Origin of the sequence: Streptomyces sp. NPDC048415 (assembly GCF_040651675.1) — a bacterium.
Taxonomy (GTDB): domain Bacteria; phylum Actinomycetota; class Actinomycetes; order Streptomycetales; family Streptomycetaceae; genus Streptomyces.
This window is the reverse complement of sequence record NZ_JBEZKJ010000056.1, coordinates 1-54,658: the sequence shown is the minus strand read 5'-3', so window position 1 is coordinate 54,658 and position 54,658 is coordinate 1. Positions and strand designations below refer to the sequence as shown.

Here is a 54,658-nt window from a genome sequence, read left to right as displayed (position 1 = left end):
ACTCCCCACATCGATGAGTCGCCCACCTCGGGGGTGGGCGACTCATCAGGATGCTGTTACAGCGTCCGGTCGATCTGCGTCTCCTGGATCTGCTCGCGCGCCGACGGCGTACGACGGTGATGCTCTTCATCGTCTTCACGCTCGGTGCGATCGTGGCGGCCGTGGGCGGGCTCGCGTTCCTCTGGGCGCCCGGCGTGCCGGCCATACTTCTGAGCGCGTACATCGTGTATCTGCGCGCTCAGGAGCGCCGGCGCTTCACCTACACCATGGACCGGCGCCGGGCCGAGGTCGCGGCGCAGCGGTTGCGGGAGCGGCAGCCGCGACGGCGGCCGACCTTCGACCCCGGGGCGGACGAACCGGACGAGGGCCCAGAGCCGGAGACCGACCCGGGACTCTCCGCGCTCGCCGCCGACCGGCGCGCGCTCGTCGAGCAGACCGACCACGCGGAGTGGGTCGACCAGCAGCGCGAGCGCCAGCGCGGACCCAGGCAGGGTGACAGCTGGGACCCGGTGCCGGTTCCCCTGCCGACGTACGTGACCGCGCCGGTGGCACCCCGGGCCACGCCCAGCGTTGATCTGGGAGCGTCGGACGCGTGGAGCTCCGCGCGCTCCAGCGCCGTGGAGCCGGCCACGCCGGAGGCCGCGCCGGGCACCGAGGAACTGTCCGACAGCGCGGAGGCCGCCGACGACGGTCGCAGCGACGCGCGTCGCGCCGCGTCCGCCCGGCGCGCCCGCGAGCGCGGTCGCACGCCGCTCTTCGATCAGTACGAGGACGGGGGCCGACCGCGCGCGGCCAACGAGTGACGGGTGTGACGACAGCTGCTCGGGAGGCCCCGGCTGACCAGCCAGGAACGGATTTCCGGGCACCTCGATGAGGATGCTAGAGTTTCACTCGTTGCAAGGGCCTGTGGCGCAGTCCGGTAGCGCACCTCGTTCGCATCGAGGGGGCCAGGGGTTCAAATCCCCTCAGGTCCACTGCAATCACTGTTCTCGAGCTTTGCTCGGGGCAGTTGACTGGATCCCGTCCGATCTGATGATCGGGCGGGATCTTTGCGTTAGCCGGTGAACGCTTGTTGGTAGGCGTCCAGTTCGGGGGCCGGTACCTGGCCGGAGGGCTGGAGGGCCTTGGCGTAGCAGAGGCTCAGTTCGTGGAAGCGGTAGTGGCCGAACTTGGCGCAGGGTTCATAGCCGCTCGACGTGTAGAGGGCGACCGCCTCGGGCTGCTTGGAGCCGGTTTCCAGGACCATGCGGGTGCGGCCGGCCGCGCGGGCGTCGTCCTCCAGGGCGGCCAGGATGCGACGGGCGACGCCCAGGCCGCGGGCCTCGGGGATCACGTACATACGCTTGAGTTCGGCGTCGCCGTCCGCGTACGCCTCGTCGTTCTCGTCCTGGGTGCGCCAGCCGCCGGTGGCCACGGGGCGGTCCTGCTCGTCGTACGCGATGAGGTAGAGGCCGAGCGGCGGGGCGAACATCAGGGCGTCGAGCGGGGTCACGTCGCCGTCGTCGTCGTAGCGCTCGGCGTATTCGGCCTGCACCTGGTCGTTGAGCTTGACTGCGTCGGGGTGGTCGAAGGGGACCGGACGGATATGCATGCAGTGAACCGTACATCTATGCGTTGAGGTGCGGTACCCGATTGAGTTCGGTACGGCGGTACCGATTAAGTATCAGCGGTACTGATTAAGTATCGTGCCCGGGTGCTGACTGTTACCTCTGTGAATGTGAACGGGCTTCGGGCTGCTGCGAAGAAGGGCTTCGTGGAGTGGCTCGCGGGGACCTCGGCGGATGTGCTGTGCCTCCAGGAAGTGCGGGCCGAGTCCGCCCAGCTCCCCGAGGAGGTGCGGGCGCCCGAGGGGTGGCATGTCGTGCACGCTCCCGCCGTCGCCAAGGGGCGCGCGGGGGTGGCGCTCTACACCCGCCGCGAGCCCGATCGCGTCCAGGTCGGATTCGGGTCCGAGGAGTTCGACCTCAGCGGGCGCTATGTAGAGGCCGATCTGCCCGGTGTGACCGTCGCCAGCCTCTATCTGCCCTCCGGTGAAGTCGGGACCGAGCGGCAGGACGAGAAGGTCCGGTTCATGGGGGAGTTCTTCGCCTACCTGAAGGGGCTGCGCGAGCGGGCCGCGGCCGACGGGCGTGAGGTCGTCGTCTGCGGCGACTGGAACATCGCCCACCAGGAAGTGGACCTCAGGAACTGGCGCGGCAACAAGAAGAACTCCGGCTTCCTGCCCGAGGAGCGGGCCTGGATGGGGCAGGTCTTCGACGGGGGCGACGGCGGGTACGTCGATGTCGTACGAGTCCTGCACCCGGACGTCGAAGGGCCCTACTCGTGGTGGTCCTACCGTGGCCGCGCCTTCGACAACGACACCGGCTGGCGCATCGACTACCAGGTCGCGACTCCGGGGCTCGCGGGCAGGGCGGTCAAGGCGTTCGTGGAGCGCGCGGCGACGCATGGGGCGCGTTGGTCCGACCACGCACCGGTCACGGTCGTCTACGACCTCTAAAAGCCTTGCGCTCCCTGCAGACCGCACGCTCCCTGCGGATCCGGGCGCCGCTCCCTGCGAATCCGGTTGCCGCTCCCTACGGATCGGGCGCTCCCTAGGAATCCCGGCTCTCCGTAGCGGCGCGCAGTCTGCGGTCCAGCGCCATCGACAGTTCCGCCTCCACCACGCTCTTCGCGAGCGGGCGCAGGCGCTGGAGGTCCTCGGTGGTGCGGGCCTCGGTGAGGACGAGGGTGGTGAAGAGTTCGGCGAGCGCGTCGGCGTGATCGCGTACGCGCCGGGCGGCGCCCAGGACGTCCGCGAGCGGGATGCCCTCGCGTACCAGGGCCGCCGAGACGTCGAGCAGACGGCGGCTGATGTGCACGATCTCGCCGCCGTCGGTGCCCAGGTAGCCGAGGTCGAGGGCGGCAGCGAGGTTCTCCGGGGTCGCCTGGCCCGCGAAGGCGTCGGCCAGTTCCTCGGGGGAGAGACGCACGGGGGTTTCCTCGGTGGGCTCGCCCAGGCCGAGCAGTTCGCCCACGTCGCGGCCGTGGTCGAAGGCCTCGGCCAGCTCGGCGATGCCGCTGAGGGTGTGGCCGCGTTCCAGCAGCGCCGAGATGGTGCGCAGGCGAGCCAGGTGTGTGTCGTCGTACCAGGCGATACGGCCCTCGCGGCGGGGTGGCGGTATCAGCTTGCGCTCCCGGTAGAAGCGGAGGGTGCGCACGGTGATGCCGGCCTCCTTGGCGAGCTCCTCCATGCGGTACTCACGCTTGCCGGGCGCGGGCGGCGGCGCGGGCTCGGCCTCGGGTGTGGGCTCGGGTGCGGCCGATGGTGTGGGCGCGGGCGTCGCGGCGCGCGTCTGCGCTTCCGCGTCCGGCAAGCGTGCCTTCGCGCCCGGCTCGCGTGCCCCGGCGCCCTTCCGCGTCTGCCCGCCCGGCTTCCGCGCGTCCGCGCCGCGCCCCCGCGCCCCCGCGCCCCGCATTCCTGATCCCTCGGCCACGTGCGCACCCTACGTCGTACCCCCGGTAACTTTCCCGGTCGCGACCCCTACCCATCAGTACGCGGCTGCTCTACTCTCCCCATTGCGCCAGTGTTCACTGGCAGGGTCGTGCGGCTAGGGAGGCGTCGGGATGACCGAGCACGAGCATGTACGGGTGGCGGTGATCGGATCCGGCTTCGGCGGGCTGGGGGCCGCTGTGCGGCTGCGCCGCGAGGGGGTCACCGACTTCGTCGTCCTGGAGCGGGCCGACGGCGTGGGCGGCACCTGGCGGGACAACAGTTACCCCGGCTGCGCCTGCGACGTGCCGTCCCACCTCTACTCGTTCTCGTTCGCGCCCCACCCCGACTGGCCGCGCACCTTCTCCGGGCAGGAGCACATCCGCGCGTATCTGGAGCACGTGGCGGATGTTTTCCGGCTGCGGGCGCATCTGCGTTTCAACTCCGAGGTCAAGATGATGACCTGGGACGCGGAGAAGCTGCGCTGGGGGATCGAGACGAGCAGCGGGTTCCTGACGGCGGATGTCGTCGTGTCCGCCACCGGGCCGCTCTCCGACCCCAAGATCCCGGACATGCCCGGGATCGAGACTTTCCCCGGCAAGGTGTTCCACTCGGCCCGCTGGGACCACGACTACGACCTGCGCGGCAAGCGCGTCGCCATGATCGGCACGGGCGCCTCGGCCATTCAGATCGTGCCGTCGATCCAGCCGGACGTCGCCAGGCTGACGCTCTTCCAGCGCACCCCGCCATGGGTGATGCCGCGCGTCGACCGGGCCATCAGCGGCGCCGAGCGGTGGCTGCACCGGCAGTTGCCGTTCACCACCCAGGCCAGGCGAGGGCTGCTGTGGGGCATCCGGGAGCTGCAGGTGCAGGCGTTCACCAAGCGGCCCAACGAGCTCGGCATGGTCGAGCGGCTGGCCAAGCGGAACATCGCCCGCGCCGTCAAGGATCCCGCGCTCAGGCAGAAGCTGACCCCCGACTACCGGATCGGCTGCAAGAGGATCCTGCTGTCCAACACCTACTACCCGGCGCTCACCCGGCCGAATGTGGACGTGGTGGCCTCCGGGCTCGACCGGATCGACGGCTCCACCCTCGTCGCCGCCGACGGCAGCACGGCCGAGGTCGACGCGATCGTCTTCGGTACGGGCTTCCATGTCACCGACATGCCGATCGCGGAGCGGGTCGTCGGGGCGGAGGGCAAGACGCTCGCGGAGGTGTGGCGGACCGGTATGAAGTCGCTGCGCGGTGCCACCGCGGCCGGCTTCCCCAACTGGATGACGATCATCGGGCCCAACACCGGGCTCGGGAACTCGTCGATGATCCTGATGATCGAATCCCAGCTGAACTACCTGGCCGACTTCGTACGGCAGCTTGACGTCCTCGGGGGGCGTGCGGCTCTCGACGCGCGCCCCGCTGCCGTGGACGCCTGGAACCACAAGGTCCAGGAGCGTATGAAGCGCACGGTGTGGAACACCGGCGGCTGCACCAGCTGGTACCTCGACGCCAACGGCGTCAACACGACCATCTGGCCGGGCACGACGGCCGAGTTCCGCACGGCCACGCGCCGCGTGGACCTGGGGGAGTACGAGGTGCTGCGCGCGCCGGAGCCCACGCCGGGGCGCGCCTCCGAGCCGCCGCGTACGAAGAGCAGCCGCAAGAAGAAGGTGGAGGCCGAGGCGTGAGCCGACTGACGCATGTGACGCACGGGGCGTACGTGCCGCCCGCGCCGGCCCGCGAGCTGACGGCGGTCTCCGCCGACGGGGCGCGGTTGCACGTAGAGGTGCACGGGCCCGAGAACGCGCCCCCCATCCTCCTCGCACACGGCTGGACCTGCTCGACCGCCTTCTGGGCGGCGCAGATCCGCGACCTCGCCGCCGACCACCGGGTCATCGCCTACGACCAGCGCGGACACGGGCGTAGTCCCGCGAGCGCGGCGTGCAGCACGGACGCGCTCGCCGACGACCTGGAGGCGGTGCTCGCGGCCACGCTCGCCCCAGGTGAGAAGGCCGTGCTCGTGGGGCACTCCATGGGTGGGATGACGCTCATGGCCGCTTCGGCGAGGCCACGTTTCCGGGAGCACGCGGCGGCCGTGTTGCTGTGCAGTACGGGGAGCTCGCGGTTGGTCGCGGAGGCGCGCGTGCTGCCGTTGCGCGCCGGGCGGCTGCGGACCCGTATCACCAAGTCCGTCCTTGGAGCACGGGCGCCGCTCGGGCCGGTCACGCCGGTCGGCAAGCGGATCCTCAAGTACGCGACCATGGGGCCCGGTTCGTCGCCCGGCATGGTGGAGGCGTGCGCGCGGATCGTGCACGCCTGTCCGCGCAAGGTGCGCCATGCGTGGTCGGTGGTCCTCGATCTGCTCGATCTCGACCATGCAGTAAGGGAGTTGAGGGTGCCGACGGCCGTTGTCGCGGGAACGGCCGACCGGCTCACGCCGGTTGTGCACGCGCGCGCCCTCGTCGCGGCGTTGCCTCACTGTGTCGGCAGCACCGAGTTGCCGGGGGTCGGACACATGACGCCGGTGGAGGCGCCCGAGCTGGTGACCTCCCGCATACGCGAACTCGTCTCCGCCTACACGGATAACAGGGGTAACAGGGATAGCGCGGCTAACGCGGCGATCACGGACATCACCGATACCGCGGATATCGCAGACATTTCAGATACCGCGGGGACCGTCGAAGCGGCACAGGTCGTAGAGATCAAGGAGGGCGCATGAGCAGGGTGAGCCTGGATGGGCAGGTCGCGGTCGTCACCGGGGCGGCGCGCGGCGTCGGCGAGCTCCTCGCGCGCAAGCTCTCCGCGCGCGGCGCGAAGGTCGCACTGGTCGGTCTCGAGGCGGACGCGCTCAAGCAGGTCTCGGAGCGGCTGCACAGTGACAGCGACCACTGGTACGCCGACGTCACGGATCACGAGGCGATGGAGCGGGTCGCCCAGGAAGTCAAACAGCGGTTCGGGAAGGTGGACATCGTCGTCGCGAACGCCGGTGTCGCCAGCGGCGGACCCTTCGTGGACTCCGACCCCGTCGCCTGGCGGCGGGTGATCGAGGTGAATCTGATCGGATCGGCGGTGACGGCGCGGGCGTTCCTGCCGGTGCTGATGGAGAGCCGGGGGTATCTGCTCCAGATCGCGTCCCTGGCCGCGATCACGCCGGCGCCCATGATGACGGCGTACTGCGCGTCCAAGTCGGGCGTGGAGGCGTACGCGCACAGTCTGCGCGCCGAGGTCGGCTACAAGGGCGTACGCGTAGGGGTCGGGTATCTGTCGTGGACCGACACGGACATGGTGCGGGGGGCCGACCAGGACGAGGTGATGCGGGAGTTGCGGCAGCGGCTGCCGTGGCCGTCCAACAAGACGTATCCGCTGGGGCCGGCCGTCGACCGGATCGTGGCGGGGATCGAGCGGCGGTCCAGCCATGTGTACGCGCAGTGGTGGCTGCGGGGGATGCAGGGCGTCCGCGGTTATCTGCCCGCGGTCATCGGGGCGGTCGGGCAGCGTGAGATGCGGCGGTTCGAGCCGCGGCTCGGGAGCGTGCGGACCGGGCTCGTGGGGGCCGGTGGAGCGGCCGACGAGGAGGAGCGTGAGCAGGCGGCACCGTGAGCGGACGGTGGGCTCTCACGGTGCGTAACTGATCGAAATGCGTGCTTTGTCCGTGCGTGTCAATCTGGTCGAGGCCCGATCCCCCTCACCCACAACAGGAGTGAATCTCATGGGCATGCAGGACCAGTTCAAGGACAAGGCCGAGCAGATGAAGCAGCAGGCCAAGAAGAAGATGGGCGACGCTCAGGGCGAGACGAACGAGCGGACCTCGCAGGGGCGTGAGCGTACCCAGCCCGGGCGTGAGCAGGGGCGTGAGCGTACGCAGCCCGGGCGTGAGCAGGGGCGTGAGCGTTCCCCGCAGGAGCGTGAGCGTGCCACGAAGGGACGCGAGCGTCCTCTGCAGGACACGGAGCGGGCGCAGCAGGAAGCCGAGGACCGCTTCGACCAGGACTACGACGTGTAACGTCGCCCCTGGCTTCGCCTGAGTTGGGGTGCCCTCTCTTCAAGAGGGCACCCCACTCTTGTGTGTGCTGTCTGTCGCTGGTGCGGCTTCCGCACCCCGGAGCGCCCGGCGCTGCAGGCCCCCGGAGCGCCCGGCGCTGCAGGCCCCCGGAGCGCCCGGCGCTGCAGACCCGGAGCGCCCGGCGCTGCAGGCTGTGCCCACAGCGGTAGCCCCCCAGCACGCCCCCGTCAGCTTCGCGGCGGCAGTTTCGGGCGTGTTCTGTCCGGGACGTTCGAGTAGTCCGGTGGGGAGGCCGCCGGGTGGGTTTTGAGGAGTTCCAGGGCGAGTTGGATGGCGTCGTCCAGTTGGGCGTGGCGGCCCTCGGCCCAGTCGAGCGGGGTGCGCAGGATTTCCAAGTCCGGGGTGACGCCCCGGTTTTCGACGGACCAGCCGTACTCGTCGAACCAGGCCGCGTTCATGGGAACCGTGATCACCGTGCCGTCGCCGAGGCGGTGGCGGCCGGTCATGCCGACGACGCCGCCCCAGGTGCGCTGGCCGACGACCGGCCCGAGCTTCAGGAGCTTGAAGGCGGCCGTGATCATGTCGCCGTCGGAGGAGGTGGCCTCGTCCGCCAGCGCCACCACGGGCCCGCGCGGCGCGTTCGAGGCGTACGAGACGGGCTGGGCGTCGCGGGTCAGGTCCCAGCCGAGGATCCTACGGGTCAGCTTCTCGATGACCAGTTCGCTGATGTGGCCGCCCGCGTTGCCGCGCACGTCGACGAGGAGCGCGGGCCGGGAGACCTCCATCCGCAGGTCGCGGTTGAACTGGGCCCAGCCCGAGCCGCCCATGTCGGGGATGTGCAGATAGCCGCAGCGGCCCCCGCTCAACTCCCGTACGACCTCGCGGCGTTTGGCCACCCAGTCCTGGTAGCGCAGCGGCCGTTCGTCGATCAGCGGGACCACGGCCACCCGCCTCGCCCGGCCCTCGCCCTCCGCAGAGGCGAACGTCAGCTCCACCGTCGTACCGCCCGCGCCCGCCAACAGGGGGTACGGGCCGGTCACCGGGTCCACCGGGCGCCCGTCCACGTGAGTCAGCACGGCGCCCTCGCGGATGCCGGTGCCCGCCAGTGGTGAGCGTGCCTTGGAGTCCGAGGAGTCGCCGGGGAGGATCCGCTTGAGCATCCAGCCGCCGTCACGGCGGACGAAGTTGGCGCCCAGCAGGCCCTGCCAGCGCTGGTAGTGGGCGGGTCCCTCGTTGCGGCGGGCGGCGGCGACGTACGCGTGGGAGGTGCCCAGTTCGCCGAGGACCTCGCGCAGCAGGTCGGCGAACTCGTCCGGCGAGGCGACCCGTTCGACCAGCGGCCGGTACTGTGCGAGCACCGCGTCCCAGTCGATGCCGCACATGTTCGGTTCCCAGTAGTAGGCGCGGATGATGCGGCCGGCCTCCGCGTACGCCTGGCGCCATTCGGCGGCCGGGTCCACCGTGTGCAGGAGGCGGCGCAGGTCTATCCAGACCGTGGAGTCGCTGTCGCCGGGCTCGGTGGAGGGGACGGCGCGCAGGTCGCCCTCGTCCACGACCACCAGCCGGGACCCGTCGCCGCTCACCGCGAACCAGTCCAGATGCTCGACGAGTTCGGACTTCTTCGCCTTGGCGACGTTGAAGTACTCGAGCGTGGGGCGGCCGGACAGGTCGGCGGGGTTGACGAAGGTCTCGCCCAGCGCGCCCGAGATCGGCCAGCGCAGCCAGACCAGGCCGCCGCCGGCGACCGGGTACAGCGCCGAATACTTGGAGGCGGTGACCGGGAAGGGTGTCACCCGGCTCTCCAGGCCCTCGAGTTCGACGGTCACCGTGCCGTCGCCGCTCTCGTCCTCGACGGGGTCGAGGCCCCCGGCGACCGGGCGTCCCTCCGGGTTCAGCGCGAAGGGGGAGGGTGTCACGGAGGACAGCGGCACCAGGTAGGGGCGGCAGCCCAGCGGGAAGGACAGGTCCCCGGTGTGCACGTCGTAGACGGGGTCGAAGCCGCGCCAGGACAGGAAGGCGAGGTAGCGGCCGTCCCGGGTGAACACCGGATTCTCGTCCTCGAAGCGCCCGTTGGTGACGTCGACGATCAGGCGGTCCTTCATGCGTGCGATCTTGATCTGCCGCAGGGTGCGGCCGATGCCGGGGTGCGACCATGTCAGCCAGGCCCCGTCCGGCGAGAACGCGAGGTCGCGCACCGGCCCGTTGATGGACCGGATCAGCTCGGTGACCTCGCCTCCCCCGGACTCCGTCCGCGAGGTGCCCCCGGACTCCGTCCGTGAGGTGTCCCCGGACTCCGTCCCGGAGGTGCCCCCGGACTCCTCGGAGCCCTCGGCGGCAGCCGTTTCGTCGGACGCGGTGAGGAGCAGCAGCCGCCCGTCGTTCGACGCGATCGCGAGGCGTTCGCCCTGCGGGTCCGACACCATCTCCTGTACGCGGCCCAGTTCGCCGGAGGCCAGCCGGCGCGGCTCCCGGTCGCCGGTCGCGCGCGGCAGGTAGGCGATCTCGACGGCGTCCTCGCCCTCGGCGTCCGTGACGTAGGCGACCTGGCCGCTCGAGCCGAGCATCTCGGGGAGCCGGACCCGTACGCCGGGGGTGTCGGTGATGGTGCGCGCGGGGCCGTCGCGGTGGGTGAGCCAGTACAGGCTGCCGCGTACGACGACGGCACTGGCCCGGCCCGTCTCGTCCACGGAGATGCCGTCGACGTGCTGGGTGGCCGGCACCTGGTACGTACGGCGTCCGGCGCGCGGGCCGCCCAGGCGCACGCCGATGCGGCGCGGGACCGAGTCCGGGGACAGGTCGTCGACGATCCACAGGTCGCCGGCGCACTGGTAGACGACCCGGGTGCCGTCCGAGGAGGCGTGGCGTGCGTAGAAGCTGTCGTGGTCGGTGTGGCGGCGCAGGTCCGAGCCGTCGTACGCGCAGGAGTACAGGTTGCCGATGCCCTCGTGGTCGCACAGGAAGGCGATCCTGCCGCCGACGAACATGGGCGAGTCGAGATGGCCCTCGAGGCCGGCGAGCAGCAGCTGACCGTGCAGCCAGAGGCGGCCGGTCGCCCCGCCCCGGTAGCGCTTCCAGGCGGCCGGCTCGTGCGGCGGGGTGCCGGTGAGCAGCAGCGTCCTGCGCTCGCCGTCGATGTCGGTGACCGCGATGTCCGACACCGGGCCCCAGGGCAGCTGGCCGCCGGGGTCGCCGTTGGTGGGGACGCTGTAGGCCCAGGTGAAGTACGAGAAGGGCTGGCCGTGCGAGGCGACGGCGAGGATGTCGCCGTCCGGGGACCAGCCGCGGACCTGGGTGTCCGCGCTGCCCCAGTAGGTGAGCCGTCTGCCGGGGCCGCCGTCCACGGGCGCCAGATGGATCTCCGGCACGAAACTGCGCCAGCTCGTGTACGCGATGTACCGGCCGTCGGGCGAGAACCGGGGGTGGCCGACCTTGGTGCGGTCCACGGTGATCCGCCAGGCGCGGCCGGGGCTGTCGAGGGGGGCCACCCACAGGTCGTCCTCGGCCGCGAAGCAGAGCCGGTCGCCGCTGAGGTGCGGGAAGCGCAGATACCCGGGCGCGTCGTCCCCGGTGGTCGCGTTCTCGTACTCGTCGCTCACCTACCCATGCTTTTCCCCTCGGCGGGCCCCGGCAACTTGTGAAAACGTAGCCGTGACCCATCACACGTACGAAACGGTTTCGTTTCGCTTTTTCTCGGGGTATCTTCAGAGGCGTACGACGAGAGCTGTTTGAATCCAGGAAGCATCCGGAGCGGGGAAGGTGAGTGGCATGGCTGAAGTCGCAACGGCGCGTCGCAGTCGGATCACGCCCGAGCGTGAGGCCCAGCTGTACGCGGCCGTGCTCGACCTGCTTCGGGAAGTCGGGTACGACGCGCTGACCATGGACGCCGTGGCCGCCCGCACGCGGTCCAGCAAGGCCACCCTCTACCGCCAGTGGGGCGGCAAGGCCGAGCTCGTCGCCAGGGCCATGCGGCACCACAAGCGGGCCCATGTCGCCGCCGACACCGGGTCCTTGCGGGGCGACTTCCACGCGTTGGTGTCGCGCGAGGACGACTGTCACATGGAGCAGAACTCCGCGCTGATGCGGGGCCTGGCCATGGCGATGCACGCGAACCCGGATCTCCTGCGCGCCTTCCGGGAACTGATCATCGAGCCGGAGATCGAGGACATGCGGCTGGTGCTGCGGCGCGCCGTGGACCGGGGCGAGATCCGTCCGGACAACCCCGCGATGGACTACGTGATGCACATGCTGATCGGCGCCTTCGCGGCCCGGACCCTCATCGACGAACTCCCGCCCACCCAGGCCTTCCTCACCTCGTACATCGACGCCGTGGTCCTCCCCGCCCTCGGCGCCTGATCCCTCACACCCTCCAGAAGTCCCCTCCCACCGCACCTGACGCGACCGCTCACGTCGTCGGGCTGATCACCCCTGCCCCCACTCGGGTGATCGCGACCAGCCCCTGCCATCCCACGACCTGACCGGGAGTACGCCTTCGTGGCCACGTTCCTCTACAAACTCGGCCGACTCGCCTTCAGGCGACGGCACTTCGTCGCCCTGATCTGGGTGGCGCTGCTGACCCTCGCGGGTGTCGGCGCGGCCTCCGCGCCCGCAGCCGGCTCCACCTCTTTCTCCATACCCGGCACCGAGGCGCAGAAGGCCTTCGACCTGCTGGAGCAGCGCTTCCCCGGCATGAGCGCCGACGGAGCGACCGCGCGCGTCGTCTTCAAGGCGCCGGCCGGGCAGAAGATGACGGACGCCGCCAACAAGGCGACGGTCAACAAGACCGTCAAGGAGCTGCGCACCGGCTCCGAGGTCACCTCCGTCGTCAACCCGTACAAGGCCAACGCCGTCAGCAAGAACGGGTCGGTCGCCTACGCGTCGGTCAAGTACGAGGTCTCCGGCATGGAGTTGAAGGACTCCTCCAAGAACGCACTCGAGGCGGCCGCGCAGAGCGCGCGGGACGCCGGACTGACCGTCGAGATCGGCGGTGACGCGCTGCAGGCCGCGCCCGAGACCGGGGCCACCGAGGTCATCGGTATCGCGATGGCCGCCGTCGTCCTCATCATCACCTTCGGCTCGCTGATCGCGGCCGGGCTGCCGCTGCTGACCGCGATCATCGGCGTCGGCATCGGTGTCTCGACCATCGCGGCCCTCGCGAACGCGCTGGACCTTGGCACGACCACGTCGACCCTGGCCTCGATGATCGGCCTCGCGGTCGGCATCGACTACGCCCTCTTCATCGTCTCCCGCTACCGCGGCGAACTGGCCGAGGGCCGTGAGCGCGAGGACGCGGCGGGCCGGGCCGTCGGCACGGCGGGCTCGGCGGTGGTCTTCGCCGGCCTCACGGTCGTCATCGCCCTGGTGGGCCTCTCCGTCGTCAACATCCCGATGCTGACCAAGATGGGCGTCGCGGCGGCCGGCACGGTGGTCATCGCCGTCCTCATCGCGCTGACCATGATCCCGGCGCTGCTCGGATACGCGGGCAAGCGGGTTCAGCCCGCGGGCAAGAAGAGCCGGCTGCTCGGTGGCGGCCGCGCGGCGAAGAAGCCGGGCAAGCCGAACATGGGCACCCGCTGGGCGAGCTTCGTCGTACGCCGTCCCGTGGCCGTCCTCCTCCTCGGCGTCGTCGGTCTGGGCGCCGCCGCGATCCCCGCGACCTCGCTGGAACTCGGCCTGCCCGACGACGGTTCACAGCCGACGTCCACCACCCAGCGACGGGCCTACGACACCCTCTCCGAGGGCTTCGGCCCCGGCTTCAACGGCCCGCTGATGGTCGTCGTCGACGCGAAGTCCAGCGCCGATCCGAAGGCGGCCGCCACCAAGGTGTCCGACGAGATCAAGGACCTCAAGGGCGTCGTGACGGTCACGCCGGCGAAGTTCAACAAGGCCGGCGACACCGCGACGATCACCGTCGTCCCGGACTCCAAGCCGTCCTCGGTCAAGACCGAGGACCTGGTGCACTCCATCCGTGACGCGGGCGGCGAGATCAAGGCCGACACCGACGCGAAGGTGCTGGTCACCGGCACCACCGCGATGAACATCGACTTCTCGCAGAAGCTCAACGACGCGCTGATCCCGTACCTGGCGCTGGTGGTCGGACTGGCCTTCCTGCTGCTGATCGTGATCTTCCGCTCGATCCTGGTCCCGCTGAAGGCGGCCCTCGGCTTCCTGCTCAGCGTGCTGGCCGCCCTCGGCGCCGTGGTCGCGGTCTTCCAGTGGGGCTGGCTGGGCGGACTGCTGGGTGTCGAGGAGACCGGCCCGATCATGTCGATGATGCCGATCTTCATGGTGGGCGTCGTCTTCGGTCTGGCGATGGACTACGAGGTATTCCTCGTGACCCGGATGCGCGAGGCGTACGTCCACGGGGAGCGGCCCAGCGAGGCCGTGGTCACCGGTTTCAAGCACGGGGCCCGGGTGGTCACCGCCGCCGCCGTCATCATGATGGCCGTCTTCTCCGGCTTCATCGGCTCCAGCGAGTCGATGATCAAGATGATCGGCTTCGGCCTGGCGATCGCCGTCTTCTTCGACGCGTTCATCGTGCGCATGGCGATCGTCCCGGCCGTCCTGGCGCTGCTCGGCAAGAAGGCCTGGTGGCTGCCGAAGTGGCTGGACCGCGCCCTGCCGAATGTGGACGTCGAGGGTGAGGGCTTGCGCGCCCTGGACGAGAGGCACAAGGACGACGACGAGGACCGTGAGCTGGCCCGCGTCTGACGTTCCAGGTCAGTGAGCCACGGGGGTGACGGCCATGTAGGTACGACGCAGGAAGCGCATCACGGCTTTCGAGTCGACCTGCACGACCGCCACCCCTTGGGCCGAGTGGAACTCCATGACCGCCTGCACCCGGCCGCACGGCCAGACGCGTACGCCGCCGCTGCTGACGGGAATCCGCAGCCCCTGCTCGAGGAGCTCGCGGGCGAAGATCCACTCATGCGGGCCGGGCAGGGTGATGCGCACCAGGCGGGGGTTGGCCTCGGGGTCGTAGCGAAGGGCGACGGGGACCGCTCGGTGTTCGTCCTCGGCGGAGTCGGCCGTGTCGGTGACGATGTGGGCGCGTGCGTACTGTTCGACGGCGGACATGAACCGACTCCTTACGCTGCGTTACCAGGGCGGAATATGTGAATCCGTCACCTATCCAATGTCGCACATCTGAGGGAAACCGCTCTCGGGCGGCGTTCACGGGCGGCGGTTGACGCGGCGGGGGCTATTCGGAGGACGCTCGCTCTTGCAAGGCATTCGCAACAAGCCCCTATCATCGAACGGTGCACGTACCTGACGGATTCATCAACGCCCCGGTCTCCGCTGCCGCCGGAGTCGTCGCCGCCGGCGCCATCGCTGTGAGCCTGCGCGGCGCCCGCCGCGAGCTGGACGAGCGCACCGCGCCGCTCGCCGGCCTCGTCGCCGCCTTCATCTTCGCCGTCCAGATGCTCAACTTCCCGGTCGCCGCCGGGACCAGCGGACATCTGCTCGGCGGCGCCCTGGCAGCGATCCTCGTCGGCCCCTACACGGGCGTTCTCTGCGTTTCCGTGGTCCTGCTCATGCAGGGCATTTTGTTCGCGGACGGCGGTCTGACCGCCCTCGGCGTGAACATCACGGACATGGCGATCACCACGACCGTCGTCTCCTACGCCGTCTTCCGCGGCCTGGTGAAGGTACTCCCGCGCGGGCGTCGCTCCATCACCGTCGCCGCCTTCGTCTCCGCGCTGCTGTCCGTCCCGGCCGCAGCCGTCGTCTTCACCCTCATCTACGCCGTCGGCGGTACGACCGACGTCGCCATCTCCAAGGTCGCCACCGCCATGATCGGTGTGCACGTCCTCATCGGCATCGGCGAGGCCGCGATCACCGCGCTCACGGTCGGCGCCGTCATCGCCGTACGACCGGATCTCGTGTACGGGGCCCGGGGCCTGACGCAGCGTCTGAAGCTGCGCGTGGGCGGTGAGTTGGTCGACGCCCCCGCCTTGCCGGTGGCGGCCCGCGCCTCCCGCCGCAAGGTCTGGGTCACCGGCCTCGTCACCTCCCTGGTCCTCGCCGGGTTCGTCAGCTTCTACGCCTCGGCCAGCCCCGACGGCCTGGAGAAGGTCGCCAAGGACAAGGGCATCGACAAGCGCGTCGAGAAGCACGCCTCGCAGGACTCACCGCTCGCCGGGTACGGCGTCAAGGACATCTCCGACGCCCGGATCTCCGGCGGTCTCGCGGGAGTGATCGGCGTCGGCGTCACCGTCGTCGCGGGCAGCGGCGTCTTCTGGGCGGTGCGCAGGCGCCGTACGTCGGACGTCTCCCCCTCGCGGATCGCCTGACATGGGCGCCGGTCACGCGCACAAGCTCTACCGGCACGGGCACTCGCCCGTGCACGCCCTGCCCCCGCACACCAAGCTCGCCGCGGCCTTCGCCTTCGTGATCGTGGTCGTCTCCACACCGCGCGAGGCGATGTGGGCGTTCGCGCTGTACGCCGCGCTGCTGGCGACGGTCGCGTTCAAGGCGCGCGTACCGGCCGGATTCCTGCTGAAACGGCTGCTGATCGAGATCCCGTTCGTGGCGTTCGCGCTGCTGATGCCGTTCGTGGCGGAAGGCGAGCGGGTGGACGTGCTCGGCCTGTCGCTGAGCGTCAACGGCCTGTGGGGCGCCTGGAACGTCCTCGCCAAGGGCACCCTGGGCGTCGCCGCCTCCGTACTGCTCGCTTCGACGACCGAACTGCGTGAACTGCTCCTCGGCCTCCAGCGGTTGAGACTCCCGCCGCTCCTCGTGCAGATCGCCTCCTTCATGATCCGGTACGGCGATGTCATCACGGACGAGATGCGGCGGATGCGGATCGCGCGGGAGTCGCGCGGTTTCGAGGCCCGGGGTGTGCGGCACTGGGGGGTGCTCGCGAAATCGGCGGGCGCGCTGTTCATCCGCTCCTACGAGCGCGGGGAGCGTGTGCATCTCGCCATGGTGAGCCGGGGATACGCCGGCTCGATGCCGGTCATCGACGAGGTGACCGCCTCCCGGACCCAGTGGTCGTACGCCCTCGCCCTCCCGTTCGCCGCCCTTGTCGTATGCCTGTTGGGATGGACCCTGTGACCCCCTCTCTCGAAGTGGCCGGACTGGCCTTCGCCTACCCGGACGGACATCAGGCCCTCTTCGGCGTGGACTTCGCCGTCGGGCGCGGCGAGCGCGTCGCCCTGCTCGGCCCGAACGGCGCCGGCAAGACCACCCTCGTCCTGCACCTCAACGGCATCCTGACCGGCGGTGCCGGCACCGTGACGGTGGCCGGACTCCCGGTCGGCAAGCGGCACATGGCCGAGATCCGGCGCAAGGTCGGCATCGTCTTCCAGGACCCGGACGACCAGCTGTTCATGCCGACCGTGCGCGAGGACGTCGCGTTCGGCCCGGCCGCGGCCGGCCTGAAGGGCGCCGAACTGGAGGAACGTGTCCGTACGGCACTGGAGCGGGTCGGCATGGAGGCCTTCGCCGACCGGCCGCCGCACCATCTCTCGTTCGGGCAGCGGCGCCGGGTGGCGGTCGCGACCGTCCTCGCGATGGAGCCGGAGATCCTCGTGCTGGACGAGCCCTCGTCCAACCTCGACCCCGCCTCGCGGCGCGAACTCGCCGACATCCTGCGGTCGTTGGACGTCACCGTCCTCATGGTCACGCACGACCTGCCGTACGCCCTGGAACTGTGCCCCCGCTCCCTCGTCCTCAGCGAGGGCGTGATCGCCGCCGACGGCAAGACCGGCGAGCTGCTCTCCGACGACGCGCTGATGCGCACCCACCGTCTGGAGCTGCCCTTCGGGTTCGACCCGCGCTCCGTGACAATGGGCGCGTGACGAAACAAGAGGACGTCGGGTCGGCCGGGTCGCTGCTCCTCGGCGACCAGCTGTGCTTCGCGCTGTACGCCGCCCAGCGCGCCGTGACCGCCGCGTACCGCCCGCTGCTCGACGAACTCGGCCTCACCTACCCGCAATACCTGGTCATGCTGGTCCTGTGGGAACGCGGCGAGACCACGGTCAAGGAACTGGCGACCGCGCTGCACCTCGACTACGGCACGGTGTCGCCGCTGCTCAAGCGGCTCGAGTCGGCGGGGCTCGTGTGCCGTGAGCGCTCGGCGCGCGACGAACGCTCCGTGCTCGTCGCGCTCACCGGGCGCGGCGAGGTGCTCAGGGAGCGCGCGGAGGAAGTACCGCAGGCGCTGCTGACCGCGACGGGCGTGAGCGGCCCGGAGGTCGCGCGGCTCCGGGAGGAGCTGTGGCGCCTGGCGGAGGGGGCGGCGGGGCGCGGCCGCTGAGGCGCGCTCACCTGGGGCGCTCTGTTACCCCCGGTTGCTACCCCCGGGTAATTCGGAACCCCGTACCGGCCGGTACCTTGTGCACGATGTACCTGCGCTCTCGCGCGGTTTCCGCCCTGGGGGAGGTCCTGCCGTGATCGATGGCACCGCTGTCGACGCCCGTCCGACCAAGATCATGTACGTCGCCGAGGCCACCGCGCACGGCGGCCGGGACGGTTATGTGACCAGCCAGGACGGCCAGCTCGAACTGAAGGTCGCGATGCCGCCCGCGCTCGGCGGTGACGGCAACGGGACGAACCCGGAGCAGCTGTTCGCGGCCGGCTACAGCGCCTGTTTCCACAACGCGCTGGTGCTGGTGGGCCGCCGCGCCGGGTACGACCTCTCCGGCTCCACGGTCGCCGCGAAGGTCGGCATCGGCCCGAACAAGCAGCGCGGCTACGGCCTCGCGGTCGCGCTGAGCGTCTCGCTGCCCGTCGTCGACCAGGAGCTCGCGACGAAGCTCGTGGACGCGGCCCACGAAGTGTGCCCGTACTCGAACGCCACCCGAGGCAACATCGAGGTCACGATCCTGCTGGGCTAGGAATCGAAGGCGATACGTGGATGTTGCACCCACCGTTGGCACAGGTGAGGTGACAGGGAGCGCGCGCGTGGACGTGAACGGCACAGTGGCCGAGGGCTTCGAGCCGGTCAGGGAAGCGTTCGCAGGCAACTTCGAGGTTCTCGGGGACCGGGGCGCCGCCGTCACCGTGTACCGCGACGGGCACAAGGTCGTCGACCTGTGGGGCGGCACGCGCGACGTCGACGGCACCGAGCCCTGGCGGCACGGCACCGCGCAGATCGTGCGCTCGGCCACGAAGGGCGTGGCCGCCGCCGTACTGCTCCTGCTCGCCCAGCGCGGAGAACTCGACCTGGACGCTCCCGTCGGCCACTACTGGCCGGAGTTCAAGGCGCAAGGCAAGGACCGGACGCTCGTCGCGCACGTGCTCGCGCACCGGGCCGGCGTGCCCGTCCTGGACCGTCCGCTCACCCCGGCCCAGGCGGCGGATCCCGACCTCGCGGCCGCGGCGGTGGCCGCGCAGGCGCCGGTGTGGGAGCCGGGAACGGACCACGGCTATCACGCGCAGACGTACAGCTGGCTGACGGGCGAGCTGGTCCGGCGCGCGACCGGCCGTACCCTCGGCCGGTGGGTCGCGGACGAGATCGCGGGCCCGCTGGGCCTGGACCTGTGGGTCGGGCTGCCGGCGGCGGAGGCCGGCCGAGTGGGGCGGGTCGGGCAGGTCGAAGCTCCGCCGGCGCCGGGTGGTCTGAAGACCCGGCCGAAGCGGGCGGTGTCCGAGGCGTACGCCGACCCGGAAAGCCTGACACGGAGGGCGTTCGCGGCGATCACCCCGATGCCGGACGAGAACGAGCCGGCCTACCGTGCGGCGGTCCTTCCCGCCTCGAACGGCATCGCCACGGCGGACGGCCTCGCCCGCTTCTACGCCGCGCTGATCGGGGAGGTGGACGGCGTACGGCTGTTCTCCCCTCAGACGGTGTCGGCCGCCCGGGCGCAGCGGTCGGCGGGCCCCGACCGGGTTCTGGTCGTCCACACCCGCTTCGGCCTCGGCTACATGCTCCACGGCACCGCGTCGCCCCTGCTCTCCCCGGGCTCCTTCGGCCACCCCGGCCGCGGCGGCGCCCTCGGCTTCGCCGACCCCGAGTCGGGCATCGCCTTCGGCTATGTCACGAACGGCTTCCGCAAGAGCGTGACGGCGGACGCGCGGGCGCAGGCGCTGGTACGGGCGGTGCGGACGGCGATCGACGCGTAGGCGGAAAGGGGGTGGTGACCCCGGCGCCCCTGGAAGGCACCTAACCCGCGTGCAGCATCAGCCCGATCCCCACCACCAGCAGCCCCGCCGCCGCGATCCGGGGAGCCCCGAACCGTTCCTTGAAGAACACCGCTCCGATCGCCGCCCCCACGATGATCGACGACTCCCGCAGCGCCGCGATCGGTGCCAGTTCCGCGCGGGTCTGGGCCCACAGCACCAGCCCGTACGCGGCGACGGAGAGCGCCGCGCCGAGGAAGCCGACGGCGGCGAACGGCCGTAGCACAGAGATGAGTTCACCGCGCCATCGGTGCACCGCGTACGCCGGGATCACCGCGCCCTCCACGGCCATCAGCCAGGCGATGTACCCGAGGGAGGAGCCGGACGCGCGCACGCCAAGACCGTCGACGACGGTGTACGCGGCGATCGACAGGCCGGTCGCCAACGCCGCCCCGATCGCCGCCCAGTTGGGGCGGTGCCCGCGCAGTCCCGCAAGGGCGACGCCGGTCAGCCCGGCGCAGGACAGCGCGATCCCCGCCGCCGCCCACAGGTCGGGCACCTCGTGCGCGAAGACCGCCGCCAGCGCCGTCACGACCAGCGGAGCGGTCCCGCGCGCGATCGGGTACGCCTGTCCGAAGTCGCCGAGCCGGAACGAGCGCATCAGCAGTACGTAGTAGACGACGTGGATCACGGCCGACGCGATGAGGTACGGCCACGCCCCGGACGCCGGGAACGCCACGAACGGCACCATCACGAGGCCGATCAGCATGCCGCCGCCCGCGATCAGCGTGAAGCCGACCAGCTTGTCGCTGATGCGGTGCGCGAGCGCGTTCCAGCCGGCGTGGGTGACCGCGGCGAGCAGGACGGCCGCGGTGACGGCCAGCGTCACGCGGTCAGCTCGCGCACGTCCACCAGCGTGCCGCCGGCATGGGCGACAAGGCTCTCCGGATCCATCGGGAAGACGGTGTACGGCGTGCCCGCCGCGGCCCACACCGTGTCGTGGCCGAGCAGCGAACGGTCCGCCAGCACACGGGTCCTGGTGCGGTGCCCGAAGGGCGGTACGCCGCCGATCGCGTACCCCGTCGTCTCCCGCACCAGCTCCGCCCGCGCCCGCGTCACCTTCTCGGCGCCCAGCTCCCGCCGCACGAGCTCCACGTCGACCCGGGAGGCGCCGTCCATGAGGACGAGCACCGGGACGCCGTCCGCCGCGAAGATCAGCGACTTGCAGATCTGGCTCAGCTCACAGCCGATCGCGGCGGCGGCCTCGGCGGCGGTCCGCGTCGCCTCCGGGAACCGGCGGATACGGCCGTTCACCTCGCCGAGCCCCAATTCCTGGAGGGCCTCGGCGAAACGGGGATGCGCGGCGTTGTCTTCGATGGCGGTCATGCCCGGCACGCTAGCGGTCGGTGTACGCGGCACGCGAGCGAGATCTCCCCGTTCCCCACTCCCGCCGGACAGGTCCTAGCTCCCCGCCTTCAGCAGTGCCGCCACGATCGGGCCCGCTGTGTCGCCGCCGTGGCCGCCCTGTTGGACGACGCCCGCCGCCGCCAGGTCGCCCTTCCACGCCGTGAACCAGCCGTTCGGCTTCTTCTGGCCGTCGACCTCGGCGGAGCCGGTCTTGGCGCCGTAGTCGGGGCCGAGGCCGGACATGGCCTGGGCGGCGGTGCCGGCGGCGGCCGTGTACTGCATGACTTCGCGGAGCTGGGAGAGGGTGGACGCGGACATGGTGCGGGACGCCGTGGCCAGCGTGCGGTGGTCCACCGTGGGGGACACCAGGTAGGGCTGGTGGAAGCTGCCCGCCTGGACCGTCGAGGCGACCGACGCCATGTTCAGCGGGTTCATGCGGACCCCGCCCTGGCCCATCAGGGACGCCGCCATCTGCGCGGCGCTCTGCACCGGCACCGAGCCGTCGAAGGACGGGACGCCGATGGCCCAGTTGTTCCTGCTCAGCCCGAAGACCTGCTGGGCCTGTTTCGTCAGGTCGTCGTTCTGGAGCTTCTTCGCCTGGGTGATGAAGGCCGTGTTGCAGGACCGCGCGAAGGCCGCCTTGAACGTGCCGTTCTTGATCTCGAAGTCGTTGTCGTTGTGGAACTTCCAGCCGCCGTACGTCGCCGTCTTGGGGCACGGGTGCGGCTTGTCGGCCGAGGCCAGGCCCTTGTCGAAGAGCAGCGACGCCGTGATGACCTTCATCGTGGAGCCGGGTGCGAGGGAGCCCTGGAAGGCGGTGTTGAAACCGTGGCCGGAGTTCGCGACCGCGAGGATCTCGCCCGTCGAGGGCCGCATCACGACCACCGACGCCTTCACCTTGGCGGCCACTTGACGCTCGGCGTCCGCCTGAAGGGTGGGACTGAGCGTCGTCCTGACCGTCCCCGGCGTGCCCTCGCTGAGCGTCACCAGGGTCTTGTCGGGGGTCTTCTGGGCGCCCTTCTTCGCGGGCGCCCGGACCACGCGCAGCTCGATGCCCGCCTTGCCGCCGGCCGTCTTGCCGTACTTCTCGCGCAGCCCGTCCAGGACCGTGCCCAGGGAGGGGTACTTGGCCGTGGTCAGCTCTGCGCCGGCGCGGTCGAGGGCGGTGACCGGAGGCGTGCCCGAGGCGCCGGTGACCAGCCGGTCGCCGTCCTGGAGGTCCGGGTGGACGACGGACGGCTGCCAACCGACCAGCGCAGCACCGTCCTTGGCGCGCCGCACGACCGTCAGCTTCGACTCGTACGTCAGCGGCTTGCTCTTGCCCTGGTAGGTGACGGTGGCCTTGACGGAGAACGGGACGACGGCGCCCGAGCGCGTGCCGCTGGTCAGGGTCACGCCGGTGATGTGCGCGTCCTTGCCGTAGCCGGTCAGCGCGGTCGTCGCGGCGGCCGAGTCGTCCGTGGCTGCGGCCGCCTTCGCGACGTCGCCGCCCTGCCAGGCGGTGAGGAAGGCGGCGGCCGTCGTCCGCACCTCGGTGGCCGACGGGGGACCCGTCTTGACGGCCTTGTGGTGGGCGGTCGTCGACGTACGATCGTCGGCCGCCGCGCCACCGCCGTACAGGATGTAGGCGCCGAACGCCCCGCCGACGGCGACGACGGCGATCACCCCGCCGAGTACGGCGGGCCGTTTCGTCTTCCGTCGCTCGGCGACGCGCCTTCTCTTGCCCACAGCTCCCAGTCCTCCGCTGTCCCCTGATGCCCCCGCGCCTGCACGCTGCTCACACTGCTCACATTGCTCAACGAGAAGCACCACCCTAGGGTCCCGCCCTGTGACGGGTGACTTCAGCCGCCAGTTCGTAGCACAGCTGCGACGATCGGACCGGCGGCGTCGCCTCCGTGGCCGCCCTCCTGGGTCATGGCGGCGGCCGCGACGTCGCCCCGATAACCGGTGAACCAGCTGTTGGACTTGGTCTGGCCGTCGACCTCGGCGGAACCGGTCTTGGCGCCGATGTCACCGCCGAGCCTGGCCATGACGCTCGCGGCGGTGCCGCTCGTCGCGGTGAGCCGCATCATCTGCTTGAGCTGCGCGACGGTGTTCATCGGCAGGCCCTTCGCCTGCGCCGGCACGCGGTCGTCGAGCTTGAGCGGCACGATGACCGGCTGACGGAACGTGCCGGTGACGGCGGTCGCCGTCACCGACGCCATGTTCAGCGGGCTCATCTGGACCTGGCCCTGGCCGATCGCGTTCGCCGCGCGGTCCGAGCCGGCGGAGGCGGGGACGCTGCCGTCGAAGGACGGAATGCCGGTCTTCCAGTTGTCCTGGCCGAGGCCGAACCGCGTCTGCGCCTCGGTGGTGAGCGACTCGTCGGTGAGCGGCGCCTTGTCACTGCCGTCGATGAGCTTCACGAAGGCCGTGTTGCAGGACCGCATGAAACTGTTGGCGAGGCTGGCCTTCTCGTTGGGGACCATGCCCGTGAGGTTGTGGAAGGTCTGGCTCTGCCAGGTCGCGGTGTCCGGGCAGGGCGCGGGGCCGTTCATCGTGGTCACGCCGCTGTCGATGAACATCGCCGCGGTGATGATCTTCATCGTGGAACCGGGCGCCAGCTTGCCGAGGAACGCCGCGTTGAAGCCGTCCTCGCGGTGGTTGGCGACCGCCAGCACCTCACCCGTGCTCGGCTTCACCGCCACCACGGACGACTCGGAGTACTGCGCGACCGCCTTCTCCGCGGCGGCCTGCGCACTCGAGCTGAGCGTCGTGTGTACGCGGCCCGCCTTGCCCTTGGCGAGGGTCACCAGCGTCGTGTCGCCGGTGTTCTCGCTCCCGTGCCGGATCGCCAGCTCGACCCCGGGCGTGCCGCCCGCCGTGTCGCCGTACTTGTCGCGCAGCGCGTCCAGGATCGGCCCCAGGGACGGGTACTTCTCCTTCGTCAGGACAACGTTGTTGCGGTCCACTGCCTCGATCGCCGGACTCGCCGACTCACCCGTGACCAGCGTGTCGCCCTCTTTGAGGTCCGGATGGACGACGGACGGCTTCCAGCCGACCAGCGCCTTCCCGGTGGTCTCGCCGCGTACGACGGTCAGTTCGGAGTCGTACGAGAAGGGCTTGCTCTTCCCGTCGTACGACACCGTCGCCTCGACCGAGAACGGCACGGTCGCGCCCGTCGGCGTGCCCGGCGTGATCTTCACGTCGGTGAGGTGCGCGTCGGTGCGGTAACCGGCGAGCAGCCCCTCGGCGTTCGCCGCGTAGTTGGTGTACGCCGCCGCCTTGGCCGCGTCGCCCTTCTCCCAGGCCGCGAAGAACGCGCGGCTGGTCTCCTTGACCTCCGCGCCGCTCGGCGGCCCGGTCTTCACGGGCGCGGGCCCGGACGCTCCCGACCCGCCGTCCCCGCTGATCGCGGTCACCACGTTGTACGCGCCGTACCCGGCGCCCCCCACCATCACCGCGAACACACTGCCGATGACGGCAGCCTTCACCCCTGTGCGCATGCGCGCTCCCCTCCCCGTAAGCCCAAGAACTGTAGGCCGCGGATGTGACGCTAGGGGAGGGTGTTTCCCTGATTGTTAGGCCCCAGTGCCCGGGACGGTCAGATCCAGGTCTCGAGCCACATACGTGAACGCCAGCTGTCGATGGGGATGGCGGTGCCGGTCTACCGGGGCCAGGAGTAGATGAGTCGTTCGCGGGGTGGAGCCCTGACATGGACCCGAACGCCTCCGGCCGAGGACGCGTCACTCCGGCTGGGCCGCCACCTGGGCGAGATCTCGAAGTTTCCGGCCGAAGTTTCCGGCCGACTCCGAGAGACGGCATTCTGGTGGTACGCCGACCGAGGAGCTTCGAACAAATGCGGGCTGGAGCGCATCTCACACTTCGTGAAGCCCACCTCAGGCTCATACGGCCATCAGCGCGCGACGGATACCGTCGCGTCTTCCGGAAGGAGGCCGGGCGATGAATGTCCCGTCGCACCGTGACCGCACAAGCGCGACAGCACCACCGCGGCTCCCCGGCCGGGCCACGACGGCACGCAGACTGAGCACCGCTGCCGCTGTGGCGGCGGTGCTCCTGGCGGGCTGTGGCACGGGCACCCCCAAGGCGTCCCCGCACTCCAGTGGCCGCGGCGTGTCCCTCGCCCCGCCCGCCACGCCTTCCCCCTCCCTTTCGTCCCCCGCTCGGGACCTCACCGCCGCCGCCACCGCGTGCACCAACAGCACGAAGCTGGCCGGGTGGTCGAACCGCCGGCTGGCCATGCTGACCATCGCCGTCCCGGTGTCGGAGACCTCGGTGTCCGATGTCACCTCCGAGGTGAGCGCCGGTGCGGGCGGTGTGCTGCTGTTCGGCAGCAAGGCGCCGTCCGACCTCGGCTCCCGGCTGACCACCCTGAAGTCCCATGTACCCGGCCACCTGGGCCTGTTGGTGATGACCGACGAGGAGGGCGGCGGCATCCAGCGCATGGCGAACCTCGTCGGGTCCCTGCCCTGGCCCGCGTACATGGGCACGCACTGGACCCCGGCCCAGATCCAGCAGAACGTCACGAAGGTCGCCACCAAGATGGCGGCCGCCCAGGTGAACATGGACCTCGCGCCGGTGGTCGACGTCGACGGCAGGAACGTGGCTCCCAGCCGGACCAACCCCGACGGATGGCGGTCCTTCAGCGGCAGCACCTCGGTGGTCTCCAAGGCCGGTGTCGCTTACATGAACGGGTTGCGCGCCGGAGGCGTGATACCCGTCGTCAAGCACTTCCCGGGCCTTGGCGGCTCCAGCTACAACTCCGACTTCGGCCCTGCCCGCACCCTGCCCTGGTCCACCCTGCAACAGGTGGGCATCCCGCCGTTCACCGCGGCCATCAATGCCGGTGCCCCGGCCATCATGGTCTCCAACAACATCGTGCCGGGCCTGGGCACCAATCCGGCGAGCCTGTCACCCACCGTCATCAGCTACGAGCTGCGCGGCAAGCTGGGCTTCAAGGGGCTGGTGGTCACCGACTCGCTCAGTGCCAAGGCGATCTCCGCCGCCGGCTTCAGCGTCCCCGCCGCCGCCGTCCAGGCCCTGCGCTCCGGTGCCGACATGGTCATGTTCGACCTGGGGGGCAATGCCGGCTCCCAGACGTCCTCGATCGCCTCGGCGATCACCAACGCGGTGGCCGGCGGACACCTGGCCCGCAGCCGCCTCATCGACGCGGCGGGGCACGTTCTGGCCGTCCGGCACGTGAATCTCTGCTCCTGAGCACGAGCGGACGCAGCCCTTGCGTAGTCAGGCCGGCCACGCCTCTCGCCCTCGTGTCTGCCCAGCTAGACCCACGTATCCAGCCACATCCGCGACCGCCACTGGTGCGGTTCTACCAGTCGGTCAGGTCGACGAGGAGATCGCAGTGCGGGTCGTCCGCGGCCGGCCGCCGATACTGCTCCTCCCCGACGAGGGAGGGCAGTGAAGAGATCAGCGCGGTGGCGGGTGTCTCGGTCAGGCGGATGTCGACGCCGATGATGCCGGGCCCGTCGGGACGCTGCACGTACAGACGCAACAGCCCGTCGCCATGCATCAGGAAGCCGATCAGGAAGGGGTTCTCGTCGTCGCCGGGGCCCGACAGGGCGTGCACGACGGTGAGTGCCCGGCCCTGTTCGGGCTCCGGGTCCGGGGTGATCTCCTCCGGGCGGAGGCGGATGAGTGTCATCCCCATGACCTCGCTTACCTCACTGCTGCTGTAGATCTGGGGTCCGGTCAGGACGGTACGCAGCAGGCCGGGGATGTAGTACGGGGTCACAGTGTCGTTGAGGACCTCGTAAAGGAAGTCCCGGCCATTCTCGTCGTCTCCGGCGCGGATGGCGATGCGTACGGCGCCGGGCGCGGGCAGGACGCCGCGCAGGCGGCAGTACTCGGCGACCGGAGCGTTCAGGTAGTACAGCAGGCGGCGGGTGGTATCCGCCTGCTGCTCTCGGTCTTCAGGGTCTGTCACGGATGCATCCAGGCGGGGCACTTGTCGTTCGTTGGTTGCGGCAGAAAGCGTTGATGACGCCGATCTTCTGTCCCCTGCCAGCGTCGTACAACCCGTCCTTTGTGATCGCGGAGTGGGCCGGGGAAAGCGGCCCGCACGGCTGCACAGGGCGACGGGCCTACGATGCCGGCAGGGCCGTGCGCTCGGCTTTCTCCAGCCAATCGGTGTACCAGCGGGCGAAGCTCACCGGCATAGCGTTGTCGTCGAGGAGTGGCGCGAGGTCGACGTCGTCCACCCGGCAGTCGGACCAGATCGTGCCGCGGTGGCTGCCGCTGATGATCAGCCACTCCCTCTGGGCGCAGCCCAGGTGGGAGACCACGATGGCACCGGCGGTGCGCTCCGGGGCGAACATGACGGCCTCCCACCGCTCGTCCCACGCCTCGATGGCGTCGTCGAAGTCCTCGATGGCGTCGAAGTCCTCTTCCTCGGGGCGTTGGGCAAGGAACTCGTCGAGCAGCTTCGGGTCCGGGCCCTGGTCCGGAAACGGCTCGGCAAGCCTCGACAGGTCCGCCAGGTCCGCGCCGTCGCCTTCCCAACGCCAGCGGCCTTGCACGCGCCGAACCGGGAACAGGCCGTACGCGGGGCCGGCGCCACCCGCGCCAACGTGGAGCAGGAACGCCCGGTACTCCTCCGGTAGCCGCACGCCTGCCTGAGCCTCGAGTTCGGCAAGCTCGTCCCGGGTGAGCGGCTCCTCCACGACCCACTTGTGCCCCAGTGCCCCGAACACTTTGCCGCCCTCAGGCCCTGCACCCACCGCCTCGACCCGCTGACGCACGCCCACCCACCACTGATCAGTCATGCGCAGACCGTACGTGCAGCCACCGACACCTGGTCGCGGGGCCCACTGCTGCCATCCCAACGCGCTCAGGAACGGCCCGACGCTGCAGACACCTCGGCACAACACGCACATCGGCCAGCTGAGACCCTCGGTGGCCAACCAGCGCACCAACGGCCAACAACGACCAAGGGGGCGCGGTGGATTGCCGCGCCCCCTTGCTACGTCAGTGCAGCTAGACCCACGTATCCAGCCACATCCGCGACCGCCACTGGCCGATCGGGATCGCCGTGCCCGTGTACAAGGGCCAGAAGTAGATGAAGTTCCAGGCGATCAGCAGGACCAGGACGCCCGCTCCGGCGGCGCCGATGACGCGGCGGCGTTCGCTGGAGCCGGGTGGGCCGAGGATCGCGCCGGTCATCATCGCGACGGCCAGGCAGAGGAACGGCACGAAGACGACGGCGTAGAAGAAGAAGATCGTGCGCTGCTGGTACATGAACCAGGGGAGGTAGCCGGCCGCGATGCCGCAGGCGATCGCGCCCGCGCGCCAGTCGCGGCGCAGTGCCCAGCGCCACAGCACGTAGACGATCGCGAAGCAGGCCGCCCACCACAGGACGGGGGTGCCGAGCGCCAGCACCTCGCGGGCGCACTTGTCGCCCGCGTCGGCCGGGCAGCCGTCCTTGCCCGGCAGCGGGGACTCGTAGAAGTACGAGACCGGGCGGCCCAGGACGAGCCAGCTCCACGGGTTCGACTGGTAGGTGTGCGGCGATGAGAGGCCTACGTGGAACTTGTAGACCTCGTGCTCGTAGTGCCACAGGCTGCGCAGCCAGTCGGGCAGGAAGGCCCAGGTGCCGCCCTTGCCGTCGGTCACGGCCCAGTTGCGGAAGTAGCCGCCCTTGCCGTTGTCCGGCGACAGGATCCAGCCGGTCCAGGAGGCCAGATACACCGCCAGGGCGACCGGGACCGTGGCAAGGAACGTGATGCCCATGTCGTGCCTGACGGCCGCCCGGTACGGGTGACGTGCGCCCGCGACCCGGCGCGAGGCCCCGTCCCACAGGACCGCCATCACACAGAACGCGGCGAGGATGTAGAGGCCGTTCCACTTGGTGCCGATGGCAAGGCCCAGCATCAGGCCCGCCGTCCAGCGCCAGGGACGCCAGCCGAGGCGGGTCGTTTCGGCGGTGTGCGCGTCGGGGCGTACGACGCCGTCCGCGTCGGCGGGCAGCGCCGCCGCGAGCCGGGCCCGCGCCTTGTCCCGGTCGACGACCAGGCAGCCGAAGGCCGCGAGCACGAAGAACATCAGCACGCCGTCGAGCAGCGAGGTGCGGCTCATCACGAAGTGCAGACCGTCCACCGCCATCAGCGCGCCCGCGAGACAGCCGAGGAACGTCGAGCGGAACAGCCGGCGCCCGATCCGGCACAGCAGCAGCACCGACAGCGTGCCGAGCAGCGCCGTCATGAAACGCCAGCCGAACGGGTTGAAGCCGAACATCCATTCGCCGAGCCCGATGACGTACTTGCCGACCGGCGGATGCACGACATAGGCGGCGTCGCTCGGGATCGTCACATGGCCGTGGCCCTGCAGGATCAGGTCGTTGGCGTCCTTGGACCAGTTGACCTCGTAGCCGCGGTGGATGAGCGCCCAGGCGTCCTTGGCGTAGTACGTCTCGTCGAATATCACCGCCTTCGGGGTGCCCAGGTTCCAAAACCGCATCACCCCGGCGAGCAGCGTCACCAGGAGCGGGCCGCCCCACGCCGACCAGCGCGTGATGCGCTCGGCCACCTCGTGGCGCAGCCCGATCGTGGCCCAGATGCGCGGGCTGGGCTCGGCGTACGGCGGCACGAGCCGGTCGCGCACATCGCTTCTGGGCGGCGCCGTGTAGCCGAATCGGCGCAGCCGCTGCTGCCACGACGGCCGCTGCTCTTCGGCGGCCTGGCCCTGCCGGGTGTCCGTGGAGGACGCGGTACTGGTCACCGCGCCATCGTAGGGAACAGGTCTGTGGGAGTCCCGTGCACGGGCCCTGCGAGGATGGAAACGTGACAGGAACCCTTGTTTTGGCAGGCACCCCCATCGGCGACGTGGCCGATGCTCCGCCCCGGCTCGCCCAGGAGCTCGAGAGCGCGGACGTCGTCGCCGCCGAGGACACCCGACGGCTGCGCCGCCTCACCCAGGCGCTGGGCGTGCAGCCCGCCGGGCGCGTCGTGTCGTACTTCGAGGGCAACGAGGCCGCGCGCACCCCGGAACTCGTCGAGGCGCTGGTCGGCGGGGCGCGGGTGCTGCTGGTGACCGACGCCGGGATGCCGTCCGTGTCGGACCCCGGGTACCGGCTGGTCGCCGCCGCCGTCGAGAAGGACATCAAGGTCACCGCCGTACCGGGCCCGTCCGCCGTGCTCACCGCGCTCGCCCTGTCCGGACTGCCCGTCGACCGCTTCTGCTTCGAGGGCTTCCTGCCACGCAAGGCGGGCGAGCGCCTCTCGAGGCTGCGCGAGGTCGCGGGCGAGCGCCGGACCATGGTCTATTTCGAGGCCCCGCACCGGCTCGACGACACCCTCGCCGCGATGGCCGAGGTGTTCGGCACGGAGCGCCGCGCCGCCGTCTGCCGTGAGCTGACGAAGACGTACGAGGAGGTCAAGCGGGGTCCGCTGGGGGAGCTGGCCGCCTGGGCCGCCGAGGGGGTACGCGGGGAGATCACCGTGGTCGTCGAGGGCGCCGCCGAGAAGGGCGCCGAGGAACTGGACGCCGCCGAGCTGGTGCGCAGGGTGCGGGTGCGCGAGGAGGCGGGGGAGCGGCGCAAGGAGGCGATCGCGGCCGTCGCCGCGGAGGCGGGAATTCCCAAACGCGACGTCTTCGATGCCGTCGTGGCGGCAAAGAACGCTGCACGAAGCGCCCCATAGAAGGGCAAAGGACTGGGGTCAAAGGCAAAGCCCAGGCCGCCTGGCGGGACCGTTCCGACAAGGAAAGACCAAAACGGCTCCAATAGTCGACAGGCCTGATGCGGTCGCGCCGGGAGAAGCGTCCACTGGTTGAAGGGACGCACCCGTCCCTCGCCCTCGTTCGAGGGCGCTTGTCCAGCGGACAGCAGGAGCTGGCATGAGTGAGATCGCAGGACGGACCGGGCGTGTCGGCGCCGGTCAGGTCACCGAACAGACCGGCCATCGCAGCGCGGCGACCGCCGTCGTCCATGAGTCGTATTCCTTCGCCTGCATGCGCTGCGGGCACGGCTGGGAGCAGTCGTACGAGATAGAGCACCACCTCGACGCCGAGGGCAGTGAGTTCGTGATGTACGTGGCGGACGGCCAGGTCGTGCCGTCGCCGCTGAGCCGGCCCAACTGCCTGAACTGCGACAGCCATGTGGTGCGCATCATGCGCGCCGGTCAGGTGTCCTCCGTTCTCGACTCGATGCACCGCCCGCAGGGGCCGGTGCCTCGGCAGCCCGACGAGGCACCGGCCAGGGAGGAGGCGGCAGCAGGGGAGCCGAAGGAGCCGCACCACTGGCACCTCTCCGATCTGCTGCACCCCTTCCATCACCGCAAGGCGGGATGACCGGTATTGGTCGTCGGTCCTCGGTCCTCGGTCGCCGGTTCTGGGTCCTTGGTCGCCGGTCCTCAGGCGTCGGTCCTCGGTCCTCGGGTGAGGCTCGGCATGCCCCTTTCGTAGGATCGGGGCATGCCCTCCGAGAAGTCCGAGACCCCGCCCCTACCGCAGCCCCTCCGGGTGCCCGTCGCCGACTCGCACACCCACCTCGACATGCAGACCGGCACGGTCGAGGAGGGCCTCGCCAAGGCCGCGTCGGTCGGCGTGACGACGGTCGTGCAGGTCGGCTGCGACGTGAACGGCTCGCGGTGGGCGGCGCGGACGGCTCTGGACCACGCCGCCGTCCACGCGACGGTCGCGCTGCACCCCAACGAGGCGCCCCGCATCGTGCACGGCGACCCGGACGGCTGGTCCCGGCAGGGCACCCGGCAGCCGGGCGGGCAGGCGGCGCTGGACGAGGCGCTCGGCGAGATCGACCGGCTCGCCGCCCTTCCGCAGGTCAAGGGCGTCGGCGAGACCGGGCTCGACTACTTCCGTACGGGGCCCGGGGGCAAGGCCGCGCAGGAGCGGTCGTTCCGCGCCCATATCGAGATCGCCAAGCGGCACGGCAAGGCCCTGGTCATCCACGACCGTGACGCCCACGCCGATGTGCTGCGCGTCCTCAAGGAGGAGGGCGCCCCCGAGCGGACCGTCTTCCACTGCTACTCCGGCGACGCCGCCATGGCCGAGATCTGCGCCCGCGCCGGCTACTTCATGTCCTTCGCCGGCAATATGACCTTCAAGAACGCCCAGCCGCTGCGCGACGCGCTGGCCGTGGCGCCCCTGGAACTCGTCCTCGTCGAGACCGACGCGCCCTTCCTGACCCCCGCGCCGTACCGCGGACGGCCTAACGCGCCGTATCTCATTCCGGTCACGGTGCGCGCCATGGCCGCGGTGCGGGGCATCGACGAGGACGCGCTGGCGACCTCGATCTCCGCGAACACCGCGCGCGCGTTCGATTACTGACGGATAACGGTTCGGGCGTTTTCGCCGGTCGTTCGGGGGTGTATCGCGGGAGAGTGCCGCGACACAGCGTAGCCGCGTTGCTTGGGAGAGTGACGATCGCTCCGCTAGGTTCTGGTCGCCCGATCCGGAACCCCTGGAGCGTGTCGTCGTGAGCAGCGCGCAGTACGAGACGTATGGACCGACTGGAACCACTGGAACCACTGGAGCCGCTGGACTGGCTGGACCGAGTGCGGCGCCGTACGAGGACTGTGAGCCGCCGTCGTACGGTCACGCCTACCCGGACACCTACGAGCCGGCGTACGAGGCGCGCGTGCCCGAGCCCGAGGCTGCCACCGAGTCCGGGCTTCCGCGCCAGCAGCCGGACGGGGCGGAGGGGACCGACGGCGCCCGGGGTGACGAGGGGGCGCAGGGGGCACGCAGGCCCGGCGGGCGCGCGGAGGCCCGGCGCGCGTCACGGCGCAAGCGTGGTGGCGAGCGCCCCGACCCCCTGCGACGGCTGCTCCCGCAGGCGCTGGTCGTCGCGTTCCTGGCCGGGGGCACCTCCGCGTTCGTCGCCAACGACAAGGCGATCGAGCTGAGTGTCGACGGGAGGCCGCACACCCTGCACACGTTCGCGGACGACGTGACGGAACTGCTCGCCGACGAGGGCGTTGACCTGGGGGCGCACGACGTGGTGGCGCCCGCGCCCGGGACGGCGCTCGCGAGCGGTGACGAGGTCGCGGTTCACTACGGGCGTCCCTTGCACCTCACCCTCGACGGAAGCCGGCGCAAGGTGTGGACGACGGCGCACACCGTGGACGGGGCGCTCAGGGAGCTGGGGGTGCGCGCGCAGGGCGCGTACGTGTCGACCTCGGGCTCCCGGCGCATCGGGCGTGAGGGCCTCGCGCTCGATGTGCGCACCGAGCGCACGGTGACGATCATGGCGGACGGGCGCGCGCGGACGATCCGCACGAACGCGGCGAGCGTCCGGGAGGCCGTCGACGAAGCCGGCATCACCCTGCGCGGGCAGGACACCACCTCCGTCGCGCCCGGGAGTTTCCCGCGCGACGGGCAGACGGTCACCGTCATGCGGGTCACCGGGTCCAGGGAGGTCCGCGAGGAGCCGATTCCGTTCGAGGTGGTGCGGACCGAGGATCCCACGCTGTTCAAGGGCACCGAGGTCGTCGAGCGCCCCGGGCAACTGGGGGCGCGGCGTGTCACCTACGTGCTGCGGACCGTCAACGGGGTCGAGGAGAAGCCGCGGCGGGTCGAGTCCGAGGTGGTGCGGGAGGCCGGGGCGCAGGTGGTGAGGGTCGGGACGAAGCCCCCTCCGACGACCGTCGCGGGGGCCGATCACCTCAACTGGTCCGGGCTCGCGGCGTGCGAGTCCGGTGGGCGGGCCGGGGCGGTGGATTCCTCCGGTACGTATGGCGGGCTCTATCAGTTCGACACGCGTACGTGGCACGCGCTCGGGGGCTCCGGCCGCCCCCAGGACGCGCCCGCCTCCGAGCAGACCTTCCGCGCGAAGAAGCTGTATGTGCGCCAGGGGGCGAGTCCTTGGCCGCACTGTGGGACGCGGCTTCGGGGGTGAGCCTCTTTCACCCCCTCCGCCCCTGCCCTTCCCGTATCTGGGGGGCTCCCGCCCCCCAGACCCCCCGTGTCGCGCTTCGCGCTCGTCCTCGAACGCCGGACGGGCTGAAATGAGCCCCCCAACCCACCCGTACCCTTGGTGCGTGACCAGCCCCACCCCCGACGCCCTCCTGGGCCCCGCCGACATCCGCGAACTCGCGGGAGCTCTCGGCGTGCGGCCCACCAAGCAGCGCGGCCAGAACTTTGTGATCGACGCGAACACGGTGCGCCGCATCGTGCGGACCGCGGAGGTGCGCCCCGACGACGTGGTCGTGGAGGTGGGCCCCGGCCTCGGCTCGCTGACGCTGGCTCTGCTGGAGGCCGCCGACCGCGTCGTCGCCGTCGAGATCGACGACGTACTGGCGGGTGCCCTGCCCTCGACGGTCGCGGCCCGCATGCCGGAGCGCGCGGAGCGGTTCGCGCTGGTGCACTCCGACGCGATGCACGTACGGGAGCTGCCCGGCCCGCCCCCCACCGCGCTGGTCGCCAACCTCCCGTACAACGTCGCCGTGCCCGTCCTGCTGCACATGCTCGAAACCTTCCCGACCATCGAGCGCACGCTCGTGATGGTCCAGGCGGAGGTCGCCGACCGGCTCGCGGCCCCGCCCGGCTCGAAGGTGTACGGCGTCCCGTCCGTGAAGGCGAACTGGTACGCCGACGTGAAGCGGGCCGGTGCCATCGGCCGCAACGTCTTCTGGCCCGCGCCCAACGTCGACAGTGGGCTCGTCTCGCTCACCCGGCGTGCCGAGCCGCTCAAGACGTCGGCCACACGGCGCGAGGTGTTCGCCGTGGTGGACGCCGCGTTCGCACAGCGGCGCAAGACGCTGCGGGCCGCGCTCGCGGGGTGGGCCGGTTCCGCGCCCGCCGCCGAGGCCGCGCTCGTCGCCGCCGGGGTCTCGCCGCAGGCCCGCGGCGAGTCACTGACCGTGGAAGAGTTCGCCCGCATCGCAGAAACCCGCATCGCAGAAACCCGCGCCACCGACAGCGCCCCCGACCATCGCGCCCCCGACCATCGCGCCCCCGACAACGAGGAGTCGACCCAGCCGTGACGGAGACGCAGACGGTGACGGTACGCGTCCCTGCCAAGGTCAACGTCCAGCTCGCGGTCGGCGGCGCCCGCCCCGACGGCTTCCACGACCTGGCCAATGTCTTCCTCGCGGTCGGCCTCTACGACGAGGTGACGGTCACCGAGGCGGACGAGCTGCGCGTCACCTGCGCGGGGCCGGACGCCGGACAGGTGCCCCTGGACCGTACGAACCTCGCGGCCCGCGCCGCCCTGGAACTCGCCCGCCGTTACGGCGTCGACCCCGCCGTCCACGTCCACATCGCCAAGGACATCCCCGTCGCCGGCGGCATGGCGGGCGGCAGCGCGGACGGGGCCGGCGCGCTGCTGGCCTGCGACGCGCTCTGGGGTACGAACGCCTCGCGCGACGAACTCCTCGACATCTGCGCCCAGTTGGGCAGCGACGTGCCGTTCAGCCTGGTGGGCGGGGCGGCGCTCGGTGTCGGGCGGGGCGAGCAGCTGCGACCGCTGGAGGTCGGCGGGACCTTCCACTGGGTCTTCGCGATGGCGGAGCGCGGTCTGTCGACCCCGGCGGTCTTCCGGGAGTTCGACCGCATGAACGAGGGGGTGCGGATCCCCGAGCCGGTCGCCTCGCAGGAGCTGTTCGACGCCTTGGCCAAGGGGGACGCCGGGGCCCTCGCGCGCGCCGTCTCCAACGACCTCCAGCCCGCCGCCCTCTCCCTCTTCCCGGCCCTCGCCGACACCCTCGCCGCGGGCCGGGCGGCCGGCGCCCTCGCCGCGCTCGTCTCCGGCTCGGGCCCGACCACCGCCTTCCTCGCCCCGGACGCGCCCTCCGCGCAGACCATCGCCGGGGCCCTGCTCACGTCGGGCACCTGCCGTTCCGTACGCGTCACGGAGAGCCCGGCGCCGGGCGCGACGGTGCTTTAGACGGGGCGCCGCTCGCCGGCTGCCCCCGCCTCGGGCAGGGGCCGGAGGGGCTGAGATTCAGCCCGTCCGGCGTTTGAGGACGAGCGCGAAGCGCGATACGGGGGTCTGGGGGCGGAGCCCCCAGGTACGGGACGGGTAGGGGCGGAGGGGGCGAGAGCAGCCGCGGGTCAGCCCACGTACCGCGCCGGACTACCCTTGAGGGTCGATCGTCCCCCTTGTCAGGAGAGAAATGGCCGTCAACCTGGTCAATGTCGAGTCCGTCAGCAAGGTGTACGGCACCCGCGCCCTGCTCGACGGAGTCTCCCTCGGCGTCAGCGAGGGCGACCGCATCGGCGTGGTCGGCCGTAACGGCGACGGCAAGACCACCCTCATCCGCATGCTCGCCAAGCTGGAGGAGGCCGACACCGGAAGGGTCACCCACTCCGGCGGCCTGCACCTCGGCGTCCTGACGCAGCACGACTCCCTCGACCCCGAGGCCACGGTCCGCCACGAGGTCATCCGGGACCTGGCCGACCACGAGTGGGCGGGCAACGCCAAGATCAGGGACGTACTGACGGGATTGTTCGGCGGACTGGACCTGCCCGGGTTCCCGCAGGGGCTGGACACCGTCATCGGCCCCCTCTCGGGCGGGGAGCGCCGCCGCATCGCGCTGGCGAAGCTGCTCATCGACGAGCAGGACCTGATCATCCTCGACGAGCCCACCAACCACCTGGACGTGGAGGGCATCGCCTGGCTCGCCCAGCATCTGCGCGAGCGCCGCTCCGCACTCGTGTGCGTGACCCACGACCGGTGGTTCCTCGACCAGGTCTGCACGAGCATGTGGGACGTGCAGAAGGGCGCGGTGTACGAGTACGAGGGCGGCTACTCCGACTATGTGTTCGCCCGTGCCGAGCGCGAGCGCATCGCCGCCACCGAGGAGGTCAAGCGGCAGAACCTGGTCCGCAAGGAGCTCGCCTGGCTGCGACGCGGTGCCCCCGCCCGCACCTCCAAGCCGCGCTTCCGCATCGAGGCCGCCAACGAACTGATCGCCGACGTGCCGCCGCCCCGGGACAAGAGCGAGCTGATGAGGTTCGCCGGCTCCCGGCTCGGAAGGACGGTCTTCGAGCTGGAGGACGTCACGGTGCAGGCCGGGCCGAAGGTGCTGCTCAAGCATCTGACCTGGCAGCTCGGCCCCGGCGACCGGGTCGGTCTGGTGGGCGTGAACGGCGCGGGCAAGACCTCGCTGCTGCGCGCCATGGCCGAGGCCGCCCGCAGCGAGGGGGAGCGGCAGCCCGCGGCCGGCCGGATCGTCACCGGCAAGACCGTGAAGCTCGCCTATCTCTCGCAGGAGGTCTCCGAGCTCGATCCGACCCTGCGCGTGCTGCAGGCCGTGCAGGCCGTCCGCGACCGGGTCGACCTCGGCAAGGGGCGCGAGATGACCGCCGGGCAGCTGTGCGAGACGTTCGGCTTCAACAAGGAGAAGCAGTGGACGCCGGTGGGCGACCTGAGCGGTGGTGAGCGGCGGCGGCTGCAGCTGCTGCGCCTGCTGATGGACGAACCGAACGTCCTCTTCCTCGACGAGCCCACCAACGACCTCGACATCGAGACGCTCACCCAGCTGGAGGACGTGCTCGACGGGTGGCCCGGCTCGATGATCGTCATCTCCCACGACCGGTTCTTCATCGAGCGCACCACGGACAATGTGTTCGCGCTGCTCGGCGACGGCGCGCTGCGGATGCTGCCGCGCGGGATCGACGAGTACCTGGAGCGGCGCCGGAAGATGGAGGAGGTCGCGGCCGCCGCCGTGCTCGCCTCCGCGCCGGCGCCCGCGAAGGCCGCGTCCGCCGCCGACGCCCGCGCCGCCAAGAAGGAACTCCAGAAGATCGAGCGGCAGTTGGACAAGGTCTCGGAGAAGGAGACCAAGCTGCACGCCCAAATCGCCGACAACGCCACCGACTTCGCGAAGGTCGCCAAACTGGACGCCGAGTTGCGCGAGTTGGCCGGAGAGCGCGAGGAGCTGGAGATGCGCTGGCTGGAGCTCGCGGAGGACGCGTAAGGGAGCACGCACGACCTCCGAGGGGGCAGGCGGCATCTGAGCAGGCGCATGAACACGCGCCGCGCGCCTGGCGTGAAGGGCGCGTGAAGGCGCGTAACGACGGCATCACGGGCCGGTTCTCCCTTGGGAACAGGGGGAGGACCGGCCCCCTGTGCGCGCCCCCCAGAGTGATAGAAAGAGCCGTCTGAGACCAGTCTGAGAACCACCGGTGTGGCAGGAACGCAGCGCCGCCGGTGGGGCGCCACATCAGTGAAGAGGGGGACGCGCTGATGAGTCAGCCGCCGAGTCAGCCGCCGCAGGGCGGCTTCGGAGCACCGCAGGACCAACCGTCGGCGGGAGGCTTCGGCGCGCCCCAAGACCCGCGCGCGCAGGGCGGATTCGGAACGCCCCCCAACCCGGCTCACACGCCGCAGGGCACGCCCCCCAACTCCCCGTACCCGCCCCAGAGCACTCCCCCCAACTCGCCGTACCCGTCCCAGAGCACGCCCCCGCCGCCCGCGCAGCAGCCCCAGGCGCCCGCGCCCCCGCAGTCTCCGCCCGCCGGCGCGCCAGGACCGGCGCCCGGTTACGGATACCCCCAGCAGCCGGGTCCCTACGCCCAGCCGGGCCCGTACGGCCAGCCGCAGCAGCCGGCTCCGTACGGTCAGCCGGGCCCCTACGGGCAGCCCCCGCAGTCGGGTTACGGATATCCGCCGCAGGCGCAGTACCCGGGCGCGCCCGGCACCCCGCCCGTCGGCGGGGGCGGCTCCAGGAACCCCTTCAAGGGCAGGCCCGCCGTGGTCATCGGCGCCGCCGTGGCCGCGCTGCTCGTGGTCGGCGCCGCCGTATGGGCTGTCAGCAGTGGTGGGGACGACGGCAAGAAGCCGATCGCCCAGAAGAGCCCGAGCCCCAAGGTCTCCGCCTCGGACGACCCGGTCAACCCTGGTGACGGCAGCGGCGACGGCGGCGAGGACCACAAGGACCTCAACGAGGGCCGCCAGGCCGGTGAGGCGAAGGTGCTCTGGTACAAGCAGGCGCCCGACGCCCCCGGTTCCGGCGCCGACGCCCCCGGGCTGTGGATCACCGACAAGACGGCGGTGAAGGCGGCGTACAAGCAGGTCTTCGCGTTCAACGTCGGGGACGGCAAGCCCACTTGGGACGCCCTGACCTTCCCGCAGAAGATCTGCGCGGTCACCCCGCGGAAGACGTCCGACGACAAGATCGTCATCGCGTACATGAGCGGGACCGGCGACAACGCCAAGTGCAACCAGCTCCAGCAGCTCGACCTCGACACCGGCGCGAAGGGCTGGAGCACCAAGGTCCCGGACGGTGAACTCTTCGACAGCACGCTCTCGATCGAGCTGTCCGTCGCCGGCGACACGCTGATGGTCGGTCGCTCGATGTCCGGTACGGCGTACGACGTCAGCAGCGGCAAGAAGCTGTGGGACAAGAAGAAGTACGGCGCGGGCTGCTATCCGGCCGGGTTCACGGGCGGCGCCAAGCTGCTGGCCGTCTCGTCCTGCGGGGTCGGCAGCGACACCGAGCACGACGAGGTGCAGGAGCTCAACCCGTCCACCGGGGCGGCCAAGTGGACCACGAAGATCCCCAAGGGCTGGCGGGTCGAGCGGACGTACTCCGTCAACCCGGTCGTCCTCTATATGACCAACGACGACAAGAAGACGGTGAACGTCACCACGCTGAAGGACAACGGCGACGTCCGCTCGCAGCTGAAGAGCAAGGACACGTTCGCGCCCGACTGCGGCTACGCCGTCCTCGACCGTGATCTGCCGGGCTGCTTCGGCACCGCCGCCGACGCCGACACGCTCTATCTGCCGACCGAGGCGAAGAGCGGCGCCAACGAGATCGTCGCGTTCAACCTGGCCACCGGCAAGGAGAAGTGGCGCGTCAAGTCCCCGGCGGACGAGTCGATGCTGCCGATGCGGATGGACGGCACGAACCTCATCGCGTACGTCGAGCCGTCGTACGACGCCGGTGGTCAGATCGTGTCGATCACGACGGCCGGCAGCAGCCACAAGACGACGAAGCTGCTGCAGAACCCGCAGGGCACCGCGGACATCGAGAACAGTTTCTTCTCGAGGGCCGTCGACTACGTGGACGGGCGCTTCTACATCTCCACCACCCGGCTGACCGGCCAGGACGACGCCAAGGAGAAGTTGATGCTGGCCTACGGCAACTGACCCACGCCCTCCCGCACTTCGAACCGTCCAGGCCCGCCAACCCATCGCATTCCGAGGTACACACGTCATGAGCCAGCCGCCCCCGCCCCCGCCGAACCAGCCCCCGCCCGGCGGTTTCGGCGCGCCCCAGGACCCGCCGCCCGGCGGTTTCGGTGCCCCGCAGGACCCGCCCCCGGGTGGTTTCGGCGCCCCGACGCCCCCGCCGCCCGCCCAGGGCCCCGGCTACGGCTACCCGCAGACGCCGCCGCCCCCGCAGACGGCTCCGCCCGCTCCGCCGCAGCAGCCCTACGGCTACCCGCAGACGCCGCCGCCCCCGGCCCAGCCCGGCTACGGCTACCCGGGCCAGCAGCCGCCGCAGTACGGCACCCCGGGCCAGCAGCAGGCCCCGTACGGCTATCCGCAGCCGCAGACCACGCCCATGCAGCCGCAGGCTTCCCAAGGAAGCGGCGGCGGGCGGAAGTTCAGCAGCCAGACGGCCATCATCGTGGCGGCCGTGGTGGTCGTCGCGCTGATCATCGGCGGCGGTGTCTGGTACGCGAAGTCGTCCGGCAAGAACGACGACAAGAACAACTCCGCGAGCAGTAGCGGCGGCACCGGCGGCAAGGGCGGCGACAACAAGGGCGGTGACAAGACCACCGGCTCCGGCGGCAAGGAGAAGGTCCCGGCCAACACCAGCTCCACGGTGCTCTTCCGGATCCCCGCGCCGTCCGTGAAGGACGACGACAGCGTGACCACCGTCGGCTCCTGGCTCACCGACAAGGTGTACGCCAAGAGCGGCAACGCCGAGATCAACGGGTACGACCCCGACACCGGGGCGAAGACCTGGACGATCAAGCTCCCCGGCCCGGTGTGCCAGGCCAGCCGCCACATCACCGAGTCGAACCGGACCGCGATCATCTACGAGCCCGCCATGCCCACCAAGGCGGACCCCTCGCACGGTTGCAGCCAGCTCGCGGCCATCGACCTCGACGCCGGCAAGAAGCTGTGGACCCATACGGTCAAGTCCGGTGACGAACTGGTCAGCCTCGAAAACGTCACGGTCAGCGCCAACACGGTCGCCGCGGGCAGCACCAGCGGCGGCGCCGCCTTCGACATCTCCACCGGCAAGCAGCTCTGGGCGCCGAAGTCGACCGACAGCTGCTACGACTCCGGGTACGGCGGCGGCGACAAGCTGGTCGCGGTCCGCAAGTGCGGTGAGTACGGCAGCGCGCGCCAGCTGCACATCCAGACCATCGACCCGAAGTCCGGGAACGTGCTCTCCGAGTACAAGATGTCGGCCGGCATCGAGTACGCGAGCGTCGTGTCGACCAACCCGCTCGTCGTCGCCGCCGACGTCGGTGACTCCGCCGGTGATGGCAGCGGCATCTCGGACTTCTTCTCCATCGACAACAAGACCGGCAAGCTGCGTTCGAGGATCTCGGCGCCCGGCAAGCAGTTCTCGGCCCGCTGTGACGGCATCACCAGGACCGAGTACTGCTCCCTGCTCGCCGTCGGCAACGACAAGCTGTACATCCCGACCGAGGAACACGACGGCACGGGCAACTACAGCCAGACCAACGAGATCATCGCCTTCGACCTGGCCACCGGAAAGCAGACCGGCGAGCGCGCGGACGCGGGTGACGGCTACGTCATCACCCCGCTGCGTATGGATGGCAGCAACATCCTGGCGTACAAGCGTCCGCCGTACGACAAGGGCGGGCAGATCGTCAGCATCGACGGCACCTCCTTCAAGGAGACCAAGCTGCTGGAGAACCCGGCGACCGAGGCGGTCCGCGACGCGGAGTCGAGCATGCTTCCGGACTACGCCGAGATCCTGTACAGCACCGGTCACCTGTACATGTCCCAGGTCTACGCCGACAAGCCGTCCTCCGCGGACCAGAAGGAGTACCTGGCGATCGCCTTCGGAGCGCAGTAGCCGAATCCGTAGCAATCACCGAAATTCGCTCGTCCGTACGGCCCCGTCCCTGCTCAGGGGCGGGGTCGTACGCGTACCCCTCATCGCTCACGAATGGGGCGGATTTCGATATTCCCGGGCACTTCTCTCCAGGAGGGGAAGCGCAACGCCGAACAAGCGTGTAGCTTCCGGGGGATGGAGAGCCGGGGGGCTCCTAATCCACGGGGAACCAGTGGGGATGCTTGGGGGGACTGGGGGGTTGCCTGATGGGAGTGCGGCTCATGGTGGTCGACGACCACCGACTGCTTGCCGAGGCGTTGGCCTCGGCCCTGAAGCTGCGCGGGCACCGGGTGCTCGCCGCGGCGGCGCCGGCCGCGGGGGCGGCGGAGCTGGTGATCACACGGGCACCGGAGGTGTGCCTGATCGGTACGGCGACGCCGGATGAGCCGGGGATCTTCGACCCGGTGGTGAAGATCAAGCGGGAGCGGCCGCAGGTGGCCGTCCTGGTCCTCGGCCCGGTACCGAACCCGCGCGGCATCGCCGCCGCCTTCGCCGCCGGCGCCTCGGGCTACGTACGTCATGACGAACGCATAGAGGGCGTCGAGCGCGCGATCATGAAGGCGAGGGCGGGCGAGGCGGCCGTGGCCCCGCAGCTGCTCCAGGGCGCCTTCAGCGAACTGCTCAACCCGGCCGCCCAGCCCGACGACGAGGGGCAGCGGCTCCTCCAGATGCTCACCCCGAGGGAGGTCGAGGTCCTGGTCCGGGTCGCGGACGGCGAGGACACTCGGCTCATCGCGGCCGGGATGGGCATCGCCCCGTCGACGGCCCGGACCCATGTCCAGCGCGTGCTGATGAAACTGGGGGTGGGTTCACGCCTGGAGGCGGCGGCGCTGGCGGCCCGTACGGGGCTGCTGGACCGGGCGGGACCGGTGCCGACACCGACACCGCCCGGGGTTCCCGAAGACCTTTGAGGGCTACGAGGAGGGGGTCGTCGTTTCGTCGAAGCTGGCGAAGTAGGCGGCGGCCATGTCCTCGTCGGCGTGCCCCTGGGCTCCGGCGCGGCGGAGCCGTTCGGCCGCGGCTTCTGCCACGTCGAGACGGACGCCGTGCCGCTGCCCGGCCGCGACGATCAGACGGGCGTCCTTCTCGGCGGTGGCGACCGCGAAACTGGCCGGTGACAGCCGGTCCTCCAGGATCAGGGCGGCCTTGGCGTGCAGATAAGCCATGTCCATCGGGCCGCCGGCGATGAGGTCGAAGAAGCTCTGCGGGTCCACGCCGAGTCCCTTGGCCAGGGCGAGGACCTCGCCGGCCGCGGCGGTGGCCGCGAGTACCCAGCTGTTGGCGACGAGTTTGAGACGGGTGGCGCCGGCCGCCGCAGCGTCCTCGCCAATCCACATCGTGCGGGCGCCGACGGCGTCGAAGACCGGCGCCACCGCGTCCCGGCTCTCGACCGGGCCCGCCGCCAGCACGGTCAGCTGCCCTGCCTCCGCGGGCTCGCGCGTGCCGAGGACCGGCGCGTCGAAGAAGACCAGCTGGTGCTCGCGGGCGAAGCCGGCCAGCTCGGCCACCGCCTCGATCCCGGCGGTCGTGGACTGCGCCCAGACGACGCCGGGCCGCAGCCCGGGCGTCGCCTGCCGCATGACATCCAGAGCTGCGCCACCGTCGTACAGCATCGTGAGGACCACATCGGCGCCCCGCACGGCCTCGGCCGGCGTGTCGGCGATGTGCGCTCCGTCGGCGGCGAGCGGCTCGGCCTTCTCGCGGGTGCGGTTCCAGGCGCGGACGCTGTGCCCGGCCCGCGCGAGGTTACGGGCCATCGCGGCACCCATGATTCCGGTACCCAGGACGCTTACGGTGAGTTTGTCGGTCATGGGATCAGCTTGCCCTTCTTGGCCACCGAGGCAAGGCTGCCCACTCCGTCTGCCGTCAGCGCGTCGTGCGCAATGGGCATCCGGTGCCGACGCGCGCGGTGAGGTCCGCCCGCAGAGTGCCGAGTTCGGCCATGCGCGCGTCGATGACCTGGATCTTCTCCGTGAACAGCGCGGACAGCGCCTGCGCGGTGTCCGGCGCCTCGCGTAGTTCCTCGCCGTGGCGGGCGATCTCCGCCAGTGAGAATCCGAGTGTCTGCGCGGTACGAACGTAGAGCAGCCAGGGCACTGTCTCGGGCGGGAAGTCGCGATATCCGTTGGCCAGCCGTCGGCCCGTGACGAGGCCGACCTTCTCGTAGAACCGGATGGTGTCTCTGGTCACGTCCGCCTGCGCGGCCAGCTCCCCGATACGCATGACCCTCCGTCGGATGTTGGGCTTGACCTTGGAGCGTAGTCCACTGTTTACCGTGAGGCGTCGCCGTCCTGAATTCGGCAGGAGCCTCGTCATGACCTCTCTCTTCGCTTCCACACGCCCTTCCTATCTCCGCGTCGTACGGGCGAGTGCCTGGTACGACCTCGTCGTCACGGCGGGATTCGCCACGCCGTGGACGTACGCGCTGGTGCACGACGCGCTGTCATCGTTGGGCCGCGCATGGGGGCTGGGCGTCATGCCCGAACTCGACCCGATGCAGACCCTGTACGCGAATCTGATGGGTTCCGTCGTGGTCGTCTGGGCCGTCCTGCGCATCGCCAGGCCGCTGTCGGTGCACGGACTGCTCGACGGCATAGCGCGCACACTGTTCGCGATGTGGCAGGCGTACGCGCTGGCCCACGGCGCCACGCGGCTGCTGTGGCTGTTCCTCGGCGTCGAGGCGGCCTTCGCACTCGCCCAACTCGTGCCGTGGTGGCGGCACCGGCACACAGATCTGGTGAACGACCGCGTAGCTCAGGCCGTTGGGAAACGGCTCGACGCAGCGAGTCAGTGACGCCCGGGCGCCGGAAGACGTCGGCACGGCGGGCCTGTTCCCCGCCGGCTCACTGGGCGGCCGGGCAGGCGTCCGGTCCGCCCTTGGCGAACGCGTCCTTGCTGCAGTAGGTGACGGTCGGGAAGTAGGGACCCATGACCGAGGCCGGGTCCTGGCCGTGCTGGACGTTCTGAACAGCGTTGTGGAAGTCCCCAGCGGGGAGCATGTTCCGGAAGAGCAGGATGCTGTTGACGTTGGTGGGCCCCCAGGAGATCCAGGTCACCTTGTTGTCCGTGGTCGCGTTGGCGGGGCGGTCCTGCGGGGTGGAGACCACGAAGGTGTAGCGCCCGTCCTTGTCCAGCGCCGTCTGGTAGTCCGCGGCGCAGGAGGTCGCCGGGTAGGGCAGTTGCCATTGGTTCTGGCAGAGCGACCAGTACCTGAGCTGGGTTTTGGCGAGTACCGACTGGCCCGCCCCGGTGTTGGGGAACGTGGGTGCCTTGCCCCGGATGACCGCGACGCGGCCGGATTCATAGCTGAGGGGTGTGCACAGGTACTTGTTGTACGGGTTGGGGAACAGGCCTCCGACCTTGTTGGGCACGGCGAAACCCGGAGCTTTCGGTGTGGACTTCCCGCATCCCTCGAATCCCCCGGGAGGCGCGTTGTCTTTCACCAACTGCCTGATGAATCCGACCAGTGGGCCGGCAGGACCCTTGGTCGAACCGGCGTCGGCGCACGTCTTGAACGTACTGGTACTGCCGTCCTGATGCCGTATCGACAGCGTGGGAAGGGGGACCCCGCCCGTCGGATCGGAGGCCTTGGCCGGCACATAGATCCGCAATCCCAGAAACCCTGCTCCCGAGGTCGCTTTGTCGGCCGTGGCGGCCAGGGTGTTGTTGCCGGAACCGGCTGGGACCCCCGCCTGCACGGTGACGCGATAGCGGTGCTGGGTGGCGCTCGTGCCGGTATTCGAGTCGGTGAAGGGATTTTTGCTGCCGGAACTCGCTGCGATTTGTTTATCCGCGAGCGAGTCGTAAGGCGAGCCCTTGACGCTGTACGTCGTCAGAGAGGTGAACCGGGCGGAAGGGAAAGTCCCCTCCGCCACCAACTGATCTCCCTTGGCCAGTCGGTAAGGCATCACCCAATAAGTGGCGTTCGTCTCCGGGAACGCGAAGTTCATCCTGCTGGGACTGACTACGCCTGGCCATCCGCAGGAGACTTGAGGAGGTGGTGCCTGCCCGGTTCGCGCCGGGACCGCGGCATCGGCGGGTGCGGCTTCCACCGCGACGACGCCCAGCACTGCCAGCGCATAAGCGCCCAATGCTCGCATGAGGGAGTGCATGGATCCGCTCCATCCGTGGATTCCGAAAGCTGCTGACGGAGAGCTTTCGCCGATGGGCGAGCGGACGATTGATGGCGATGCTGTGGTGTGACGCCCTGAGATACCGGCGGCACGCGAAGGATCGTCCCGGGGTGTGGCATTCCTGCCCCCGCCTCACCGGCATTGCGGTGCCGGCCCCGCCAGTACCTTGCCCACTCACGCTCCCTTAAAGGGCGCACCAGGAACAGTGTTACGCCATCGCATGCGCCGTGCAACACGAGGCGAGGGCTCTCCCTCCGGCCAAAGCGCCCTACGAAAGCCCGGTGTCTCGGCGGATCTGGGCGCCGAACAGCCGTTCATCCAGCCACTTAGCCGCGACTCGCCGCGCTGTATCTCACCGAGGGGCTGCTTGATTGCTCAAGCCTGGGGTGCGGCAAGCTTGCCGGTCTTTATGTGGTGGAGGAGGTGAGCGAGGGGGGTGGGGGTGGTGGTGAGGTGGGTGGTGGGGGTGTCGCTCTCACGGAGGTGAAGAGTGTCGGGGGTGGTGGCGAGTTCGAGGCAGGCGTTGCCGTCTCCGCTGCCCGAGAAGGACGACTTCTGCCAGTTGAGGGGGGTCATCTTGCGCCTCATAGTTCCTTCGCCAGCCGGTGGATGAAGTCACGCGATCGTTCCGGTTCGAGTGACGCGGCCTCCATTCTACGGAAGAGTGTTCGAAATGTGCCGAGTTGGGCTTCGGAGTCGATGAAGCCCGCACCCTGAGGCGCGTCGCGCACGACTGTGTCCAGTTTGGGTACGGTGCCGCCCGCGTACGTCATGGCGCTATCAGCACCGGCGAAATCGTCCAGGTCGAACGGAATGACACGCACGGTCACGTGCTCAGCCTCCGAGAACTCCAGGATGTGGGCGAGTTGAACCCGTGCTGCGGTGCGGTCGCCGACCCGGATGCGTAGTGCAGATTCGTGGATCACTGCCTCGTACGGGGTCGGCCGGGGTCCCTCGAGGATGACGCGCCGCTCCAGCCGGTGCCGTACGCGCAAATCAAGCTCACTCTCGGGGAGTTCGGGCACCCGGTACCCGAGGATCCCGCGGGCGTAGTCCTCTGTCTGAAGCAGGCCGGGTACATGCAGGAAGTCCACGTCCCAGCGGTAGGTGGCGTGGTGTTCCAGCTCGGACAGGTCCAGGAACGACGTGGGCAGTAGGCCTCGGTACTCCTCCCACCAGCCGCGCGTCCGGTCGGTGGCCATCGCAACCAGAGCCGCGATCAACTCCTCGTCCGCACAGGCGTAGTGAGCGGCAAGACGACGTACGCGGGCTTCGCTCACGCCCGCGATGGCGGACTCGATCTGGCTCATCTGGACGGAGTCGGCCCCGAGCAGCGCGGCGGCTTCGCGGGCCTTCAGACCTGCGGCTTCGCGAAGTTTACGCAGTTCAGCGCCCAGGCGTACCTGGCGTGCGGTGGGCTGTCGTCGGCGCGGCATCGCTTCCTCCTTGCCCCCAACTGCAGGGAAGCAGTGACTCGTTCAGGGGGAAGATTACGGCAACGACTTGCGGGGTCCTAATTTGAGGACCTACCGTCAGTGACGCGACGCACACGCTGCGGCACCCGGGACCTCGGAAGCGCACCACCCCGTCATGCCACGACGGCCGTGACACTGCCACCGCCGACCTTCGCCGTTCCCCCCAACCCACCCCCTCCGAATCGGAGTTCACCCATGCCCAAAACCGAGCCCTGGCAGTACTCCCTCCACATCCCCCACGACGACCGCGCCGTCACCGTCTGTCGCCGTACCGTCCGTCTCATCCTCACCCTGCACGGCCTGATCCGCCTCGCGGACGTCGCCGAGCTGCTGGCGGCGGAGCTGGTCTCCAACGCCGTACGGCATACGAAGGGCCCGGCGGCCCTGCGGCTGCACTGGCGGGACGGCGTCCTGCGCCTCGGCGCGTGGGACGCGAGCCCGGTGCCGCCGCCGTACGACCTGGCGGTGGCCCCCGACGCGGAGGCGGGCCGGGGACTCGGCCTCGTGCGGGCGTGCGCCGACGACTGGGGCTGGTATCCGCAGCGGCAGGGCGGCGACACCGGCAAGTACGTGTGGTGTGACCTCGGCGCGGCGTAGCTCGTTGATCATGTCGGACAGGAAGGAGAGCCGATGGTCAGCTCGTCGCACGAGGCGCTGCATCAGATCTGCCAGAAGGACACGGAGGGAATGATCCGCAGCTTCCGGCGGCTCCTCCACGTGCCGTTTCCGGAACCTCGCTCAATCGCCGTGGTCAACACGGACTTAACCGAGATCGAGCCGGTCGAGCGCCGCGTGGACAGTCTGGTGCGGATGGACACCGATGACGGTGACGTTCTGCTCGTGCTGGAGTCGCAAGGCAAGAAGGACGAGAGGAAGCGCGGAAGTTGGCCGTACTACCTCTCGTACCTCTACGAGAAGTACCGCTGCGAGCCGGTGCTGATCGTCATGACCCAGAGCCGTTCCACCGCCCGGTGGGCCGCTCAGCCCATCCGGTTCGGGCTACCGGGGTGGTCCTCGCTCGTCGTACGACCGTTGGTCCTCGGGCCGGACAACGTCCCGGTGATCGCCGATGAGGCGGAGGCGGCGCGGGACGTCACCCTGGCGGTGTTTTCGGCGATTACGCATGGTAAGGGGGCGGATGCCGCTGCGATACTGGGACCACTCGCGGCAGTCCTGGAGACCGTCGATCCCGACAGCGCGGCGGTGTTCGCGGAGCTTGTCGAGTCAGGCCTGATCGATGCGCAGGCGAAGAAGATCTGGAAGGAGCTGATGATGCCGGTGAACTACTTCTTCAAGAACCCTGTCGCGGAGAAGGTGCGTGAGGAGGGGCGCGAGGAGGGGCGTGAGAAGGGGCGCGAGGAGGGCCGGGTCGAGGATCGTGTCGAGATGATCCTGCGCATCCTTGAGTGGCGTGAGATCGCGGTGCCGGATCCCGTTCGTGAGCGTGTGCGGGGCTGCACGGATCTGGAGCAGCTCGAATCCTGGGCGAAGCGTGCGGTCCACGCGACGAACGCCGCCGACTTGTTCACCACCGAACAGCCCGAATAGCCGTACGGGGCCGGAGTCTCCCTCAGGAACTCCAGCCCCGTACACGCGTCTTACTCCGATTACTCCGATTACTCCGAGGCCGGCGGCTCCTCCTCGGCCGGCAGTTCCGGTACCGGGACCGCCAGGGGGCGCAGCCACAGCCAGGCCAGGAAGAAGATGCCCAGGGCGAGCATGCCCAGGCCGGTCCAGAGGTTGATGTTGACGCCCTGGGCCTTGTGGAGGTTGGCGTCGGAGACGGTGAGGCCGGCGATCGTGACGATGATGCCGTAGATCACGAAGAGGCCGCCGATGATGCGGCGGAGGTCGAAGATGCGGGCGGCGGTCACGGACTTCTGCTCGAGTTCCGTGACCTCGCGCTGGACGTCGTCTTCCGAGTATTCGGACATGGTCTCTCAGTCCTCGGGCGGTCAGAAGGAGAAGGGGATGTAGCAGATGGCCGCGAGGATCACCGCGCCCCAGCCCAGCAGGGCCGGCCTGCGGTACCAGGCGTCGTCGCCCGCGGCGGGCGGCTCGGACATGCCGGGGGAGCGGGTGCCGTAGACCAGGCCCTGGAGCTGCGCGGCCGGCTTCGGCGCGGTGAACAGCGACACGACGACCATGACGACCGCGCCGGCGACGAAGCCGGCGATCGCGGAGACGAAGTTGGCGCCCTGGTCGGAGGGGATGGCGATGATGCCGCGCTTGTAGATGACGAAGTAGTTCACCATCGCGGTCACGGTGCCGGCGAGCAGGCCCCAGAAGCCGGACTTCGCGGACGCGCGCTTCCAGAACATGCCGACGATGAAGACGACGAACATCGGCACGTTGAAGAAGGAGAACAGCGTCTGCAGGTAGCTCATGATGTTCGAGAACGAGGACGCCAGGAAGGCCGTGCCGACCGAGGCCATGACGCCGACCACCGTGATCAGGCGGCCGAAGCGGACGTAGTACTCGTCCTCGCGGCCCTTGACCACGTACCGGGCCCAGATGTCGTTCGTGAACACCGTGTTGAAGGACGACACGTTGGCCGCCATGCCCGCCATGAAGGCCGCGAGCAGACCGGTCACCGCGATGCCGAGGACGCCGTTGGGCAGCAGCTGCTCCATCAGGTACGGGATCGCGTCGTTGTACTGCAGATCGGAGCCTGAGGTGCCGATCTTCGGCACGAGGACGGCGGCGACCAGGCCCGGGATCATCACCAGGAAGACGATGAAGATCTTCGGGAACGCGGCGATCAGCGGTGTGCGCTGGGCGGCGGAGAGGTTCTTCGCGGACAGGGCGCGCTGCACCTCGGCGAAGTTGGTCGTCCAGTAGCCGAAGGACAGCACGAAGCCGAGGCCGAGCACGATGGTCAGCCAGTTGGCGCCCAGCGGGTTGACGCTGCCGATGCCGGTGCCGCCCCACGCGGTGGTGAAGTTGGCGCCATGGGTCTTGGTGAGTGAGTCGGTCAGGCCGCCCCAGCCGCCGACCCTCTTCAGGGCCAGCACGACGAGCGGGATGAGGGCCGCCAGGATCACGAAGAACTGGAGCACCTCGTTGTAGATCGCGGAGGACAGACCGCCGAGGGTGATGTACGCCAGCACGAAGGCGCCGGCGACCACGATGGCCACCCACTGCGGCCAGCCGAGCAGCGCTTCGACGACGATCGCGAGGGCATAGAGGTTCACGCCGGCGATCAGGATGGCGGCGAAGGCGAACAGGATCGAACTCAGCCAGTGGGCCCATTTGTCGAAGCGCAGCAGCAGCATCTCGGGGACCGAGCGCACCTTGCTTCCGTAGTAGAAGGGCATCATCACCAGGCCGAGGAACACCATCGCCGGGATGGCGCCGATCCAGTACCAGTGCACGGTGTACGCACCGTACTGCGCACTGTTGGCGGCCATGCCCAGGATCTCGGTGGCGGCCAGGTTGGCCGAGATGAAGGCGAGACCGGTGATCCACGCGGGCAGGGAACGCCCGGACAGGAAGAAGTCGAGGCTGGTCTTCACCGAGCGGCGGGCGGCGAAGCCGATGCCCAGGACGACGGCGAAGTAGATGCCGAGGATGGTGTAGTCGAGAGCGTTCGTGGGGAGCCGCAGCTGAGCTGCCAGGTGGACTCCCGGCGTGGCCAGTTGTGTGGGGGACTGCATAAGAACTCGCTTCGTCGCGTGAACGTATCGGACCGGAACCTACGCCTCCGCATCTAGGAAATAAACACGTTTCGTGGTGTCCTTTGTTTGATTGTGATGTTGACTGTGATGGTGATTTGTGGTTTGTTGTGTTCGGTTCTGTTTGAAGCTTTGATGGGTGTGGATGGGGAGTCCGACAGTGAAGAAGACCTCGACCCGGCTCGCCGACGGTCGTGAGCTCATCTACTACGACTCGCGCGACGACGCCGTGCGCGGCGCGGTGGATCGGCGCCCGCTCGACCCCACCGTCACCACTTCGGAGGTACGCCGCGACCCGCTGCTCGGCGACCGCGTCGCGATCGCCTCGCACCGCCAGGGGCGTACGTACCACCCGCCGGCGGACGAGTGCCCCCTGTGCCCCTCCCAGGGTGACCGGCTGAGCGAGATCCCCGACTCCTCGTACGACGTCGTGGTGTTCGAGAACCGCTTCCCCTCGCTGGCCGGTGACTCCGGCCGCTGCGAGGTCGTCTGCTTCACCTCCGATCACGACGCGTCCTTCGCCGATCTGACCGAGGAACAGGCGGGCCTGGTCCTCGAGGCGTGGACGGACCGGACCGCCGAGCTGTCCCACCTCCCCTCCGTCGAACAAGTCTTCTGCTTCGAGAACCGCGGCGCCGAGATCGGCGTGACCCTGGGCCATCCGCACGGCCAGATCTACGGCTACCCCTTCACCACCCCGCGCACCGCGCTGATGCTGCGCTCGCTCGCCGCGCACAAGGAGGCGACCGGCGGCGAGAACCTCTTCGACGAGGTCGTCGCCCGCGAGCTGGCCGACGGTTCGCGCGTCGTCCTCGCGAGTGACCACTGGGTCGCCTTCGTGCCGTACGCCGCGCACTGGCCCTACGAGGTCCACCTCTACCCGCGCCGCCGCGTGCCCGACCTGCTCGGCCTCGACGAGGGGGCGCGCACAGAGTTCCCCCAGGTCTATCTGGAACTCTTGAGGCGCTTCGACCGGATTTTCGGTGAGGGCGAGCCTCCGACGCCGTACATCGCCGCATGGCACCAGGCGCCGTTCGGGTCGCTGGAGGAGTTCGACGGTGTCAACCGCGACGACTTCGCGCTCCACCTCGAGCTTTTCACCATTCGCCGCACTTCCGGCAAGCTGAAGTTCCTCGCGGGTTCCGAGTCCGGCATGAGCGTGTTCATCAACGACGTGCCGCCGGAGACCGCGGCCCAGCGACTGCGAGAGGTAGCGAGTTCATGAGTGGGAAGTACCTGGTCACCGGCGGTGCGGGTTATGTCGGCAGCGTGGTCGCGCAGCACCTGATCGAGGCCGGCCACACGGTCACCGTCCTCGACAACCTCTCGACCGGGTTCCGTGAGGGCGTACCCGCCGGGGCCTCCTTCATCGAGGGCGACATCCGCGACGCCGCCAAGTGGCTGGACTCCTCCTACGACGCCGTCCTCCACTTCGCCGCGTTCTCGCAGGTCGGCGAGTCCGTCGTCAAGCCCGAGAAGTACTGGGACAACAATGTCGGCGGCACCATGGCGCTGCTCGCCGCGATGCGCGAGGCGGGCGTGCGCAAGCTGGTCTTCTCCTCCACGGCGGCGACGTACGGCGAACCGGAGCAGACCCCGATCGTCGAGACGGCCCCGACCAGGCCCACCAACCCGTACGGCGCCTCGAAGCTCGCCGTCGACCACATGATCACCGGTGAGGCCGCGGCGCACGGACTCGGCGCGGTCTCCCTGCGGTACTTCAACGTGGCGGGCGCCTACGGGGAGAGCGGCGAGCGGCACGACCCCGAGTCGCACCTCATCCCGCTGGTCCTCCAGGTCGCGCAGGGCGGCCGCGACGCCATCTCCGTCTACGGCGACGACTACCCGACGCCGGACGGCACCTGCATCCGCGACTACATCCACGTCGCGGACCTCGCCGAGGCGCATCTGCTGGCGGTCGCGGCGGCCTCGCCCGGCGAGCACCTGATCTGCAACCTCGGCAACGGCAACGGCTTCTCCGTCCGCGAGGTCATCGAGACAGTGCGTCAGGTGACCGGGCACCCGATCCCCGAGGTCGTGGCCCCGCGCCGCGGCGGTGACCCGGCGGTACTGGTCGCCTCGGCCGAGGCCGCCCGGGAGCGGCTCGGCTGGAACCCGTCCCGCGCGGATCTCGCGGGGATCGTCGCGGACGCGTGGGAGTTCGCACAGAGCAGGTCGAAGGAGCAGTAGGTGGGGATCAGCGAGGGCTTCGAGGAGCTGTACGGCGCCGCGCCCGAGGGTGTCTGGGCCGCTCCCGGCCGGGTCAATCTGATCGGCGAGTACACGGACTTCAACGAGGGGTTCGTGATGCCGCTCGCGCTGCCGCACACGGCGGTGGCGGCGGTGTCCCGCCGGGACGACGGCGTACTGCGCCTGCACTCGGCGGACATCGAGGGCCCGGTCGTCGAGCTGGACGTCGCGTCGCTCGCGCCGCTGACCGACACCAGCTGGGCGGCGTACCCGGCGGGTGTGGTGTGGGCGCTGCGCGAGGCGGGGCACGCGGTGGGCGGCGCCGATGTGCATCTGGCCTCGACGGTGCCCACCGGCGCGGGCCTCTCCTCCTCGGCGGCCCTCGAGGTCGTGACGGCTCTCGCCCTCAATGACCTCTACGAACTCCGCCTCACCCGGCCCGAGTTGGCGCTCCTTGCCCAGCGGGCCGAGAACGACTTCGTCGGCGTGCCGTGCGGGGTCATGGACCAGACGGCGTCGGCCTGCTGCACCGAGGGGCACGCCCTGCACCTCGACTGCCGTGACCTGTCCATCCGCCAGGTCCCCTTCGACCTCGCCTCCCAGGGGCTCGAACTCCTGGTCGTCGACACCCGTGTGAAGCACGCGCTCGGCGACGGGGCGTACGCCGAGCGGCGCGCGGGGTGCGAGGAGGGGGCGCGGCAGCTTGGGGTCTCCCATCTGCGGGACGTGGCATACGAGTCGCTGGACGCGGCGCTCGCCCGCCTGTCCGACGAGCGCGTACGCCGGTACGTACGCCATGTCGTCTCCGACGACCGCCGTGTGGAACAGGTCATCTCCCTGCTCGACGCGGGCGATGTCCGGGCCATCGGCCCCGTTCTCACATCCGGCCACGCCTCCCTGAGGGACGATCTGCGGATCTCGTGCGACGAGCTGGACCTCGTCGTCTCCACGGCCAACGCGGCCGGTGCGCTCGGTGCCCGGATGACGGGCGGTGGCTTCGGCGGCTCCGCGATCGTCCTCGTCGAGTCCGCCGACGTCGACACCGTCACCAAGGCGGTCACGGAGGCCTTCGCCGCGGCGGGCTTCACAGCGCCTCGGGTGTTCCCGGCGGTGCCGTCCGCCGGGGCCCGGCGCGTGAGCTGACCTCCGGGCGGTTTTCGCCCCCTCCGCCCCTGCCCGTCCCGTACCTGGGGGGGGGGGGGGGGGGGGCCGCGCCCCCCGCCGCCC

The 54,658-nt window shown here is 70.2% G+C and carries 48 protein-coding genes, 1 tRNA gene and 1 pseudogene; 32 read left to right on the top strand and 18 right to left on the bottom strand.

The features are described 5' to 3' along the window. Positions 1-89: 89 nt before the first annotated feature. Both AB0D27_RS29835 and AB0D27_RS29830 read left to right on the top strand, forming a co-directional pair. Positions 90-803 (top strand): annotated as a pseudogene (locus AB0D27_RS29835) (hypothetical protein); the annotation flags it as partial. A gap of 97 nt (positions 804-900) precedes the next feature. Beyond that, a tRNA-Ala gene (locus tag AB0D27_RS29830) sits at positions 901-974 on the top strand. Between the two features lie 80 nt (positions 975-1,054). Here AB0D27_RS29830 and AB0D27_RS29825 read toward each other — a convergent pair. Further along, positions 1,055-1,591, bottom strand: a complete 537-nt coding sequence (locus tag AB0D27_RS29825) for a GNAT family N-acetyltransferase (RefSeq protein WP_362515069.1) — start codon at positions 1,589-1,591, stop codon at positions 1,055-1,057. Between the two features lie 81 nt (positions 1,592-1,672). Here AB0D27_RS29825 and AB0D27_RS29820 point away from each other — a divergent pair, with 81 nt between their 5' ends. Next, positions 1,673-2,497 carry an exodeoxyribonuclease III gene (locus tag AB0D27_RS29820; RefSeq protein WP_362515073.1) on the top strand — a complete coding sequence of 275 codons (825 nt, stop codon included), beginning with the start codon at positions 1,673-1,675 and terminating at the stop codon, positions 2,495-2,497. 94 nt (positions 2,498-2,591) lie between these two features. On the opposite strand, the gene AB0D27_RS29815 is transcribed toward AB0D27_RS29820, so the two are convergent. After that, complete coding sequence (locus tag AB0D27_RS29815) at positions 2,592-3,230, bottom strand: MerR family transcriptional regulator (RefSeq protein ID WP_362515071.1); 639 nt, start codon at positions 3,228-3,230, stop codon at positions 2,592-2,594. A 373-nt stretch (positions 3,231-3,603) separates the two neighbouring features. Between AB0D27_RS29815 and AB0D27_RS29810 the strand changes: the two genes are divergently transcribed. The 4 genes from AB0D27_RS29810 to AB0D27_RS29795 all read left to right on the top strand — a co-directional run bounded on the left by AB0D27_RS29810 (position 3,604) and on the right by AB0D27_RS29795 (position 7,466). Further along, positions 3,604-5,151 (top strand): NAD(P)/FAD-dependent oxidoreductase, encoded by a 1,548-nt coding sequence (locus AB0D27_RS29810; protein ID WP_362515067.1) that lies wholly within the window; start codon positions 3,604-3,606, stop codon positions 5,149-5,151. Next, positions 5,148-6,182, top strand: coding sequence for an alpha/beta hydrolase (locus AB0D27_RS29805; RefSeq protein ID WP_362515065.1), 1,035 nt, complete (start codon positions 5,148-5,150; stop codon positions 6,180-6,182). The genes AB0D27_RS29810 and AB0D27_RS29805 overlap by 4 nt, the downstream gene beginning before the upstream one ends. Then, positions 6,179-7,063 carry an SDR family oxidoreductase gene (locus AB0D27_RS29800; protein ID WP_362515063.1) on the top strand — a complete coding sequence of 295 codons (885 nt, stop codon included), beginning with the start codon at positions 6,179-6,181 and terminating at the stop codon, positions 7,061-7,063. The genes AB0D27_RS29805 and AB0D27_RS29800 overlap by 4 nt, the downstream gene beginning before the upstream one ends. A gap of 109 nt (positions 7,064-7,172) precedes the next feature. Then, complete coding sequence (locus AB0D27_RS29795) at positions 7,173-7,466, top strand: hypothetical protein (RefSeq protein ID WP_362515061.1); 294 nt, start codon at positions 7,173-7,175, stop codon at positions 7,464-7,466. A 227-nt stretch (positions 7,467-7,693) separates the two neighbouring features. Here AB0D27_RS29795 and AB0D27_RS29790 read toward each other — a convergent pair whose 3' ends face one another. Then, on the bottom strand, positions 7,694-11,062 hold the full coding sequence (locus AB0D27_RS29790; RefSeq protein WP_362515059.1) for a S41 family peptidase: 3,369 nt from the start codon (positions 11,060-11,062) through the stop codon (positions 7,694-7,696). 169 nt (positions 11,063-11,231) lie between these two features. Between AB0D27_RS29790 and AB0D27_RS29785 the strand changes: the two genes are divergently transcribed. Both AB0D27_RS29785 and AB0D27_RS29780 read left to right on the top strand, forming a co-directional pair. After that, a complete protein-coding gene (locus AB0D27_RS29785) occupies positions 11,232-11,819 on the top strand; it encodes a TetR/AcrR family transcriptional regulator (protein ID WP_362515057.1) in 588 nt (195 codons plus the stop codon). A gap of 138 nt (positions 11,820-11,957) precedes the next feature. Next, positions 11,958-14,174, top strand: a complete 2,217-nt coding sequence (locus AB0D27_RS29780; protein ID WP_362515055.1) for an MMPL family transporter — start codon at positions 11,958-11,960, stop codon at positions 14,172-14,174. Positions 14,175-14,183: 9 nt separating this feature from the next. On the opposite strand, the gene AB0D27_RS29775 is transcribed toward AB0D27_RS29780, so the two are convergent. Next, positions 14,184-14,540 carry an SsgA family sporulation/cell division regulator gene (locus AB0D27_RS29775; protein WP_362515053.1) on the bottom strand — a complete coding sequence of 119 codons (357 nt, stop codon included), beginning with the start codon at positions 14,538-14,540 and terminating at the stop codon, positions 14,184-14,186. Positions 14,541-14,722: 182 nt separating this feature from the next. Between AB0D27_RS29775 and AB0D27_RS29770 the strand changes: the two genes are divergently transcribed. The 6 genes from AB0D27_RS29770 to AB0D27_RS29745 all read left to right on the top strand — a co-directional run bounded on the left by AB0D27_RS29770 (position 14,723) and on the right by AB0D27_RS29745 (position 19,532). Next, positions 14,723-15,757 (top strand): energy-coupling factor ABC transporter permease, encoded by a 1,035-nt coding sequence (locus AB0D27_RS29770; RefSeq protein ID WP_362515051.1) that lies wholly within the window; start codon positions 14,723-14,725, stop codon positions 15,755-15,757. Between the two features lies 1 nt (position 15,758). Beyond that, on the top strand, positions 15,759-16,520 hold the full coding sequence (gene cbiQ / locus AB0D27_RS29765; protein ID WP_362515050.1) for a cobalt ECF transporter T component CbiQ: 762 nt from the start codon (positions 15,759-15,761) through the stop codon (positions 16,518-16,520). After that, the gene (locus AB0D27_RS29760; protein WP_362515048.1) at positions 16,508-17,266 is read left to right on the top strand and encodes an ABC transporter ATP-binding protein; all 759 of its coding nucleotides are present in this window, start codon (positions 16,508-16,510) and stop codon (positions 17,264-17,266) included. Before cbiQ ends, AB0D27_RS29760 begins: the two co-directional genes overlap by 13 nt. After that, the gene (locus AB0D27_RS29755) at positions 17,263-17,724 is read left to right on the top strand and encodes a MarR family transcriptional regulator (protein WP_362515046.1); all 462 of its coding nucleotides are present in this window, start codon (positions 17,263-17,265) and stop codon (positions 17,722-17,724) included. The genes AB0D27_RS29760 and AB0D27_RS29755 overlap by 4 nt, the downstream gene beginning before the upstream one ends. Positions 17,725-17,857: 133 nt before the next feature. Then, positions 17,858-18,304: an organic hydroperoxide resistance protein gene (locus tag AB0D27_RS29750; RefSeq protein ID WP_362515045.1), complete on the top strand. Its 447-nt coding sequence runs from the start codon at positions 17,858-17,860 to the stop codon at positions 18,302-18,304. Positions 18,305-18,371: 67 nt separating this feature from the next. Continuing rightward, on the top strand, positions 18,372-19,532 hold the full coding sequence (locus AB0D27_RS29745) for a serine hydrolase domain-containing protein (protein WP_362515043.1): 1,161 nt from the start codon (positions 18,372-18,374) through the stop codon (positions 19,530-19,532). Positions 19,533-19,572: 40 nt separating this feature from the next. On the opposite strand, the gene AB0D27_RS29740 is transcribed toward AB0D27_RS29745, so the two are convergent. The 4 genes from AB0D27_RS29740 to AB0D27_RS29725 form a co-directional block, all read right to left on the bottom strand. Continuing rightward, the gene (locus AB0D27_RS29740) at positions 19,573-20,418 is read right to left on the bottom strand and encodes an EamA family transporter (RefSeq protein WP_362515042.1); all 846 of its coding nucleotides are present in this window, start codon (positions 20,416-20,418) and stop codon (positions 19,573-19,575) included. Then, positions 20,415-20,915, bottom strand: coding sequence for a YbaK/EbsC family protein (locus AB0D27_RS29735; protein WP_362515041.1), 501 nt, complete (start codon positions 20,913-20,915; stop codon positions 20,415-20,417). Before AB0D27_RS29735 ends, AB0D27_RS29740 begins: the two co-directional genes overlap by 4 nt. 75 nt (positions 20,916-20,990) lie before the next feature. Further along, complete coding sequence (locus AB0D27_RS29730) at positions 20,991-22,664, bottom strand: penicillin-binding transpeptidase domain-containing protein (protein WP_362515039.1); 1,674 nt, start codon at positions 22,662-22,664, stop codon at positions 20,991-20,993. 113 nt (positions 22,665-22,777) lie between these two features. After that, on the bottom strand, positions 22,778-24,421 hold the full coding sequence (locus tag AB0D27_RS29725) for a penicillin-binding transpeptidase domain-containing protein (protein ID WP_362515038.1): 1,644 nt from the start codon (positions 24,419-24,421) through the stop codon (positions 22,778-22,780). Positions 24,422-24,878: 457 nt separating this feature from the next. On the opposite strand from AB0D27_RS29725, the gene AB0D27_RS29720 reads away from it, so the two are divergent. Beyond that, the gene (locus AB0D27_RS29720; protein ID WP_362515036.1) at positions 24,879-26,153 is read left to right on the top strand and encodes a glycoside hydrolase family 3 N-terminal domain-containing protein; all 1,275 of its coding nucleotides are present in this window, start codon (positions 24,879-24,881) and stop codon (positions 26,151-26,153) included. A gap of 112 nt (positions 26,154-26,265) precedes the next feature. Here the strand turns inward: AB0D27_RS29720 and AB0D27_RS29715 are convergent, their stop codons facing one another. The 3 genes from AB0D27_RS29715 to AB0D27_RS29705 form a co-directional block, all read right to left on the bottom strand. Further along, positions 26,266-26,880, bottom strand: a complete 615-nt coding sequence (locus tag AB0D27_RS29715) for a hypothetical protein (protein ID WP_362515035.1) — start codon at positions 26,878-26,880, stop codon at positions 26,266-26,268. A gap of 157 nt (positions 26,881-27,037) precedes the next feature. Beyond that, positions 27,038-27,718 carry an SMI1/KNR4 family protein gene (locus AB0D27_RS29710; protein WP_362515034.1) on the bottom strand — a complete coding sequence of 227 codons (681 nt, stop codon included), beginning with the start codon at positions 27,716-27,718 and terminating at the stop codon, positions 27,038-27,040. 211 nt (positions 27,719-27,929) lie between these two features. After that, positions 27,930-29,669, bottom strand: coding sequence for a phospholipid carrier-dependent glycosyltransferase (locus tag AB0D27_RS29705; protein ID WP_362515032.1), 1,740 nt, complete (start codon positions 29,667-29,669; stop codon positions 27,930-27,932). A gap of 62 nt (positions 29,670-29,731) precedes the next feature. Here AB0D27_RS29705 and rsmI point away from each other — a divergent pair, with 62 nt between their 5' ends. The 10 genes from rsmI (at position 29,732) to AB0D27_RS29655 (ending at position 42,870) form a co-directional block, all read left to right on the top strand. Beyond that, positions 29,732-30,589, top strand: coding sequence for a 16S rRNA (cytidine(1402)-2'-O)-methyltransferase (gene rsmI, locus AB0D27_RS29700; protein WP_362515031.1), 858 nt, complete (start codon positions 29,732-29,734; stop codon positions 30,587-30,589). 196 nt (positions 30,590-30,785) lie between these two features. Continuing rightward, complete coding sequence (locus tag AB0D27_RS29695) at positions 30,786-31,238, top strand: hypothetical protein (RefSeq protein ID WP_362515029.1); 453 nt, start codon at positions 30,786-30,788, stop codon at positions 31,236-31,238. A 123-nt stretch (positions 31,239-31,361) separates the two neighbouring features. After that, on the top strand, positions 31,362-32,234 hold the full coding sequence (locus tag AB0D27_RS29690) for a TatD family hydrolase (RefSeq protein ID WP_362515027.1): 873 nt from the start codon (positions 31,362-31,364) through the stop codon (positions 32,232-32,234). Between the two features lie 148 nt (positions 32,235-32,382). Next, positions 32,383-33,804 (top strand): ubiquitin-like domain-containing protein, encoded by a 1,422-nt coding sequence (locus AB0D27_RS29685; RefSeq protein ID WP_362515026.1) that lies wholly within the window; start codon positions 32,383-32,385, stop codon positions 33,802-33,804. A gap of 142 nt (positions 33,805-33,946) precedes the next feature. Beyond that, positions 33,947-34,891 carry a 16S rRNA (adenine(1518)-N(6)/adenine(1519)-N(6))-dimethyltransferase RsmA gene (rsmA, locus tag AB0D27_RS29680; RefSeq protein ID WP_362515025.1) on the top strand — a complete coding sequence of 315 codons (945 nt, stop codon included), beginning with the start codon at positions 33,947-33,949 and terminating at the stop codon, positions 34,889-34,891. Then, positions 34,888-35,793, top strand: a complete 906-nt coding sequence (locus AB0D27_RS29675; protein ID WP_362515023.1) for a 4-(cytidine 5'-diphospho)-2-C-methyl-D-erythritol kinase — start codon at positions 34,888-34,890, stop codon at positions 35,791-35,793. Before rsmA ends, AB0D27_RS29675 begins: the two co-directional genes overlap by 4 nt. 229 nt (positions 35,794-36,022) lie before the next feature. Next, positions 36,023-37,828 (top strand): ABC-F family ATP-binding cassette domain-containing protein, encoded by a 1,806-nt coding sequence (locus AB0D27_RS29670; RefSeq protein ID WP_362515022.1) that lies wholly within the window; start codon positions 36,023-36,025, stop codon positions 37,826-37,828. 269 nt (positions 37,829-38,097) lie between these two features. Further along, positions 38,098-40,005, top strand: a complete 1,908-nt coding sequence (locus AB0D27_RS29665) for a PQQ-binding-like beta-propeller repeat protein (protein ID WP_362515020.1) — start codon at positions 38,098-38,100, stop codon at positions 40,003-40,005. Positions 40,006-40,072: 67 nt separating this feature from the next. Continuing rightward, a complete protein-coding gene (locus AB0D27_RS29660; protein ID WP_362515019.1) occupies positions 40,073-41,920 on the top strand; it encodes a PQQ-binding-like beta-propeller repeat protein in 1,848 nt (615 codons plus the stop codon). A 245-nt stretch (positions 41,921-42,165) separates the two neighbouring features. Further along, entirely contained in the window at positions 42,166-42,870 is a 705-nt protein-coding gene (locus tag AB0D27_RS29655; protein ID WP_362515017.1) for a response regulator transcription factor, read from the top strand. A 3-nt stretch (positions 42,871-42,873) separates the two neighbouring features. Here the strand turns inward: AB0D27_RS29655 and AB0D27_RS29650 are convergent, their stop codons facing one another. Both AB0D27_RS29650 and AB0D27_RS29645 read right to left on the bottom strand, forming a co-directional pair. Next, a complete protein-coding gene (locus AB0D27_RS29650) occupies positions 42,874-43,770 on the bottom strand; it encodes an NAD(P)-dependent oxidoreductase (protein ID WP_362515016.1) in 897 nt (298 codons plus the stop codon). Positions 43,771-43,825: 55 nt separating this feature from the next. Beyond that, positions 43,826-44,182, bottom strand: a complete 357-nt coding sequence (locus AB0D27_RS29645) for a MerR family transcriptional regulator (RefSeq protein ID WP_362515014.1) — start codon at positions 44,180-44,182, stop codon at positions 43,826-43,828. A gap of 91 nt (positions 44,183-44,273) precedes the next feature. On the opposite strand from AB0D27_RS29645, the gene AB0D27_RS29640 reads away from it, so the two are divergent. Continuing rightward, complete coding sequence (locus AB0D27_RS29640) at positions 44,274-44,753, top strand: hypothetical protein (RefSeq protein WP_362515013.1); 480 nt, start codon at positions 44,274-44,276, stop codon at positions 44,751-44,753. 49 nt (positions 44,754-44,802) lie between these two features. Here AB0D27_RS29640 and AB0D27_RS29635 read toward each other — a convergent pair whose 3' ends face one another. The 3 genes from AB0D27_RS29635 to AB0D27_RS29625 all read right to left on the bottom strand — a co-directional run bounded on the left by AB0D27_RS29635 (position 44,803) and on the right by AB0D27_RS29625 (position 47,528). Beyond that, entirely contained in the window at positions 44,803-45,834 is a 1,032-nt protein-coding gene (locus AB0D27_RS29635; RefSeq protein ID WP_362515012.1) for a hypothetical protein, read from the bottom strand. A 633-nt stretch (positions 45,835-46,467) separates the two neighbouring features. Continuing rightward, positions 46,468-46,680, bottom strand: coding sequence for a DUF397 domain-containing protein (locus AB0D27_RS29630; RefSeq protein ID WP_362515010.1), 213 nt, complete (start codon positions 46,678-46,680; stop codon positions 46,468-46,470). Continuing rightward, complete coding sequence (locus tag AB0D27_RS29625) at positions 46,677-47,528, bottom strand: helix-turn-helix transcriptional regulator (protein ID WP_362515009.1); 852 nt, start codon at positions 47,526-47,528, stop codon at positions 46,677-46,679. Before AB0D27_RS29625 ends, AB0D27_RS29630 begins: the two co-directional genes overlap by 4 nt. A gap of 234 nt (positions 47,529-47,762) precedes the next feature. Here AB0D27_RS29625 and AB0D27_RS29620 point away from each other — a divergent pair, with 234 nt between their 5' ends. Both AB0D27_RS29620 and AB0D27_RS29615 read left to right on the top strand, forming a co-directional pair. Continuing rightward, positions 47,763-48,164: an ATP-binding protein gene (locus tag AB0D27_RS29620; protein WP_362515007.1), complete on the top strand. Its 402-nt coding sequence runs from the start codon at positions 47,763-47,765 to the stop codon at positions 48,162-48,164. 33 nt (positions 48,165-48,197) lie between these two features. Beyond that, a complete protein-coding gene (locus AB0D27_RS29615) occupies positions 48,198-49,115 on the top strand; it encodes a hypothetical protein (RefSeq protein WP_362515005.1) in 918 nt (305 codons plus the stop codon). A 68-nt stretch (positions 49,116-49,183) separates the two neighbouring features. Here AB0D27_RS29615 and AB0D27_RS29610 read toward each other — a convergent pair whose 3' ends face one another. Next, a complete protein-coding gene (locus tag AB0D27_RS29610; protein ID WP_362515004.1) occupies positions 49,184-49,501 on the bottom strand; it encodes a hypothetical protein in 318 nt (105 codons plus the stop codon). Positions 49,502-49,522: 21 nt separating this feature from the next. Next, positions 49,523-51,223: a sodium:solute symporter family protein gene (locus AB0D27_RS29605; protein ID WP_362515003.1), complete on the bottom strand. Its 1,701-nt coding sequence runs from the start codon at positions 51,221-51,223 to the stop codon at positions 49,523-49,525. Positions 51,224-51,401: 178 nt separating this feature from the next. On the opposite strand from AB0D27_RS29605, the gene galT reads away from it, so the two are divergent. From galT to galK, 3 genes are read left to right on the top strand one after another with little or no spacing between them, the layout of a single operon-like run. Continuing rightward, a complete protein-coding gene (gene galT / locus AB0D27_RS29600) occupies positions 51,402-52,466 on the top strand; it encodes a galactose-1-phosphate uridylyltransferase (RefSeq protein WP_362515001.1) in 1,065 nt (354 codons plus the stop codon). Continuing rightward, positions 52,463-53,431, top strand: coding sequence for a UDP-glucose 4-epimerase GalE (galE, locus tag AB0D27_RS29595; RefSeq protein WP_362515000.1), 969 nt, complete (start codon positions 52,463-52,465; stop codon positions 53,429-53,431). Before galT ends, galE begins: the two co-directional genes overlap by 4 nt. Beyond that, positions 53,432-54,574 (top strand): galactokinase, encoded by a 1,143-nt coding sequence (gene galK / locus AB0D27_RS29590; protein ID WP_362514999.1) that lies wholly within the window; start codon positions 53,432-53,434, stop codon positions 54,572-54,574. It begins immediately after the preceding gene. Positions 54,575-54,658: the final 84 nt, after the last annotated feature.

What these genes read in the sequence shown, in the direction of transcription:
- AB0D27_RS29650 (WP_362515016.1), bottom strand. Translation starts at nt 43,770, where the DNA reads ATGACCGACAAACTCACCGTAAGCGTCCTGGGTACCGGAATCATGGGT.
- AB0D27_RS29630 (WP_362515010.1), bottom strand. Translation starts at nt 46,680, where the DNA reads ATGAGGCGCAAGATGACCCCCCTCAACTGGCAGAAGTCGTCCTTCTCG.
- AB0D27_RS29665 (WP_362515020.1), top strand. Translation starts at nt 38,098, where the DNA reads ATGAGTCAGCCGCCGAGTCAGCCGCCGCAGGGCGGCTTCGGAGCACCG.
- AB0D27_RS29655 (WP_362515017.1), top strand. Translation starts at nt 42,166, where the DNA reads ATGGGAGTGCGGCTCATGGTGGTCGACGACCACCGACTGCTTGCCGAG.
- AB0D27_RS29640 (WP_362515013.1), top strand. Translation starts at nt 44,274, where the DNA reads ATGACCTCTCTCTTCGCTTCCACACGCCCTTCCTATCTCCGCGTCGTA.
- AB0D27_RS29720 (WP_362515036.1), top strand. Translation starts at nt 24,879, where the DNA reads ATGAATGTCCCGTCGCACCGTGACCGCACAAGCGCGACAGCACCACCG.
- AB0D27_RS29605 (WP_362515003.1), bottom strand. Translation starts at nt 51,223, where the DNA reads ATGCAGTCCCCCACACAACTGGCCACGCCGGGAGTCCACCTGGCAGCT.
- galE (WP_362515000.1), top strand. Translation starts at nt 52,463, where the DNA reads ATGAGTGGGAAGTACCTGGTCACCGGCGGTGCGGGTTATGTCGGCAGC.
- AB0D27_RS29670 (WP_362515022.1), top strand. Translation starts at nt 36,023, where the DNA reads ATGGCCGTCAACCTGGTCAATGTCGAGTCCGTCAGCAAGGTGTACGGC.
- AB0D27_RS29785 (WP_362515057.1), top strand. Translation starts at nt 11,232, where the DNA reads ATGGCTGAAGTCGCAACGGCGCGTCGCAGTCGGATCACGCCCGAGCGT.
- AB0D27_RS29800 (WP_362515063.1), top strand. Translation starts at nt 6,179, where the DNA reads ATGAGCAGGGTGAGCCTGGATGGGCAGGTCGCGGTCGTCACCGGGGCG.
- AB0D27_RS29815 (WP_362515071.1), bottom strand. Translation starts at nt 3,230, where the DNA reads ATGGAGGAGCTCGCCAAGGAGGCCGGCATCACCGTGCGCACCCTCCGC.
- AB0D27_RS29760 (WP_362515048.1), top strand. Translation starts at nt 16,508, where the DNA reads ATGGACCCTGTGACCCCCTCTCTCGAAGTGGCCGGACTGGCCTTCGCC.
- AB0D27_RS29775 (WP_362515053.1), bottom strand. Translation starts at nt 14,540, where the DNA reads ATGTCCGCCGTCGAACAGTACGCACGCGCCCACATCGTCACCGACACG.
- AB0D27_RS29795 (WP_362515061.1), top strand. Translation starts at nt 7,173, where the DNA reads ATGGGCATGCAGGACCAGTTCAAGGACAAGGCCGAGCAGATGAAGCAG.
- AB0D27_RS29725 (WP_362515038.1), bottom strand. Translation starts at nt 24,421, where the DNA reads ATGCGCACAGGGGTGAAGGCTGCCGTCATCGGCAGTGTGTTCGCGGTG.
- AB0D27_RS29645 (WP_362515014.1), bottom strand. Translation starts at nt 44,182, where the DNA reads ATGCGTATCGGGGAGCTGGCCGCGCAGGCGGACGTGACCAGAGACACC.
- cbiQ (WP_362515050.1), top strand. Translation starts at nt 15,759, where the DNA reads ATGGGCGCCGGTCACGCGCACAAGCTCTACCGGCACGGGCACTCGCCC.
- AB0D27_RS29620 (WP_362515007.1), top strand. Translation starts at nt 47,763, where the DNA reads ATGCCCAAAACCGAGCCCTGGCAGTACTCCCTCCACATCCCCCACGAC.
- AB0D27_RS29825 (WP_362515069.1), bottom strand. Translation starts at nt 1,591, where the DNA reads ATGCATATCCGTCCGGTCCCCTTCGACCACCCCGACGCAGTCAAGCTC.
- AB0D27_RS29660 (WP_362515019.1), top strand. Translation starts at nt 40,073, where the DNA reads ATGAGCCAGCCGCCCCCGCCCCCGCCGAACCAGCCCCCGCCCGGCGGT.
- AB0D27_RS29695 (WP_362515029.1), top strand. Translation starts at nt 30,786, where the DNA reads ATGAGTGAGATCGCAGGACGGACCGGGCGTGTCGGCGCCGGTCAGGTC.
- AB0D27_RS29810 (WP_362515067.1), top strand. Translation starts at nt 3,604, where the DNA reads ATGACCGAGCACGAGCATGTACGGGTGGCGGTGATCGGATCCGGCTTC.
- AB0D27_RS29610 (WP_362515004.1), bottom strand. Translation starts at nt 49,501, where the DNA reads ATGTCCGAATACTCGGAAGACGACGTCCAGCGCGAGGTCACGGAACTC.
- AB0D27_RS29690 (WP_362515027.1), top strand. Translation starts at nt 31,362, where the DNA reads ATGCCCTCCGAGAAGTCCGAGACCCCGCCCCTACCGCAGCCCCTCCGG.
- AB0D27_RS29615 (WP_362515005.1), top strand. Translation starts at nt 48,198, where the DNA reads ATGGTCAGCTCGTCGCACGAGGCGCTGCATCAGATCTGCCAGAAGGAC.
- AB0D27_RS29625 (WP_362515009.1), bottom strand. Translation starts at nt 47,528, where the DNA reads ATGCCGCGCCGACGACAGCCCACCGCACGCCAGGTACGCCTGGGCGCT.
- AB0D27_RS29710 (WP_362515034.1), bottom strand. Translation starts at nt 27,718, where the DNA reads ATGACTGATCAGTGGTGGGTGGGCGTGCGTCAGCGGGTCGAGGCGGTG.
- AB0D27_RS29735 (WP_362515041.1), bottom strand. Translation starts at nt 20,915, where the DNA reads ATGACCGCCATCGAAGACAACGCCGCGCATCCCCGTTTCGCCGAGGCC.